Raw genomic sequence first — 57,671 nt, forward strand, 5'->3', positions numbered from 1 at the left:
GCAGGCACGGCCGGCGGCGGACAAGCCCAGCCGCCGCACCAGCTGCGGGCGGCGGCATACACGCGCCAGGACCCCTTCAAAGCGGTCATATATGACCGCACCGGGGCCCTGAGCGGCTATGGACTCCAGCACGCGCTTGAAGCGCGCGGCTGTGTCCCGGAGATGAGCGACGAACGATATGTCGTTCTGCTCTTTACGTTAGGATCTACGGAGGAGGATGCCAATCACCTTTTATGGGCTCTCCGGCATATTGTAGAGGAAGGTGAGGCTGAAACAAGAGAGTCCAGTCACCTGAATCCGGTGCAAACCGAGAAGCCCCATGTTTCCACGTGGAACATTCCTGACAGCAAAAGACTATTTTCCGAGCCCGTTCAGTTCAGTCTGGTGCCTGGCGATCCGCAGCTTATGGAATCCATCTCTGTAGAGAACAGTGCAGGGAGGATTGCAGCCGAGATGGTTATTCCTTATCCGCCTGGAATTCCGATTCTGTATCCGGGTGAACGCATTACCGGGGACATTGCAGCGCAGCTCATTGCGATAAGAGATGCAGGTGCTAAATGCCAGGGGACGGAAGATCACTCTATGAGGACGATCCTCGTATACAAGAATTCAAGAAAGCAGGGAACCTAATGAACCGCAAACCATTATTTATTACCATTGAGGGAGGAGAAGGGACCGGAAAAACAACGATGATCGGCAGGCTGGCCGCCTATATGCAGAATAATTCGATACCTTACCTCATCACCCGGGAGCCCGGCGGTATCGACATTGCGGAAAAGATTCGTTCGATCATTCTGAATCCGGAGCATACGAGTATGGATGCCAGGACGGAGGCCTTGTTATATGCGGCAGCACGCAGACAGCATCTTGTCGAAAAGGTTGAACCGGCACTGGCTGAGGGATTGACGGTGATATGCGACCGTTTTGTTGACAGCAGTCTTGTGTACCAGGGGATCGCAAGGGGTATTGGAATCGACGAGGTATGGGCTATTAATCAATTTGCCATTGAGAACCGGATGCCGGATATTACGCTTCTTCTTGATATTGACCCGGAAACCGGACTATCCCGCATTATGTCAAACCCGGATCGAGAGTATAATCGACTGGATATGGAGAGCTTAGCGTTTCATCATATGGTGAGGGATGGGTATAGATTATTAGCGGGCCGATATCCTGATCGAATTAAGGTTATCGATGCGTCGAAATCACTATCCCAAGTCGAGCAGGAGATGATCCGCGTGCTGGAAAGCGCGATTTTAAAGGATTTTTAAGGATGATTGTCAAATAATATATTAGGCATTTAGGATGCCACACTATGAAAACGGAGGGGTTTCACATGAAGTTGATCGTTGCGATTGTACAGGATAAAGACAGCAACCGTCTTTCAGCAGGTCTGGTTAAGGCAAATTTCCGAGCAACGAAGCTGGCGAGTACCGGGGGATTTTTGAAGGCCGGGAATACCACGTTCATGATCGGGGTAGATGATGGTCAGGTGGAAAGCGTCATGAGTGTAATCCGTAATAGCTGTAAAGTACGTGAACAGCTGGTTACTCCGGTTACACCTATGAGCGGTACGACAGATTCCTATTTGCCGCTTCCGGTAGAGGTACAAGTAGGCGGAGCGACCGTGTTCGTGCTTCCTGTCGAGCGTTTTGAGCATTTTTAATAAATATACATTTTTAGATTTGTATTCAGGTATAATGAACGGTGTTGATACCTGCTTGTACGAACATGCTAGGTTAACTTTGGGGATGTTTTCTTAGGAGATCAGATGCTTATCACAACGCAGGGGTCAGGTTCTGATATCATAAGAAAGACATCTGCTTGAGTAGTGATGTACTGCAAATGAAATAATATCCTGTTGCCCGGGGGACAGTGCTATAAGATGCTCATGCTTGATGAGCAGAGTCTGTCCTCCGAAAAGTTGTTATCATAAGTTATGAGAATTGATTCAGCAGTATAAAAAGGCGGTAGATTTCGGTGAAGATTAATCCGGGCTTCAGGCCCATGAAAAGTGAATTGTCGGTCCCGGATAACAATACTAAACCGATCCAGCAAAAGACCTTCTCCGACATGATGCATCAGCAGGGTGAGAAGGCCTCCAAGGAGGAGTTAAATCGTCAGATGCGTGAAATCGCAATGCAGGGTGATCGACTGGCCCGTGCGATGACGATTAGGGAACTGAAGACATATCGCTTGATGGTGAAGAAATTCCTTGAAGAAACCGTCCGCCGGGGCGTAACCATGAAGGAAACGCGCGGATGGGATCGCAGGGGCCGCGGCAAGCGGTACAATGTCATCGATGAGATTGATTCGGTGCTGCTCTCTCTAGCGGATGATTTGCTGGAAAGCGAACAAGGAAAAATCGAGCTGCTCGGTAAAATCGGCGAAATTCGCGGAATGCTGATAAATTTGGTTTTTTAAAGATATGGAACGGTATGCCTCCTGGCGATACGATAATGTCATGGATCGAAGCAATGGAATGGGCAATCTGTGAAAATACCGTTTCTACTAGAAGGAGAAAGTGAGAGGACTTATGTCTTTTAACGATATATTAGGCCAGGAGACAGCGAAACAGCTGCTCCAGGGTGCGCTGCGGCGAGAAGCAGTCAGCCATGCTTATCTGTTCAGTGGACCTTCGGGTGCCGGACAGCTGGAGACTGCGATGACTTTTGCTAAGGCCTTATTCTGTACGGAAAGCAAGGATGATGCATGCGGTGAATGTTTGGAATGCCGAAAGGTAGAGCATGGCAACCATCCCGATTTAACACTGATTCAACCGGATGGAGCCAGTATAAAGATTGACCAGATCCGTGAATTACAGCGGATTTTTTCATATCGGTCCGAGAACAGCAATCCGAAGGTATATATTATAGACCAGGCCGATAAGATGACCGTTCAGGCTGCAAACAGTCTGCTGAAATTTCTGGAGGAGCCTCAAGTCCCGGCGGTTGCCATTCTTATTGCCGAGAATGGGCAAGCATTACTTCCAACGATCCAGTCCCGTTCACAGACGGTTCCCTTTAAGGCACTGAATCCGGAAATGATGGAGCAGGCTCTTACCCGCGAAGGGTATCCGCTGCCTCTTGTCCGGTGTGCGGTCCATTTGGCCTCAGGCCTTGAAGGATGCAGAAGAATTTTGAATGAGAATTGGTTTGCAGAAATTAGAAACGTAGTGTTACAATTAGGGAAGGAGTCTTTGAACCGAACTGGCTCGGCTATCATTACAGCTGGTCAGAAAGTGTTCAAGTCTGGACTCTCCGAACATCTGGACACGCTGTTTAGTTTGTTCCATTTATGGTTCAAGGATATGATACATGTCCAATACGGAAGACAAGATCGTCTCGTTTTCATAGATCAGGCGGAGTTTATCTCCGGTCACGCATCAGCCCGCAGCACGGCACAGTGGGTCTCCTACATGGATTTGGCCGCAGAGTGTCAGAAGAAGTTACGTTATAATGTGAACGGACAGCTCTGTCTTGAACAGTTATTATTGGGTTTGGGCGGAACTCCGGTGTGAGAGCAGCCCCCAGATCCAAGAACGGCCACTATGTACGGGCTAACAAGGGGGTTAATTTTTGTACAGTGTAGTAGGCGTTCGCTTTAAAAAAGCGGGCAAAATATATTATTTCGATCCGCTGGATCTTCCGGTGGAGAAGGAACAATCCGTTATCGTGGAAACAGCCCGCGGTATCGAATATGGTCAAGTTGTAATCGGGAAGAAGGAAGTGCAGGAGTCGGATGTGGTTCTTCCGCTGAAGAAAGTGATCCGTATTGCCGGTGATGCTGATGCTCAGGTAGTAGAGGAGAATAAGCTGGCTGCCAAGGATGCATTCACAACCTGTTTAAATAAAATTCGGGATCATGCTTTAAAAATGAAGCTGGTCGATGTAGAATATACGTTTGACCGCAATAAAATCATTTTTTATTTTACAGCAGAAGGCCGTGTGGATTTCCGGGAGTTGGTTAAGGATCTTGCCGGCATTTTCCGGACAAGGATTGAACTGCGCCAGATCGGCGTACGTGATGAAGCCAAAATGCTCGGTGGTTTAGGACCATGTGGACGTGTATTATGCTGCTCTTCATGGCTGGGTGATTTTGAGCCGGTATCCATCAAGATGGCGAAGGACCAGAGCCTCTCGCTCAATCCGACCAAAATTTCTGGTCTATGCGGAAGACTGATGTGTTGTTTGAAATTCGAGCATGACAATTATGAAAGCGTTAAGGAAGAACTTCCGTCCGCAGGTAAAATGGTCGTCACTTCTCTTGGAGAGGGTAAGGTCGTTGGCATCAATGCGGACAAACGGACTGTACATGTGCAGCTGTTTGAGATCGGTAAAGTCAAAGAACTTTCTTTAGATGACGTTGTCATCAAGTAGACCAATATAACGGTTACTTTCGGGGTGTAATCTTGGAAAAGAAAAACATTTTTGCGCGCATTCAAGAGATGGAAATACAGATGGGGCATATGCACAGTGAACTGGGTGAACTAAAGCTGGTCATCAAGGAACTGCTTGAAGACAACCATCGTCTCAGCCTTGAAAATGAACAGCTCCGGAAAGTTTTTAAGAGGGAAGTTCAATCGGCAGAATCGGATAAGGCAACCCCGCAAGAGCCGCCGGAGCTCATTAAGGATGAGGAAAACGGTGAGGATGTTGTTGGGGAAGGGTACGATAATCTGGCCCGGTTGTATCATGAAGGCTTCCATATTTGCAATGTCTATTATGGACATCTGCGAACAGAAGGGGATTGCCTCTTCTGTCTGTCCTTTTTGAACAAATAAGAAACCGTAGGAGAAAACTGCCTACGGTTTTTTTCTGAAGAGATATGGAAGTATAACAGCATATATTAAGATGGTAAAGGATTGGGATGATGAAACGAGAAGTGCTTCTGCACCATTCAGAACGGGTGGATGATCTATTAACCCAAGATATTGGTATTATACAGAGCGACGAGGTATTCAGCTTTTCGATGGATGCCGTGCTGCTGGCCCGGTTTGCGAGCATTCCGCGCCGCGGGCGTATTCTGGATATGTGTACCGGAAACGGTGTAATTCCATTGCTCCTGACTACCCGCAGTGAAGCGGTCATCGAAGGAATTGAAATTCAGCCACGATTAGCGGATATGGCCAGACGGAGCGTTGCAATGAATCACCTTGAGGATCGGGTAATGATTAGAGAAGGTGATTTAAGGGAGCTGTATTTAGAGACCGGGCATGGGGTTTATGATGCGATTACCGTAAATCCGCCTTACATGCCGATGAATGGCAGTGATATTAAGCTGAATGAGCACCAGGCAATTGCGAGACATGAAATTCATTGTACACTTGAGGAAGTCATTCAGTCAGGAGCAAGACTGCTTCGTCCTGGAGGCAAACTGAGCATGGTGCATAAACCGCTGCGATTAGCGGAAATCATCAGTTTGATGCAGAAATATCGTCTGGAGCCCAAGGTGATCCGGTTTGTCCATCCCCGTCTTCATATGGAGGCGAATATGGTACTTATCGAATGCATCAAGGATGGGAAACCGGAGGTTCGTCTGCGGCCGCCGCTGATTGTCTATGATGATCAGGGCAATTACTGCCAAGAGATGATGGAAGTTTATTATGGATCAAGTGAGGGAAGATCATGAACCTGACCTGTCAGAATAGCTTTGCTGCTCGCAAAGAAGGAGAGCCCGGATCACTGTATTTGGTGGCGACACCTATCGGAAATTTGGAGGATATGACATATCGTGCTGTGCGTATGCTTCAGGAGTGCGATATTATTGCCGCCGAGGATACACGGCAAACGCGTAAACTGCTCACCCACTTTAATATTCAACCGAAGTTATTGTTTAGTTATCACGAGCATAATAAGGGAGCGAGCGGTCCTGAAATTATACGCTATATAATAGAAGGAAAAAATGCAGCCATCGTGAGCGATGCCGGTCTGCCGGCCATTTCGGACCCTGGTTCAGACTTGGTCAGACTGGCTATTGCCGAAGGCATTTCGGTTATCCCGATACCGGGGGCCAATGCTGCACTGTCAGGTCTTATTGCCTCGGGTCTGCCAACCGAACGGTTTACGTTTATCGGATTTTTACCAAGGGAAAAGAAGGATATTATTGCACAGCTATCTTCCTTTCAAACGGCACAAGGTACACTTTTGTTCTATGAATCACCACACCGTGTGAAGAAGACATTAGAGATTATGAGCGAAACGCTTGGGGAGAGAAGGGCAGTTCTTGCAAGGGAGCTGACCAAGCGATATGAAGAGTTTGTGCGAGGCTCTATTACGGAGTGTCTGGAATGGCTGGAGGAACATCCTCCTCAAGGCGAGTATTGTATAATTGTTGAAGGGGCAAGTAAAGAAGAGGAGCAGCGGGAGAAGGATTCCTGGTGGCAGAATCTATCATTGGATGCACATGTGGAGCACTATCAAAACCAGGGAATGAGTCGTAAGGATGCCATGAAGAAAACGGCTGCCGATCGCGGTGTCTCAAAACGGGATATTTATAATTCCTTACTAAGTAATTAGTCCAGAGAATCAGGGAGCTGCTGCTTGCAGGGGAGGAATTGGAGCAAAAAAATACCTCCCTAGCGGCTTGGGTTCGTAGCCGAGGAAGGCGCAAGGAGATATTAAAAAGGTTAGAATTAACAATATAATAAAACCTATTATATACTATGTTTCTTAATTTGTCACAGGGGATGGAATTTCAGATATACATTCGTTGCAGACGATTTTACCTTTGAAGTAGGTTACATTCTCTGCGTTACCGCAGAAGATGCATGCAGGCTCGTATTTCTTGAGCATAATGCGCTCACCATCAACGTAGATTTCTAGGGCGTCTTTCTCGCCAATTCCGAGTGTACGGCGGAGTTCAATTGGAATAACGACCCGTCCTAGCTCGTCTACCTTTCTTACAATACCTGTTGATTTCATCATAACTGATTAATTCCCCTCTCGCCATAATTTAAAAAAGTCATAATTCGACATTGTTCTATTTTTTATGTTATTAATAGTACCAACGATTCCCAAATCAGTCAACCTATTTTTTTGAAAATAAGAAACTTATTTACGAATATATAGTGAACAAAACCCTCTATTTTCCTAGAAAAATGTCAAAAATGGCAGGTATATTAGCCTACTTTTTCGGATGTCGATTTGGAAAACAGGACTTTACTACTTTCGACATATTTCGACATTATATGTCAAAACTAGTGATAAAGTGATGTTTAATAGTTTATGAAAAGGAGATGAATACCATGCATTTACCGATTCGCGAGGAAAAAGTATTTAAAGACCCCGTTCATAACTATATTCATGTTCAAGACGACATCATCTGGCGGCTAATCAATACACCTGAATTTCAACGGCTGCGCCGGATCAGACAGCTCGGGACCTCTTTCCTGACCTTTCATGGTGCAGAGCACAGCCGATTTTCCCATTCCCTCGGTGTTTACGAAATAACGAGGAGAATCATTTCTCAATTTGAACGAAGCGGTTATTCAGATTGGCCTAAAGAGGAGCGTCTGCTTACATTGTGTGCCGCACTCCTTCATGATCTGGGACACGGACCTTTTTCCCATTCTATAGAAGAAACTTTTCATATGAATCATGAGGATTGGACGTGCCGTATCATCCTTGGTGATACCTGTGTGAACGAAATTTTGCAGGAAGTGGATTCTGATTTCCCGGCGAAGGTAGCCTCTGTCATAGACAAGACATATAAGAAGCCTATTGTTATCAATCTGGTAACGAGTCCACTGGATGCTGACCGGATGGATTATTTGCTGCGTGATGCATACTATACGGGTGTTAATTATGGAACCATTGATATTGACCGGATTCTCCGGATGCTTCGTCCTTACCGGGATCGGATTGTTGTGAAGGAATCGGGCATGCATGCTGTGGAAGACTATCTGATGTCGCGTTATCAGATGTATTGGCAGGTTTATTTTCACCCGGTCACCCGGAGCTCTGAAATTATTTTGAGGAAAATATTTAAGAGGGCTAAAGAGCTATATCATGGAGGCTATGCGTTTAAATTTATGGTGGACCCTCTTCCTGCTTTATTTGATGGCAATCCGACCGTAAGCCAGTATTTACGTTTAGACGAAGCATTAATTCAGACTAGCTTTTTGCAGTGGACGATGGAGGCAGATGAGATTTTGAGCGATTTATGCGGCCGGTTCATGCATCGTCGTCTCTATAAATATGTAGAAATCGACAACATTGATATGGAAACAATCGACCGGATTCGCCTAGCCTTTCAGGAGGCGGGATTAAACCCGAAATATGACTTTGAGATTGATTATCCAACCGACCTTCCTTATGATGTATTTCATTCAGGCTCTCCGGAGAGCAATAAACAAATTCTGCTGTTAGACAGGCATGAACGGGTACGGGAGATATCAGAAGTATCGGATATTGTTCGTTCAATCAGTGGAATTCATCGCGGACGGTACCTTCTGTATTTTCCTGAGGAAAAGATAATGGATGTGCTTCATACGCTGCCTATAGACATCGCTGATATGTTTCGACAGAGTGAATGATTATTCATGAGCGGGCAGCTTTATAAGAGCTATAAAATGCTGTAATTCAGTACGTTTTTGCGACAAGAGAGGAGATTATTACATTATGTTATTCGACACACATACACATCTGGATGCACCCGAGTTCGACGAGGATCGGGAAGAGGTCATTAACCGTGCGCTGGAGGCTGGTGTAACGCGCATGATCAATATTGGATTCAACCGGGAAACCATTCCGACCACCATGAAACTTGCTGAGAGCTATGATTTTATTTATGCAGCTGTAGGCTGGCACCCAGTAGACGCCATTACCATGAAGGATGGAGACCTGGAGTGGATCGCCTCTCTTTGCAGTCATGAGAAGGTTGTGGCTATTGGAGAAATTGGACTGGATTATCACTGGGATACTTCACCGAAAGAAGTGCAGCATAAGGTTCTGCGTCGTCAGATAGGACTGGCTCGGGAATTGAACATGCCGATTGTTATTCATAACCGGGATGCTCATGAAGATATTGTGAAGATACTGAAAGAGGAGAAAGCTTCTGAGGTCGGCGGTGTTATGCATTCCTTTTCGGGCAGCTGGGAAACAGCCAAATTATGTTTACATATGGGCTTTCATATATCGTTTGGGGGACCGATCACCTTCAAGAATGCAAGGCAGCCGAAAGAGGTCATTGCACAGGTTCCGTTGGACCGTTTGCTCATCGAAACCGACTCCCCTTACTTAACACCACATCCGTTTCGCGGGAAGCGAAATGAGTCTGCTCATGTACGATTGGTAGCAGAGGCAGCAGCTGGAATTAGAGGCCTGTCCCTGGAAGAAATAGGTTTAATTACGACCCAAAATGCTCTGGAACGATTTGGAATTAATTGAAATCGGGAGATAAACGGATGAAAAACAGAGCATTCACGACTAATTAAAGTTTTTTAATCAAAAAAGGCGACTATATTACAATTTTTTAACCATTTATCTGAAAAATGTGGTTGATTGCTGCTTTACAACATGTAGCGAAACAGGATATCATCTTTTCAGTGATACGAAGCTGAGCGAATGAACAGCCGAATATTTTATGAACCATCTCGCTTAATCTCCAAGTTAAATTGGAGAACGGGGGAACCGATACAAGCATAGCTGGCAGAGATTGCAGAGCTGAACTGTATTTGATTTCTTTATAGAGTCTTTGGGGTGAATTTGAGAGCATCCGCCATGAGCGGGTGACTTAAGATAGGGCGTCTCTCTTACGTCCGAACCCGACAGCTAACTCCGTAAGCGTAAGTAAGAGAGGCAAACTCGTGCATACCATTTTCTAAGACTTCAGGAAGCCACGAAAGAGTCTCTATAACTCTTTCTTTGGCTTTTTTTATTTTAGAATATTAGAGATGGGATCGTCATACTGTTGGTAAACAGGAGGTGACGATTTGTGTGTACGGGAAGATGGGGAATAACGCAGGGTGTAGAACTATAGCAGGGCACCCTGTGAGACAATTTGCTATAGTCGCGTCAATGAATCATGTGTCACCTAGACGGCGGGACTATGAAGGAGGATGACATAGTGGGCATTTTTCAACACGAAGAGACCCATGAATCACAATCATCCAGCATGTCTTACGCATTACGATGGAAGCATGAGAATTTGCGTCAACTGATGCTGGCCGCTATTGGTGCCATCGCAATTACATTACTCGTTATGCTGGTTGCCCACAATCGGGCGGGCAAAGAAGTTCACCTTGTGGTTGATGGTCGCATCACCACAGTGGAGACTCATGAGGCCTTGCTGCATGAAATGCTGGATGAGCAAGCCATTTCCCTGAAACCGCAGGATGAGGTTTCTATGCCGCTAAACGGTGTGCTCCAGGATGGAGACCGAATCATTATTAACCGGGCGGTAGCGGTGAAAATAACCGCAGACGGCAAACAAAACACTATATTTACTACCCAAGATACGGTTGGAGATGTACTCAAGGAGTCAGGCATTTCCATCAAGGGCGACGATACAGTAGTGCCTTCCCTGAAAACAAAAATAAAAGGGGAAGATGAGATCCGGATCGTTCGTGTCTCCAAACAAACGGTACAAGAAACCGAGAATCGTGCTTTCCGGGTAATCAAAACGGCCGATCCTTCTCTGGAAAAAGGAGATAATCGTGTCATTCAAAGCGGGAAGCCAGGTGTTGTTGTCCACCATATTGAGAAAGTATATGAGGATGGCAAGTTTGTTTCCAAGAAAGTGATCAAGAAAGAAGTTCAGCGTAAGACGAAGGATAAGATTATTGCTGTTGGTACGAAAAAAGTGGTAGTTCCTGATCCTCCTGTTGTTGAACCTGTAGCTGTTGAAAATACAGTGAAGAAAACAGCAGCAGCAGCTAAGCCTGTCACAGCTAAAGCCACAGTGAAGTCTTCTGCTTCGGCACAACCAGTGAAAAAGTCAGCTCCTGTTAAGGAGAAGGCGAATAACGTGGTTTCCAGAGCTGGCATTGACTTTGAATATAAGAAAGTTTTGAATAATGTTTCAATGACTGCATACTCTTCTGAAGAGAAAGGCATTGGCACCCGTACAGCTTCCGGCACACGTGTAACGGAAGGACGTACCATTGCGGTAGACCCAAATGTCATTCCAATCGGTTGGTGGGTATATATTGAAGGTATCGGCTTCCGTCGTGCTGAAGATACCGGTGGCGCAATTAAAGGGAACAAGATTGATGTATATTATGATTCCCTGAAAGCAGCGCTTAATTTCGGACGTAAAAACGGACGCACGGTGTATGTGATTGGACCTGTAAAACCGGAGCTCAACTAACGCATGATTTCCGTTTTACAATGCCATGCTAATGCTATACTATTTAATTACATGAATGTGATGATAAGAAGAGGATGAAAATCCTCTTCTTTTGTTTTGGGAAGGAAGTAGGGGCGGATGATCAAAGAAGTGATAGTTGTCGAAGGACGAGACGATACGGTGGCTGTAAAACGGGCTGTAGAGGCCGATACGATCGAAACCGGAGGATCTGCCATCAACCGCCGCACGCTTGAGCGGATTGCGCTTGCTCAGGAACGTCGCGGAATTATTATATTGACGGACCCGGACCATGCCGGGGAGCGTATCCGCAAGATTATCGACAGCAAGGTCCCTGGCTGCAAGCATGCTTTTATTCCGGAAGCCGATGCCACTCGAAAAGGTGATATCGGGGTGGAGAATGCTTCGCCGGAGGCAATTCGTCATGCGCTGGAACGTGTACACACTTCATTTGAAGGAGCGGAAAGCCAGATTGGCTTGGATGATCTGATTGAAGCAGGACTCCTGGTTCACCCTCAGGCTGCGGCAAGACGGATGATCATGGGTAATCTGCTGGGGATCGGTTATTGTAATGGGAAACAGTTTCATAAACGGCTGGCAATGTTTCAAATATCACGCGAGGAATTTGTATCAGCGCTTGCCCAGCTCGAAGAGGGAGGCACGGAGATATGACACGGATAGAGGATATTTCAACTCCGAGAAGAACGAAGGAGATTATTTCGCGGCACGGGTTCTCATTCAAGAAGAGTCTCGGGCAAAATTTTCTCATCGATCAAAATATACTGTACAAAATTGTTGAGGCAGCAAATTTAAGCAAGGACAAGGGTGCGCTGGAGATTGGCCCGGGTATCGGCGCCCTGACGGAGAAGCTGGCACAGACTGCAGGCACTGTAACCGCTGTAGAGATCGACCAGAGGCTGATACCGATCCTTCAGGAGGTGCTGGAGCCATATCCGAATGTAAAAGTGCATCACGGCGATGTATTGAAGGTGGACCTGAAGGAGCTGTTCCGGACGAATTTTGGTGATGTGACAAAGGTCAGTGTGGTAGCCAATCTGCCTTACTATGTTACAACACCGATATTGATGAGACTGCTGGAAGAGAAGCTGCCGCTTGAGAATATCGTCGTTATGATTCAAAAAGAGGTGGCTGTTCGTATGGCTGCTTCGCCGGGAAGCAAGGATTACGGCAGCCTGAGCATTGCTGTTCAGTACTACAGCGAGCCTAAGCTTGTGTGTACGGTTCCGCATACGGTCTTTATTCCCCAGCCTAATGTAGAATCAGCAGTCATCCGCCTGCAGGTACGGGACAAGCCTCCTGTTGAGGTTGACGATGAGAGCCACTTCTTTGAGGTTATACAGGCTTCTTTCGCCCAGCGGCGCAAAACCATTGCCAATAATCTGAAAGTCCGCTTTTTCCCGGGGGAGGGACGTGAGCGGTTAGAGCAGCTGCTCCAGGAGGCAGAGATTGACCCCTCACGGCGCGGAGAGACGCTCAGCATTGAAGAATATGCCCGGCTTAGCCGTGTATTTCTGAAAGCGGGTATACGTTAAATAAATAAGCAGACGCCATGATTCATGGCAAGGGCGCAGTCTTTAAGGCTGCGTCTTTTTTTGTGTCCGACAGGATATGTGCACCGTATTTTTACATCGTATATGAACCAATCCTTATAAAAGCCCATACGATAGAGGTAGGGGTGGTGTTGTTATGAATTTTGGAGACTTGGTCGTTCGTAGATCGTACGGCGGCGATGTGACGTTCCGGGTGGAGGGTATACATCAGAATACAGCCATCATTAAAGGAACGGACTTTCGGCTGCTGGCCGACTCGCCCCTTGGGGACCTGGTAAAAGTGCCGCATCCTGCGATGAGCGAACGGACGAAACAGGCACAGATTAAAGCAAATGAATCCTTAAGCTACTTGCAAAAATACCGTCAGGAGCAGAGCGAGCGCCGACTGGCGGATTTGAGAAACGAATGGGGAGCAGGGGAAAAGGGGTATTTTGATGTACCTGGTAAAGTGCTGCATCTCGATGGCGACCCCCTTTATCTGAAAAAAAGCCTGAATCTATACAACCAGCTGCGGGTTCCGGCCGAGGGACATTATATTCATGAGGCGTCTATGGCTGATGCTCTGTACCGAATGCTGCCGCGCGTTCGTCCGGATATCGTTGTCATTACCGGACACGATGGCGTTTTGAAAAGAAGTGAATCACGTAACTTGTATAGTTTGGACAGCTACAAAAATTCGCAAAACTTCGTGAAAGCAGTCCAAGTCGCAAGGCAATATGAACGTAATCTGGATACTCTTATTATCGTAGCAGGTGCATGCCAGTCGCATTTTGAGGCACTGCTTCAGGCTGGAGCGAATTTTGCGAGCTCTCCGGGCCGGGTGCTGATACATGCCCTGGATCCGGTTTATGTGGCCGCCAAGACGGCATCTACGTCTCTTCGTGACACCGTCAATCTGAACGATATTCTTCATAATACGGTCAGCGGCAGTCAGGGTATGGGGGGGATAGAAACCCGCGGAACCTATCGAATAGGCCAGCCTCGTCTAAACGATTTATCAACATTAAAGGTAACTCCCTCGATTAGCTAAAGCCGCCACCTAGGGAGGATTATAGGAATTCATGCCATAGGTCTAAAAACCCCTATCCTGGGGTTTTTTTAGGTTCAAATTGCACATACTACGAACGATCATGAGCACACCCACTTATCAACGATTTTGGACAAGCTATGAAAAGATTACGTAAAATGTACATATTTGTTGTCAGTTTTGCGCATAATAACACATCAATGATCGATGTTTGAATGTTCAAAAAAAATTCGTTGACAATACAATTTTAGTGCTGATATAATTAATGGTTTTGATTTGACAAGATTATGGCAAATTGGTATAATGGACAAGGAAAGAGGTGGTCGTCGACAATGGCTAAAAATGCGCTGTTGGAAATCAAACGCAGTTTGGATGCTCATCTTGGGCAAAAAATTACGCTGCGGGCAAACGGTGGTCGCCGCAAGACCGTTGAGCGTACTGGTGTTTTGGAAGAAACGTACCCTTCTGTTTTCATTGTAAAGCTGGATCAAGACCAGCAAACCTTTAAACGAGTGTCTTATAGTTATGCAGATGTATTAACCGAGACGGTAGAAATCATGGTTGTGGATGAAGACTGCCAACTTCGTATAACTTACGTTAAGTCATAACTTTTTGTAGTGCAGAACAGTATCCAGCAGTGGGTGCTGTTTTTTGTTGCCATAGGATAAGGGAATGAGGGGGCAGGCTCATGGTACATACTAAGGATGGACGTAATTGATCCTTACCCTATTCATAAGGAGGCAGGTATACATGAGCCGAAGAAGACGGAGTATGATGTCTGAAGAGCTGAAGAATGAGCTGGCCAAGGAACTGGGGTTCTATGATACAGTACAGAAAGAGGGCTGGGGCAGCATAAAGGCAAGTGATGCCGGGAATATGGTCAAGAAGGCCATCGAGCTTGCTGAGAGAGCTGCCCGCCAGTCAGAACAATAAACGAAGAATAGGGGCTTCCGGCTGTCGGAGGTCCCTTTTTCACCTTGGCATGCTGGAAACGGGCAGGTTTTTATAGATATAGAAATGACTTCGAAGCGCCTGTTTGTTAATATAAAGTCATTAGATGTTTTTTCTGTAATGTGATAAGTTGTGCTTATGGGAAAAGCTAAGGATAGGTGAACTTTCTTGAAAATATACGAAAAAGCGCCTGCGAAGATAAACTTGATGCTGGATGTGCTGCATAAGAGGCCTGACGGGTTCCATGAAGTAGAGATGGTTATGACGATGATCGATCTGGCAGACCGGCTGGAGATGTCCGAGCAGTCAAGAGATACGATAATAATCACGAGTCAGGCAGGTTACATTCCCTTGGATGAGAAGAACCTGGCTTTTCAGGCGGCCAGGCTTATTAAGGAGCGTTATGAAGTCAGAACAGGGGTACATATTCATCTGGATAAAAATATTCCCGTCGCTGCGGGCCTTGCAGGAGGGAGCAGTGATGCAGCTGCCACTCTGCGCGGCTTGAACCGCCTCTGGAACTTGAATATTCCTATTCAGGAGCTATTGGATCTGGGTGCAGAGCTCGGCTCTGATGTCCCATTCTGCGTAACGGGAGGATCTGCACTTGCGACAGGCCGCGGTGAAATATTAACTCCGGTTCCGAATCCTCCGCAGTGCTGGGCTGTGGTGGCCAAGCCGCCGATTAATGTGTCTACAGCGGAGGTGTATGGCCGCTTACGCAGTGACAGCATACAACATCACCCATCGGCTAAGGAAATGGTCGCAGCCCTGGAAGAGGGGGATTTTCATAAAATGTGCAGATCTCTCGGCAACGTGCTGGAGGAGGTTACACTGAAGCTTCATCCTGAGGTTCAACAGCTGAAGGATTCGATGATCAAGCTTGGTGCTGACGGGGTATTGATGTCCGGGAGTGGACCGACGGTATTCGGCCTGGTTTCTAAAGAGTCCAAGGTTGCCCGGATCTATAACGGGTTAAGAGGATTCTGTAAGGAAGTCTATGCTGTCAGATTATTAACGTAAATGGCATACTCCACAGCAGGAGTTTGGTATATCCTTGTGGAAAAACGTACGAAAGTGTTATATTTACATTATAATATTCGGATTTAGCGAGGAAACCACGTGAAAAAACTAAAACGAAGTGAACGATTAGTCGACATGACTCAATATTTATTATCTGAACCGCATACCTTGATTCCGTTAACCACGTTTGCGGAGCGTTATGGCTCTGCAAAGTCGTCTATTAGTGAGGATTTGACGATCATCAAGGAAGTGTTTGAGAACGATGGCATCGGTGAACTGAATACGCTTGCTGGAGCAGCCGGGGGAGTGAAGTATATACCAAAGCTGCGGAACGATCATGCGCTTTCTTTTGCCGAGGAACTATGCCGCAAGCTGCAGCAGACTGACCGGATTCTTCCGGGCGGCTATTTGTATATGTCTGATTTACTGGGAGAGCCTTCCCTGATGAACGAAGCGGGCAAAATTTTTGCCACGGCCTTTGCTGATCGGGAGATCGATGTAGTGATGACCGTAGAAACCAAGGGGATTCCGCTTGCTTATGCTACGGCCGCTCAGTTAAACCTGCCGGTCGTTCTTGTGCGCCGTGACCATCAAGTGACAGAAGGATCCGCCGTTAGCATTAACTACGTCTCAGGATCGCATAAAAGCATACACACGATGTCTCTATCACGCAGAGCGCTTAAAGAGCATTCCCGCGTTCTGATCGTCGATGACTTCATGAAGGCGGGTGGAACAATTCAGGGGATGATGGATCTGCTGGTTGAATTCAACGCTGAAGTTGCAGGGGTCGGTGTGCTTCTGGAGTCCGGTGCGGTTGAGTCGGAGGAACGGTTACTGCAGAACTACACCTCCCTTGCGAGACTCTCGGATGTAGATTCCAAGAGTAAGACAATAACCGTTAGTCCCGGAAATTATTTCGAAAAATAGGTCTGGCGGTATTTGTCGATAACCAGAAGATTTACAGCGAATGAGCACGAAGTCTGTCGAAAACCCTACTATCTAAAAAAAATTCCTGTTTTTAGGACATTTTCTAAATAAAAAAAGAAGGAATTCGGTTTGCTATGTGGAATTATACACCAAGTCTCTGATGGAAAAAGGTGGTGAACACATATGCAAATTACGGATGTCAGACTCCGCCGTGTAAACTCTGAGGGGAGAATGAAGGCAATCGCATCCATTACCATCGATAATGAATTTGTCGTTCACGACATTCGCGTTATCGACGGTAACAATGGAATGTTTGTTGCAATGCCGAGCAAGCGCACTCCAGATGGAGAGTTCCGCGACATTGCCCATCCGATTTCTTCCGGTACCCGCGAGAAGATTCAGTCCGCTGTATTGGCTGAGTACGAACGTGCTGCTACTGAAGAGGAAGTCATTGAAGAAGGCGCTTAAGATTTACAATTGGGGTTCAAGGAAAAGAGAGCCATACTTATGGCTCTCTTTTCTTTTTTTCTAGAATGAGATATATTCAGTAGTGAGTTCAAGAGGAGGAGGCAGGGCCCTTGAAAAGATTAGCTATTGTGCTCGCCGCTGGGCAGGGCAAACGAATGAAATCAAAACTTTATAAAGTTCTTCACCCCGTCTGCGGGAAACCGATGGTGGGTCATGTATTGAAAACTGTAGGTCAAGTAAACTGCGAGCGCAGTGTTGTCGTTGTTGGTCATGGAGCGGAAACCGTTCGTTCTTACCTTGGAGACGCTGCTGAATATGTGCTGCAGGCAGAGCAGCTTGGAACCGGCCATGCCGTGAAACAAGCAAAAGAGCTTCTGGGAGATGAACAGGGTTCTACGATTGTAATTTGCGGTGATACACCACTTGTCACTTCTGAGACACTGGAGGGACTGCTTGCGCTGCATGAGAATAACAAGGCGGCTGCGACCGTGCTTACTGCTCATATGGACAACCCTAAAGGCTATGGCCGGGTGATCCGGGATGAGGAAGGCAAGGTACTGCGCATTGTGGAGCAGAAGGATTGCAGTCCGGAAGAGGATGCTGTAAGTGAAATCAATACAGGGACATACTGTTTTGATAATGCTAAATTGTTTGATGCGCTTGAGAAAGTAACAAACCATAATGCGCAGCAAGAATACTATTTGACGGATGTTATCGGGATCTTGAAAGAAGCTGGTGAGATTGTTATGGCCTACCAGACCGAGGATCCTGCTGAGTCAATTGGCGTCAATGACCGATTTGCCTTATCACAAGCTGAAGGTTATATGCGCGAACGTATCACACGCCGCCATATGCTGAACGGGGTTACGATAATTGATCCTGCTTCAACCTATATTGGTGCAGATGTGACCATAGGCGCAGACACAATCCTTTATCCGGGTACTATACTAAAAGGGAACACTGTTATCGGCAGCCAGTGCGAGATTGGACCAAACAGCGAGCTTGAAGATTCAGTCGTTGCAGATGGAGCGACTATAAAATACTCTGTTCTCAATCAGGCTGAAGTCGGAGCAGACTCAACGGTTGGCCCGTTTGCTTATTTGCGCCCAGGCGCTAAGCTAGGAGAGAAGGTTAAGGTTGGCGACTTCGTTGAAGTGAAAAACGCTACAATTGAAGACGGATCAAAGGTGTCCCATCTAAGTTATATCGGAGACGCTAAAGTGGGTAAGAACGTCAATGTCGGTTGCGGTGCAATAACTGTTAATTATGATGGTTATAATAAATCTGTCACCGAAATTGAGGATGATGCTTTTATCGGAAGCAATGTTAACTTAATTGCACCGGTTAAAGTAGGTAAAGGTGCGTTTATCGTAGCTGGTACCACCGTCACTCATTCTGTACCGGATAATGACCTGGCAATAGGAAGAGTACGGCAAGAGAACAAACCTGGATACGCCGAGAAAATCCGGGCACGCGCTATAGCGAAGAAGAACAGTAAGAAACAATCATAGTTGCTGTCCTCTTATTAGCCAAAAGCGGTGACGGGCAGCCTAATTCAATGAACCAGCACGGAGGGTTTCTATTTTATGACTTATCTAGATTCTAAATTGAAAATTTTCACATGTAATTCCAATCCGAAGCTAGCCCACCAAATTGCCGATTATATCGGTATCCCGATGGGGGAGTCCCACACAACCAGTTTCAGCGATGGTGAGATTCAAGTAAAACTCTCTGAGAGCGTTCGTGGTTGTCATGTTTACATCGTTCAGTCCACATGCGCTCCGGTAAATGACAACCTGATGGAGCTTCTAGTTATGGTGGATGCGCTGAAGCGGGCTTCTGCAAAGAGCATCAATGTGGTTATCCCATACTATGGTTATGCTCGTCAGGACCGTAAGGCTCGTTCACGTGATCCGATTACAGCGAAGCTGGTTGCAAATCTCATTGAGAAGGCTGGTGCACATCGTGTGATCACGATGGATCTGCATGCGATGCAGATTCAGGGCTTCTTCGATATCCCTGTAGATCATCTGCTAGGCGTACCGATCATTGCGCAGTACTTCCGTTCCAAGCAGATCGAGAATCCGGTTGTTGTGTCTCCTGACCACGGTGGTGTGGTTCGTGCAAGAAAACTGGCTGATTTCTTGAATGCTCCGCTTGCCATCATCGATAAACGGCGTCCGGAACCCAATGTAAGTGAAGTTATGAATATTATCGGAAATATCGAGGGCAAGACGGCTATTCTGATCGATGACATTATCGATACAGCCGGAACGATTGTTCTCGGTGCCAATGCTCTTATGGAAGGCGGCGTTAAAGAGGTTTACGCTTGCTGTACACATCCTGTGCTTTCAGGTCCGGCGATGGAGAGATTGGAGAATTCTCCGCTTAAGGAAGTTGTCGTGACGGATACCATTCCAATTACACATGATAATCCGAGCAGTAAGCTGACTGTATTGTCGGTTGCTCCACTCATGGGTGAAGCGATTATCCGTGTCCATGAAGAATTATCGATCAGCAAGCTGTTCGAGATTGAATAATACCTGCTATACCTTTCAGGGTTACGTTTCCTAAGACAGGAAATGTAACCCTTATCGGCTATAGCGGGGGTTTTTGTGCAGCTGAACTTAAACCCGGGAAATCGGTTACAATACTATACGTGCAGGCAATCAGTATCCTGGACGTGAGATGAAGATACAGGAGTTCCTGTTATACAGGGTCCCTTCAATTTCAACAAAATGGGAGTCTACTGCGGTAATAAGACCAATATTAAGATGACATCCTTGCTCGTATACCTGCACCGGGATCGTGTGCTTCATGTGGTATTGAAAATGGCTATGATGGGTTAGCCTTTGTTCATTATTTTTCAATGCCAGTCCACCTTCTTACTGTAAAGGGTATGGAATAGGGTTATTGTTCATATTGTACTCAGAAAGTTATAAAGAAGGAAGTATAAATAGAGAAAGGAATCACGCCGAAATGAAATGGATTGTCGGATTGGGTAACCCAGGTCCAGCTTATGAAAAAACTCGCCATAATGTTGGTTTTATGGCGCTTGATGCGCTTTCTGAGCGTCATGGGATGAAATTTACAAATCATAAGTCGAAATCAATGATAGCTGAAGGCTTCATTGGGGGTAAGAAGACAGTACTGATCAAACCCATGACCTTTATGAATCTATCGGGTGAAGCTGTACGGGCTTTTATGGATTACTATAAGGCTGATTTGGAAGATATGATTGTCGTATATGATGATTTGGATACGGCAGTAGGAAAGGTAAGACTTAGATATCAAGGCAGCGCCGGCGGACATAACGGGATTAAGTCCATTATTCAGCACACGGGAACCCAGTCGTTTAACCGGGTAAGAATGGGGATTTCCAGACCAGAGCCGGGGCATGCAGTCGTGGATTATGTTCTCGGCGTTTTTCCGAAACGTGAACAGGAACAACTAAAAGAAATGATCGAAACAACCTGCGATGCGTTAGAATATAGTCTGGATCATACTTTTGAACAAACGATGGCGAAATTTAACGGAGCATAGCCAGACGGTTCAAGTTGTGGTCTGAAAGACTTCTAAGCCGGGCATACTGAAGGTATAAACGACCTTCAGGAGGCATATGATGGCGATAAACTACATTTGCAGACACTGTCTTACCTTTCAAGGCAGAATTGAATCCCGGGATATCTCCGAATCGCAGCTTGGATTCGATTCCTTGACCGCCGAGGAGCGCAAGGATATAATAGCGTATGATTTTAACGGGGAAGTTACTGTACGGATCACGTGCGATCATTGCAAGGAAGCACTGGAAATGCATCCGGAGCTCAGTCTTTTGGCGAGTCCTCTGCAGTAACAGAACTGCTTTACAATGCGTATCATGTTGTAACGTTAGATGGACAAGAACGCGGCTCACGAAAGGCCGCGATTTAGCCTTGGCAGCTTGCTGAGGCTTCTTTTCGATTACACATTTTTGATAATAAATTTATTCGTTCGCATAAGAGAGGTGCCCCTTTTGTTACAAGCACTTATTGATGTCTTTTCGGAAGATTCGGATTTTAAGTCTATTGCGGCCGGTACATCGGCAGGTATGAAAGAGCAGCTTATTTCAGGTTTATCCGGTTCATCCAGACAGGTCATGATGGCTGCCCTATTTAAGAACCAAGAACGTCCAATGCTCGTCATTACCCATAATATGTTCTCAGCACAGAAAATTGCTGACGACCTTCAGGAGATTTTATCGCCTGACCAGGTGCTGCTGTACCCGGCCAACGAGCTGGTAGCAGCGGAATCAGCAGTATCCAGCCCAGAGGCTCTAGCTCAGCGGATTGATGTAATGCATCGCTGTGCACGCGGCTTCCGGGGTATTGTCGTGGCTCCATTTTCCGGTGTGCGTCGCCTGCTGCCTGCCCCTGAAATCATGGCAGAAGCCCGGATTACATTGAACGATGGGGGAACGCTTACACTTGACTCATTCCTGAATCAGATGATTGAGATGGGATATGAGCGTGTCGAGCGAGTAGAGAGCCGCGGTGAGATGAGTGTCCGCGGAGGAATTATTGATTTCTATCCGATGACAACGGACTATGCCTACCGTTTGGAGCTGTTTGACGAGGATATTGATTCAATTCGTACTTTTGATCCTTCGGATCAGCGCTCTATTGATAAAGTGAAAGAAGTGGTTATTACCCCGTGCAAAGAAATTATTGCGGATGCGGAGCGGCTTAGCCGTGCCGCAGGCACGATCGCTAGAATGCTGGATGCCCAGCTGGAAAGAATGACCGACCGACAAGCAAAGCTTCACCTGCGCGAGGAAATAAACCGCGAGATCGAAATGCTGCGTGAGCGTGTGTATTTCCCTGAGATGTATAAATATATCTCATTGCTATATCCGGAGAAGACACATTTATATGATTATATGCCAGAGGATACGGTGCTTGTTCTGGATGAGCCGTCCCGCCTGCTTGAAACAGGGAAGCAGCTGGAGCGCGACGAAGCGGAATGGAATCTTCATTTGATGCAGCACGGCAAGTCTTTACCAGACCTGGATTTATCAATGGGTAGCGATGAAGTGATCTACCAGCATCGGTTCCAGACACTGCTTATTTCCATGTTCCTGCGCCAGGTGCCAAGAATCCAGCCTCAGAATATCGTTAACTTTATTACCCGGGGAATGCAGGATTTCCACGGACAGATGAATGTACTGAAGGCGGAGATGGAGCGGTGGCAAAAAACAGGCGTTAAGGTCATGATGCTGGCCGGCGGGCCTGAACGTATGGACCGAATGAGAAGGGTCCTGCAGGATTATGGCATTAATGAGCCCATTATGCTTGAGGGAAGCCTTCAGAACGGCTTTGAAATCCCTTCGGTTCATACAGCTATCATCACTGAAGCTGAAATGTTCTCCCAGAAGCAGCGCAAAACACGTAAAACGAACAAAAATATGGATAACGCTGAACGAATCAAGAGCTATACCGAACTCAAGGTCGGCGATTATGTTGTCCATCGAAATCATGGTATTGGTAAGTACCTGGGTATTGGAACACTCGAAATTAACGGCATTCACAAGGACTACATGCATATCCTCTATGCCGGAGGTGACAAGCTGTCCGTCCCTATCGAGCAGATCGATCTGATTCAGAAATATGTGGGGTCAGAGGACAAGGAGCCTAAAGTTTACAAGCTCGGAGGCAATGAATGGACACGGGTTAAGAATAAGGTGCGTTCCTCCGTCCAGGATATTGCTGATGACCTGATCAAGCTTTATGCTGAACGTCAGTCTGCGCCGGGCTACGGTTTTGAGAAGGATACATCAGAGCAGAAGGAATTTGAGGATCTGTTCCCATATGATGAAACACATGACCAGCTTCGGGCTATCGAAGAGATTAAGAAGGACATGGAGCAGAATCGTCCGATGGACCGACTGCTTTGTGGCGATGTAGGGTATGGTAAGACAGAGGTGGCTGTTCGAGCTGCCTTTAAGGCTGCAATTGAAGGCAAGCAGGTAGCTGTTCTGGTGCCTACAACCATTCTGGCTCAACAGCATTACGAGACGTTCCGTGAGCGGTTCTCGAACTATCCAATCAATATTGAGGTACTCAGCCGGTTCCGCAGTCGCAAGGAGCAGAATGAGACAATTAAGAAGGTCAAGCAGGGGACCGTTGATATTTTGATCGGAACGCATCGTCTTTTGTCACAGGATCTGGTGTTTAAAGACTTGGGACTGCTTATTGTCGATGAGGAGCAGCGTTTTGGCGTGACCCATAAGGAGAAGCTTAAGCGGCTCAAGACGAACGTGGATGTGCTGACGCTGACGGCTACTCCGATCCCGCGGACACTTCATATGTCTATGCTGGGTGTCCGGGATTTGTCGGTTATTGAGACGCCGCCGGAAAACCGCTTCCCGGTGCAGACCTATGTCGTTGAGCACAGCCAGACACTCGTCAGAGAGGCGATCGAACGGGAGCTCGCCCGCGGTGGACAGGTATATTATCTATACAACCGGGTGCAGGGGATCCAGGAGATGGCTGCCCAAATTTCGATGCTGGTCCCTGAGGCCAAAGTTGGGGTTGGGCATGGTCAAATGTCTGAATCGGAATTAGAGAAGACAATTCTTGACTTCCTGGACGGCGAATACGATGTGCTTGTAAGCACCAGTATTATCGAGACAGGTGTGGATATTCCGAATGTGAATACATTGATTGTGCATGATGCGGACAAAATGGGATTATCCCAGTTGTATCAATTGCGCGGCCGTGTGGGTCGTTCCAACCGGATCGCATACGCCTACTTTACGTACCAGCGTGACAAGGTGCTGACCGAAGTGGCAGAGAAACGCCTTCAGTCGATCAAGGAATTCACAGAGCTTGGCTCTGGCTTTAAAATCGCTATGCGCGACTTGTCCATTCGCGGAGCAGGTAACCTGCTTGGCGCGGAACAGCACGGATTCATTGCATCCGTCGGATTCGACCTGTACTCTCAGATGCTGGCTGAGGAAATACAGAAGCGTAAAGTAAGCATGCTTGGTGAGCCGGTCATTCCATCAGAACACTGGAATACTTCAATCGATCTCGGGATTGATGCTTATTTGCCTTCGGATTACATTTATGACAGCATTCAAAAGATCGAAATATATAAAAAGGTGGCCGTTGTATCCTCCTTTGATGAAGCGGCTGAGCTGGAGGATGAATTGCTTGACCGGTTTGGTGAACTCCCTCAAGCTGTACAGAATCTGCTGGCGGTTTCCAGACTCAAAGTGTATGGACGCATGTATGGAATCGATTCAATTACGCAGCGTGGAGACGATATCCTTTTGCAGTTCTACGAAGGACAGGATAAAGCTGTAAATACGGCCCAACTTGCCGAAATTGGAAATCTATTTGAAAGACGTGTACAATTTGAACAGGGCCCTCACATGCAGATCCGCCTCAAGGGTAAGGGATTATCGGATCAACAGCTGCTCGAGCTGTTAGAGAGATTTTTGGATGCCGCCAGAGAGCCATTCAACCGGAAGGGAGATTTACAGAATGCCGTCAAGAAATAAGAAGGCGTGGAAAACGTTTATCGTTTCACTCACTGCTGTTATGTCAATGTCGGTGCTTGCTGCTTGCGGCAACGACAGTAAAGATACTGCACAACCACAGGATAATAGCAAAGTTGTAGTGAAGTACAAGGGTGGAGAAATTACGGAGAAGGAGTTCGAACTGGAACAGAATATGATGCGGTTCATTTCTCCGGAATCTGCTCAGCTCCTGACAATGGACCCATTCAAAGAATATTTGGCCAAGCAGGGAGTAACCTATGAGTATCTCTATGCCAACGCCAGTGAAGATGCCAAGAAAGCTGCCAAAACTCAAGCCGACGATCTTGTCAAAAAGAATAAGGACGCTATGGGTGAGGAGCAGTTTAAAAAAGCCTTGGAAGAGCAGAAGCTGACAGAGCAGGATTTCAGCAACTATATGCTCAAAATTCTCACTGTCATGGAAGACCAGAAGAACAAGGTGACGGAAGACGAGATCAAGAAGCAGTTCGAGAGCGATAAAGAAGGCTACACGATCATTAGCGTCCGGCATGTACTGATCGGCTTCAAAGACGCGGAAGGCAATGAGCGTAAAAAGGAAGATGCTTTAAAACTCGCAAATGAGGTTAAATCTAAGTTGGAAAAAGGCGAGGATTTTGCCAAAGTTGCTAAAGAGTACTCCGAAGACCCGGGCTCTAAGGACAATGGTGGCCTCTATGAGAACAAGGAAGCCCGTACCTGGGTGCCTCAGTTCAAAGAGAAGGCACTGACGCTCCCTCTGAACAAGATCAGCGATCCTGTTGAGACGGATTACGGTTACCATATCATGAAGGTTGAAAGCCGTAAGGAAGTTACCTTCGACACACTTAGTGACATTCAGAAGGATACTATTCATGCCGACCTGGCTTCTGCTAAAGTCGATAATTTCATGAAGAACGAGCTAAATGATCTGATTGAAAAAATGGACCTTCCAAAGAGTGAAGCTTCTGGCGAATCTAAAGGTTCAACAGATGAAGGAACGAAAGACAGCGAGAAATCCGAAAAGTCCGGTAAATAAAAATCGGCTAAGCTCGGCAAGGACAGCAGTCTCAAAATCGCAATTTTCACAGTACAGTCCATCTACCAAGTCACAGTCATCCGTTGAAACTAAATCGCGCAGATGAGATTCGGTTTCCTGCCGACCAATATTTTTGCAGTCTAACCTTATTTTACATTTAATGGGTTAAGCTACGCTTATTAGGTTGTCATAGGAAGTCGGACGGTCCATAGCGCAAAAACTGCGTTATGGATTTTTCTGCTCTGACCTTTTTGGTTCAAATAGGAAATAATTTTTTTGCAACTAATATCGGGTCAGGCATGTATAAGGATATGGGAAAGGATGAATACTATGGTCAGACATTACACTTTATACCTGGGGACATCCTCTTCTTGTATCGAACAGTAGTTGAAAAATCTTCTTAAGAAAGTGGGGCAACATGAAAATGAAAGCTACTGGAATTGTCCGCCGAATTGATGACCTCGGGCGCGTGGTCATCCCAAAAGAAATTAGACGCACATTGAGAATCCGTGAAGGAGATCCACTTGAGATTTTTGTTGATCGGGATGGGGAAGTTATTTTGAAGAAGTACTCCCCGATCGGTGAATTGGGTGACTTCGCGAAGGAATATGCTGAATCGCTTTATGAAGGTACAGGCCATATTACGATCATTTCTGACCGCGATACATTTATCGCAGTAGCAGGAGGCTCCAAGAAGGAATACTTGGACAAGCCGATCGGTAATTTGTTGGAAAACTGCATGGAGAACCGCAAGACTGTACTTGAAACTAACACAGGCACATACGAAATCAGTAAAGATAATCCAGAGGAATTCTCAAGCTTTGTAGCAGCTCCGATCGTTACAGGCGGAGACCCAATCGGCTGCGTTCTGCTGTTGAACAAAGACGATTCGGTGTCTATGGGTGAGCTGGAAACGAAGATGGCTGAAACAGCTGCTGCGTTCCTCGGCAAGCAAATGGAGCAATAAGATCCTCAAGGCTCCTTCCTGATTAAAGGATAATAGACTCCCTCTGATCATCGAACCGAACCGGTTCGGGGCAGACGGGAGTTTTTCTGTTATAAGACTCAAGTTTTGAGTCTGTGTTCTTGTTGCGGTTATAATGGAGTATCAAAAGCTCTGTTATACGGGCATAGCAAGGGAATGGACACTGAGGATGAAACCGAATGAATCTGGTTCAAAGCTTCTTCAAGGGGCCTTTATACTTAGTGCGGCGGCTATTGTTTCCAAACTCATAGGCACGCTGCAAAAAATACCGCTGCAGAATATGGGCGGTGACGCGGTATTTGGAATTTATAATACGGTCTACCCGCTTTATACAATGATTATTACGATAGCGATTGCCGGGTTTCCGGCAGCTCTATCGAAGTATGTTGCTGAATATGAAGCAGCAGGACGCCGGGAAGAGAGCCGAAGGATGGTTCGTATATCCACGGCTGCGCTCGTCATCTTTGGTCTTGTGCTTGGCGTAGCCATGTATTTAGGCGCGCCGGTATTAGGAGCATGGATTGGTGATGAGCACGTCGTTCCGGCACTGCGCAGTGGAGCTATTGCACTTGCCTTTGTGCCATGGATGGCGCTCTTGCGGGGATATTTTCAAGGACTGCATAACATGGTGCCTACGGCTGTTTCACAAATTGTGGAGCAAAGCATTCGGGTAGCTGTTATGATTGGCCTTCTCCTGTATATGATTCAAGCAGGGGCTGGGGTTGATGAAATTGCGGCGGGTGCCTTGTTCGGATCAGCAGCAGGAGGAGCAGCAGGGCTGCTGGTTATGGCAGTTTACTGGCACAAGGAAACCTCTTCACATCGCAGGACGAAATCCGCGGGTGCAGATGCCAAGGCAGAATCGGGGACCCTTTCGGGAAGCACTGTGCCGTCTCAACAAGCGGCAGGACCCCTTCCGGAGCGGGAAGGCTCCGGGCAGATGTTACGGCGATTGACGGTTTATGCATTGCCGATCTGCTTGAGTGCACTTGCTGTACCGTTAATCGGCTTGGTTGACACATTTACCGTACCGAGACTCCTCAAATCCACCGGTTTGTCCGGTGAATCGGTCATGGCTCAGTTCGGTATTTACAATCGCGGTCTGCCGCTTGTGCAGCTTGTGACGATGATGGCTACCTCGCTCTCTGTATTGTTTATCCCCGCCTTGGCGGAGACCAAGTTCAAGGGGCAAGGAGACCTTGTAGCAAACCAGTGCCGCATGGCACTGCGCTGGTTCTGGCTGCTCGGCCTTGCAGCCTCATTTGGGCTGGCGATCCTGGCTGTGCCGATTAATATCATGCTATATCAGGATACAGTAGGCAGTACGGTAATGAGGTGGGTTGCTTTTACAGCCGTTGGCGGAACGCTCAGCATCATTTCTGCTGCACTGCTTCAGGGCATCGGGAGAGTAAAGGCCCCAGCTGTACATCTGCTGGTGGGCGCTCTGCTTAAGCTGGGCCTTAATCTGCTGCTGGTTCCCAAGCTGGGCATTACCGGTGCAGCCATAGCCGGTGTAGCAGCCCATTTTACTGCAGCGATCCTGAACGTGTTTTTACTGGCTCGTACGGTGGGATTCAAGCTGAACGCCGTGGATTTGCTGTTAAAGCCTGCTGTCGTCATTACAGGGCTTACACTTGCAGCCTGGGCCATGAGCGGAGCCGTATCCGGTATGTTTACCGTGCTGGGTAACGGCTCAGGCCGTCTGGGTGCAGCGGCCGCGAGTTTGGCCGGAGTTACGGCCGGGGGCGCAGTATTTCTTGCGGGCACTGTGCTTGTTAAGCTGCTTACAGAAGAGGAACTTCGGATGCTGCCCAAGGTCGGAGGGCCGCTCGCAGACATGCTTAAAGCGATTCGTATTCTGCGCTGACCATGGACCAGGGCGTGAGATGTCTTTCTGACTGTGGTATAGTAGTGTACGAAAAACACCGCCACATGAGCGGGCGAAGAGCGGAGGAAGCCTTATGAGTGCAGCCATTACGGTTGTTGGCCTTGGATCCGGCAATCCGGACAGGCTGACATTGGGTATTATGAAAACACTGCAGGACGCTGCCACAGTATACGTACGCACCTTGTCTCATCCTGTGATCACCACACTTGAGGAACTGGATATAATTATGGAATCGTTTGATCATGTATATGAGAGTCATGATACGTTTCCGGAGGTATATGATAATATTGCTTCCGCACTGATCAAATCGGCGCTTGCTGAAGACAGCGGTGGTGAAATCGTCTATGCCGTTCCTGGACATCCAATGGTGGCAGAAGCGACTGTAAAGCTGCTTCGGGAGCGCTGCCCGGAGCAGAATATTACACTAACCGTACTTGGTGGAGAAAGCTTCCTTGATGAGGCATTCGTCAGTCTCGGCTTTGATCCCATTGAAGGCTTTCAACTGCTGGATGCAGCCGAGCTGCGCAGCAGCTTTATCCAGCCGCAGCTTCATACGTTAATCGGTCAGGTTTATGACATGTTCACCGCCTCAGAGGTAAAGCTTGCGCTCATGGACATCTATCCTGATGATTATGAGGTGGTAGTTGGACATGCACTCGGCGTAGAAGGTGAAGAGTCTATCGTACGCCTTCCGCTGTATGAGCTCGACCGAATTGATGGTTATGGTAATCTGTCACTGGTTTATGTGCCCCGCAGCGACGATGATGCCCTGCGCCAGCGGACTTTTGCCCGTCTTCATGAAATTGTCGGCATTCTCCGCAGCCCGGAGGGTTGTCCCTGGGACCGTGAGCAGACTCATGAATCCATACGCAAGAACCTGATTGAAGAGACATATGAGGTTCTGGAAACGATTGATGAGGATGATCCGGAGCATATGCAGGAGGAACTTGGAGACTTGCTTCTGCAAATTCTTCTCCATTCCCAGATGGAAGAGGAGCTCGGCACGTTTACTGTATATGACGTCATTCAAGGACTGAACGATAAGTTGATTTTCCGCCATCCTCATGTCTTCGGCGAGAACTCCGCCAAGAACGCCGAGGATGCCTTGCAGAACTGGGAACAGATGAAGGCAGAAGAGAAGCGGCGGAAAGGAATTGCGCCTGAGAAGCAATCGGTTCTGGATGGCGTGCCTCGCGATCTGCCCGCATTGATGAAGGCTTACAAGCTGCAGAAAAAAGCATCCAAGGTGGGCTTTGATTGGGATGATATCGAATCTGTGTTCCAGAAGATTGAGGAGGAGCTTGCCGAGCTCCGTGAAGCTGTGAACGAAGGGCAGTCTCTGGAGGACCAGGCGCTTGAGCTGGGTGACTTATTATTTGCTGTAAGTAATGCAGCCCGGTTCATCAAGGCTGATCCTGAAGAAGCGTTGACGAGAACCAACCGGAAGTTCGTTACCAGATTTCGTTATATCGAGGAGCAGCTAAAGGCCCAGGGCAAATCAGTCCAGGACAGCTCACTGCAGGAGATGGAGTCCTTATGGCAGTCAGCCAAACAAATTTCGTCATCTGACGACGGCAACAAACCGTGAAAAAAGATTATTTTTCGCACAAAAAATAAAAAAATAGCGTAATGCGGCAGGAATTCAGCAAGCTGTCCAGAATATCCTTGTAAGGTAATTCGGATTATGCCGATAGTTACTGTAAGCAGTGTTACAGACTTTTACTTTTCTGATAATTGGGAGGATTTAAAATTATGAACAAAACAGATCTGATCAACAACATTTCCAGCAAAAGTGGATTGACTAAAAAAGACGTAGAAAACGTCCTGAACGGTTTCCTTGGTGAAATCACTGACGCTCTTGCTAGCGGCGACAAAGTACAATTGATCGGCTTCGGTACATTCGAAACTCGCAAGCGTGCAGGTCGTACAGGCCGTAACCCGCAAACGGGCAACACGATTGAAATCCCTGAATCTAACGTTCCTGCATTCAAAGCGGGCAACAAACTTAAAGAAGCTGTAAAATAATGCGTGTCGATAAGTTCCTTAAAGTATCGAGGTTAATCAAGCGGCGTACCGTAGCGAAAGATGTATCCGACCAAGGGCGGGTGTTGATCAACGGCCGTGAGGCCAAACCGAGCAGCACAGTCAAGGTGGGCGACGAGATCACGGTCCAATTCGGCCAAAAGCTGGTCACAGTCCGCGTCGAGCGTCTTGCTGAGACGACCCGTAAAGATGAGGCAGCAAGCCTTTATACCTTGGTTAAGGAAGAACCGATCGTCAAGGATAACGGATTGAACTGGTAGGTCCAATCTGTTTCAGGAGCACCCCTTCATATAATTGAGGGGGTGCTCTTTTTGTGTGTAACGGCAGTTCTAAAGACAGGCCATACCCCATAAGCTAGTTCTAAAAGGAGGGGTACATGCCATGATCGACCAAGGAAAGGGTAAATCTCATGAGCTGCGGATGCAAAACCGTAAGCTGCTTGACATCACGGGCGTCCAAAATGTGGAGAGCTTTGATAGTGAAGAATTCCTGCTTCAGACTGAACTTGGGCATTTGACCATTCGGGGCCAAAATTTACATATTAAAAATCTGAGTCTGGAAGAGGGTCTTCTGTGTATAGAAGGATTAGTACACTCTCTTATCTACTTGAATCCCGGGTCCCAGACCAAAAACAAGAGCCTCTTCGGCAAGCTGTTTAAATGAATCCGCAAACGCAGTGGATCACGCTGCTCTGGATGATATTTTCCGGAGCAGCCATGGGACTGGCCTATGACAGCTACCGGGTGCTGGCTGGCCAGCTTCGTTTTCCTAAATGGTCTCAACACGCGCTTGATTTAGGATACTGGATCGCAGCAGCATTATTTGTATTCCGAATGCTGTATGATACGAACCATGGCCAACTGCGATTTTATGTGTTTTTGGGACTCTTTTTAGGGGTTTGGATCTATTTTTTAATATGGAGTGTTATAACCAGGCGTTTTGTGGTAATGTTAATTCAGGTGGCAAAACGCTTGCTGTCGGTTTTAATGACGCTGTTTCGCGTGTTGGTCCTTAATCCAATCAAGGGTATTCTATACCTGCTGAAAGGCATGCTTAAGCTTCTATGGAGATTAGTCATGTTCCTTTTACGTGTGGTGCTCGGATGCCTTAGGCCTCTGTGGAAACTTCTGAAGTGGATGCTGAGACCTATCACATCACGTGTGAAAATGCCCGTTTGGGTTAAACATGTGGCGGACAAGGTTATAAAGGTGTGGAAACGCTGGTTTTAGGAGGAATGAGTCATGGGAAGATTTGCTGAACAACCGAAGCAGGCTCCCCACAAGACAATAAAGAACAAGGGCGTACTTCGGCGCAAAAGAATGTATATGGCCGTCATGGCGCTGTTTTTGATCTGGGCAGGTTCAACGCTCTGGTCTCAACATGTTCAAATCCAGAACCGAAGTGACATTCTGGCACAGAAGCGCACAGAACAGCAAGCTGTACAAGATTCATGGAACAAGCTGAATTTTGAGGTTGAAAGGCTGCAAGATCCCGAATATATCGGGCAGATCGCCAGGAAGAAGTTCGGTCTTTACCCACCGGCAGAGATTCCAATTATTCAATCGCAGAAACAGAATGAATAATGTTGGCGAAGCCATGACATACGTCTGTTGACCTCTTTTAGGTCATTGGGTATAATCAAATCACCGCAGTGAGATTCAAGAAATCGGACTGTATATTTTTAAGGGAGGATCATTTTATTCTATGGCAATTGAAGTGGGCACCAAGTTAGAGGGCAAGGTGACAGGTATTACGCATTTTGGAGCATTTGTGGATCTGTCAGGAGGTGTCACGGGTCTCGTTCACATCTCGGAGATCGCCGACAACTACGTTAAGGATGTCAACGATCACTTGAAGATCAACGATGTCGTTACCGTGAAGGTGATTAATGTCGACAAGGACGGTAAGATCGGTCTTTCGATCAAGCAAGCTGTTGACAAGCCGGCTTCCGAAAGTCGTCCACCCCGCGCACCAAGACCAGAGCGCAGCGGCGGCGGAGAACGATTCGGAGGTGGCGGTGGAGGATATAACCGTGAACGCGGTGGACGCCCGTTTAAGCCTGCGGCCAGTAAGCCTTCATTCGAGGATAAAATGTCACGTTTCCTGAAAGACAGTGAAGAACGTATTTCTTCGCTGAAGAAGAATACAGAGGGCAAACGCGGAGGACGCGGAGCCAAACGGATGTAATTTGCCAACATATATAAAGCTACCGCAGAGGGAATTAACCTTCTGCGGTTTTTTTGTCGCGTGATACAAGGGTACGACATGTTCCTACGTGATTTACGGGTTTAAATAGATAAATCAAAATAGGAAGGCGCCCCAATTCGGGAAATATATTTAACCAAATTATGGTTAATGTTACATCTGCATGTAACTGTATCAAGGGTTTGAGCTTACTTACCCGAGTTTTCGCAAAGGCATGCTTTTTTGTCGGAAATTTCTTTAGGGCATGTCCGGTGTTCTGACAAACTTTCCCGGCCGTGTGGTTTTATAATGGGACCTAACAAATTCGTGAAAGAATGAGGTGCCAGGGTGATGGGGAAAAGGAACGTGGTTATGTTTCCGGGAACAGAAGCGGCAAAGGGAGAGGCGGGAGTTATTCATACCCGCTTGATTGAACGTATGGGACAGTTGTCCTTCTTAAAGCGACCTCTTGATCTGCTGGCCGCTAAGAAGTGGATGATTTTATTGACCTTTATGGGTTTTCTGCTCGGCAGAGCGATGATTCTGAATGAGTTATCCCCGTTTGCAGCTGCCTATTTTGCCGTGATCGCATTTATGCGCAGAGATTATTTACTTCCGGTAGGAGTGGCCTTAATTGCAGGAAGCCTGTTCGCCTCTGGTCAAACGACACTGATCATTCCGGCAGAGCTCATTATCTTTTACGCCATACTCAGAGGGCTGGAAACTTATGAACGGGCAGAATTGTCGTACGCACCAATGATGGTATTTGTATCTACCTTCGTGGTGAAGCTGTTCGGGCTGTTAATCGGCCCATCCCTGACCTGGTACACCATGATGATGATGACGCTGGATGCCGTGCTTGGATTCGTGCTGACCCTGGTGTTTATCCAGGCGATTCCGGTATTTACCTTACGCAAAAAAAATTATGTGCTTAAAAATGAGGAAATTCTCTGCCTTATTATTCTGCTTGCTTCCGTGATGACCGGGGCTGTAGGCTGGGTTATTCAAGGAATGTCTGTTGATCATATACTCTCCCGTTACCTGATCCTGCTGTTTGCCCTGGTTGGCGGCGCTCCGCTCGGTGCGTCTGTTGGGGTGATGACGGGTTTGATCCTGAGCCTCGCAGATATTTCAGCATTCACCCAGATGAGCCTGCTTGCATTTTCAGGGATGCTCGCCGGCATGCTGAAGGAAGGCAAGAAGGGTGGTGTTTCCTTGGGAATGCTGCTCGGAGCAACGATACTGTCTGTTTACTTTAACAACCCTGGTCAAGTGATGATCTCTACATGGGAAACCTGTATAGCGATTGGATTATTCCTGATTACGCCAAAAATTGTGACAAGGGCGATCAGCAAGTATGTCCCAGGCACACAGGACCATACCAAATCGCAGCATGAGTATGCCAAAAGGGTACGGGATTTAACGGCAGAACGGGTAACTCAATTCTCCAAGGTATTCCGGCAGCTATCCCAAAGCTTCGGGCAAACGACAGGGACGATTCAGCCTCCGGGAACACAGACCGAGGAGATGAATCATTTCATGGACGCAGTTGCAGATGGAACCTGCTCCGCCTGCTTTAAACGGAACCATTGCTGGGATGCCAAGTTCTATCAGACCTATAAGTATATGACTGACATGATGACGAGGATCGAAGAGAATCCGGATACAGAGGCTAAAGATCTCCCGCAGGCATGGGACAGGATATGCGGCAAGAAAGATGAAGTCCTTGGTGTCCTGAAGCAGCAATACCATCTCTATCAACATGATATGCAGTGGAAGCGTCAAATATTCGACAGCCGGCAGCTGGTCGCAGAGCAATTATCCGGCGTATCGCAGGTTATGGAGGATCTGGCGCGGGAGATTAAACGGGAAAGTCAGACCATGCATATTCAGGAGGAGCAAATTCGGGAGGCTGTGCAGCATCTTGGCCTATCCATTCAAGGGATTGATATTATAAGCCTCGATTCGGGCCATGTGGAAATTGAAATCATTCATGCTTATACGAGAGGATATGATGAATGCCGCAAAATTATTGCGCCGCTTCTTTCCGACATTATCGGGGAGCATATCGCCGTCGTTGAAGAGACGGTAACTCATCCGCGTGACGGACTCGCTACGGTGCGCTTCGGTTCAGCGAAGACGTTTGAAATTACAACGGGGGTGTCCGCAGCAGCCAAAGGAGGAGATTTGCTGTCAGGAGACAGCTTCAGCACGGTTGAGCTCGGCAATGGAACTTTTGCGGTGGCACTAAGTGACGGAATGGGTAATGGGGAGAGAGCGAGAATGGAGAGCAGCTCCGCACTGAATATTTTGGAGCAGCTGCTGCAATCGGGCATGGATGAGAAGCTTGCGATTAAATCGGTGAATTCGATTCTTATGCTTCGTTCACCGGATGAAATTTATGCAACAGTGGATATGGCTCTGATTGATCAATACTCGGCTCAGACTATTTTTATGAAAATAGGCTCCGCTCCAAGCTTTATTAAGAGAGGAAACGAGGTTATTCCTGTCACAGCCAGCAACCTTCCGATTGGTATTATTCAAGATATTGAGGTGGATCTCGTTTCTGTGCAGCTGCAGGCGGGTGATGTGCTGATTATGATGACGGACGGTATATACGATGCACCGGGCTATGCTGTAAACAAGGAGCTATGGATGAAGCGGATGATCCAGGAGATAGGCGGGTCAGATCCTCAGGAGATTGCCGATTGCTTGCTCGAAAAGGTGATTCGGTATCAACAAAATCAAATCCATGATGATATGACGGTTGTGGTAGGACGAGTCGATCATTTTCATCCGGAGTGGGCAAACGTCCATATACCCGGTTTTGCACGGATGGAGCGGCCGCGAACGGTAAGCTGACTATGATGGCGACCGAACCCTTCTATTCTTTTAATTGTCGTTTGAACTCTACAAAAATGGGAATGATAGAGAGTAGACGATAGATTAATAAAGTGACGGGAGGGTTTCGAATATGAAACAGATATTACTCATCACAGACGGCTGCTCTAATGTTGGTACGAGCCCGGTTATGGCAGCTGCTTGCGCACTGCAGGAAGGGATCACGGTTAACGTTGTCGGCATCCTTGACTATGGAACCATTGGAGAGCTGGGCGCAAGGGAAATCCAGGAGATTGCGAAGGCTGGCGGAGGGATTCACCGGATTGTCGGCACCCCCGAGCTTGCCAGAACGATGCAAATGTTAACACGTAAAACGGTTGTTCAGACGATACAGCAGGCTGTAAATAAAGAGATTCGGCAAATATTGGGAGGAGGAGGGGCAATTGAGGAACTTCCGCCAGAGAAGCGATCTCAGGTGGTTGAAGTGGTAGATGAGCTTGCTGAAACCTCTCCTCTTCAGGTAGCACTCTTAATCGACGCCAGTGCCAGTATGAAGCCCAAGCTCGGTGCAGTGGAGGAGGCTATCCGGGATTTGATGCTCAGTCTGAAATCACGGCTTGGTTCAAGCAAAATTGCGGTATTTCACTTTCCTGGACGCGGGAGCGGTGAAGATATCGTAAAGGATGTGGATTGGACTTCTGACTTGGACGGTGCCAGATCTTTATTTCACAGGCTTCAGATGAAAGGTGCGACTCCGACAGGACCGGCCATGCTGAAGGTGATTGATTATTACCGTTATGGTACACTAGAGGGTAATCAATCATGGCGGGGTGATTCCAGCCAAGAGGAAGGGATATTCGGTGACTACGTTGTCTAATGCCGGTTATCCGCCGGGAACTGTCATTACAGGGAAGTGGCGGAAGAGTCGATACATCGTGGAACGGATGTTAGGCAAGGGGGCTAACGGCAGAGTCTATCTCGTCCAGCAGCCCGGTTCCTCTGAGCGGTATGCTCTGAAAATGGGTTATGATGCGCTGGATTTGCAATCGGAGATTAATGTACTCCGTACGTTAAGAGAGAAGATGCCGGATGCATTTTTAGTAGAGGCTGACGATCATCAGGACAGCAGCGGAGAAGTGCCTTTTTATGTTATGCGTTATATTGAGGGGAGTCAGCTTCAGCGGTTTGTACGTGTCAGGGGGAAGGAATGGCTTGGCCTGATAGGACTCAAGCTGCTCGAGAAGCTGATTGTACTTCACAGATCGGGTTACATCTTCGGCGATCTAAAGCCGGAGAATGTTATCGTATCCGCCTACGGTCAAGTCGAATTGATTGATTATGGCGGCGTTAGCGCAGCCGGACGAAGTGTGAAGCAGTTTACGGAATGGTATGACCGCGGATATTGGAATGCCGGAAGCCGGACAGGCGATGAGTCCTATGATCTGTTCTCGTTTGCCGTGATGTGTATTCAGCTGCTGGATGAAGAGGCGCTCAAGTCAGCCTCCGCACAGCTGCCGCAAGTACGAAGCGTTGCTGATCTTCAGGCTGTACTGCGAAAGAGCCCGCAGCTCAGGCCGTATGCCTGCTGGCTGTCCCAAGCTCTTGCTGGTGAGTTCGCAGATTCACGGGAAGCGTTGAACCTTTGGAAAAGCACGGTGTATGCTCCGTCACGAAGGAGCGGAGGATATGAAAAAGCCCCGCGATGGCTCAAGAATTCTTTTATCATGTCGCTCATTGTTTTAGGCTGTGCTCTTTATTTATTCCTTCGGCCCTAGGTGATATATGATGATTGCTCAGGATTCAGCCTTTGTTACCGACATAGAAAAAAGGGGATAAGCAAAATTGGAACAGGACCATTTGAAATCCATTATTGAACGTGTCGAGGATGCTGCATGCGAGAAGCAGCTGTGGGCTGCAGGTGACGTTATCGTTGTTGCTGTTTCCGGTGGCCCGGATTCTGTGGCTTTGCTGCACGTTCTTCATGAGATTTCAAGCCATAGCACACCGCTTCAATTGGTATGTGCTCATGTACATCACGGATTTCGGCAGGAATCGGATGAAGAAGCGCTCATGGTGCAGCGCCTTGCTGAAAGCTTAGGAATTGCTGTGGAGACCGCTTATATTGATGTGCCTGCATATATGGAGGAAAGCGGGAAAGGTGTTCAGGAGGCAGCACGGGATAAGAGATATGAATTTCTTTTTAAAACAGCTGCTAAATATGGAGCAAGCTCTATTGCGCTGGCCCATCATGCTGATGACCAGGCAGAAACGGTGCTGATGCGCCTGCTGCGCGGAACAGGCCCGTCCGGCCTCTCCGGAATGAAAATCAAAAGATTTCAAAATAATATGAAACTGATCCGTCCGTTCCTTCGTATTAACAAGATGGACTTAGTCAAGCTATGCGATGAGCGCGGTTATTCATATGCGGTCGACGGCAGCAACATGACGACCAAATACCGCCGCAATGCTGTTCGTTTGGAGGTGCTTCCGTTTCTGGAGCAGTATAACGGCCAGATATCCAACTCCCTCAATCAGCTCGCTGAGGTGTCTGGGGAGGAAGATGATTTTATGGAGCTTGCTGCGGAGAATGCTTACCGTTCCTGCGTACAGGAGATCGATGGAAGGCTCGTATTCGACGCGCCTTCCTTTTTGGGCTTACATGTCGCTTTACAACGGCGTTTGATTAAACTAATATTAAATTATCTGTCGGCAGACCAGGAAAACTCCGATTTTATTAAAATTGAAGCGGTTCGCCAAGGGGTTTTGCGGGATAATCGGTCCAATTGGCGTCTGGATTTAGGAGGAGGCTTGACCTGTATCCGCGAATACGGGAAGATCAGTTTTACCCCTAAGCCGCCTGCAGTACAGAAAGGCTACATATATCAGCTTTATTCTCCTGATGGCCCCGACCTGGTTTTGCCGGAAATCGGAAAGACTTTGAGGATAACACGTATGGATGGAGAAGGAATGAGGGATGCCATTAAAAGGTCCTCATTTGAGGCATTCTTTGATGCGAATCAGCTTGCCTTCCCTTTGACTGTACGTTGCAGAGAGCCTGGAGACAAGATGAAAGTCATGGGATTAAACGGCAGCAAAAAGGTGAAAGATATTCTCATTGATGAGAAAGTGCCTCCGTCTGTCCGTCCCAACATTCCCATCGTATGTGATGCCTTAGGGAGCATCCTATGGATTCCAGGTGTAAGACGTTCTATTCACGCCGCCGTAGGGCGGCATACATCATGTATTCTCCGCATACAACTCGTGAATGCGGAGGGAGTGTAAAATCTCGGAATGGCCTATTTTACACTTTCATAAGTATAAACACGTAGGAGGTTCTCACAGTTGCAGAATGACATTCAAGAAGTACTCATTAGTGAAGAGGAAATTCAAACAAAGGTTAAGGAATTAGGGGAAAAGCTAAGCGCAGAATACGCGGGACGCAATCCTTTAGTGATTTGTGTTCTCAAGGGTGCGTTTATTTTTATGGCTGATTTGGTTAAAAACATTACAGTACCTATTGAGCTCGATTTTATGGCGGTTTCGAGTTACGGCGCTTCAACAAAGTCATCCGGGGTCGTTAAAATTATTAAAGATCTTGATGTATCGGTTGAAGGCAGAGACGTACTGATTGTTGAGGATATTATTGACAGCGGACTGACACTCAGCTACTTGATTGAGCTGTTAGAGAACCGTAAGGCGAAGTCCGTTGCCGTGGTGACGCTGTTTGATAAACCTGCACGCCGGACTGTCCAGATGCAGGCGGATTATACCGGGTTTACCATTCCTGATGCTTTTGTTGTAGGATACGGTCTTGATTATGCCGAGCATTACCGGAACCTTCCTTACGTCGGGGTTTTAAAACCGGAGATTTACAGCAACTAAACAACCATGCTGGCTCACAGATCTCTGCTCCGTCCCGCCTTGTTGAGATGGTTAGACAGGCTGTGGTAAAATATCTTATGTGTCTTTGAGAGGAGGTAGGGGATGAATCGGTTCATCCGGAATTCTGGTTTTTATTTGATTCTATTTTTAGTCGTGGTGGGCATCGTACAATTCGTTACCAACGGCAACGAAGTAGCCGATACCCCTAGGTATGATCAGCTGCGGCAGGAAATTAAGGCCAACAACATAAAAGAAATAACAGCTCAATTTGACGGTTATGCATATCTTGTGACCGGTAAATATAATACACCGAAAGGTGAAAATAAGTCAGAGAACTTTTCGACCTATATTCCGGCTACGGACGACGCGCTGAATGAACTTGTTTCGGCGAGCGAACAGAATGGTATTGCATTCAACGTTAAGAAAATGGAAGGCCAAAGCATCTGGCTGACCTTGTTATCATCTTTTATACCGCTCGTAATCATGTTTATCCTGTTCTTCTTCCTGTTTAATCAGGCACAGGGCGGCGGCGGCAAAGTCATGAACTTTGGTAAGAGTAAAGCCCGTCTGTATAATGAAGAGAAGAAGAAGGTTACATTTGAGGATGTGGCTGGTGCTGACGAGGAGAAACAGGAGCTTGTTGAAGTCGTTGACTTCCTGAAAGATCCGCGGAAATTTAACACGGTAGGCGCTCGCATACCTAAAGGTGTGCTTCTTGTGGGCCCTCCAGGTACAGGTAAAACCCTCCTTGCCCGTGCAGTTGCAGGTGAAGCAGGTGTACCGTTCTTCAGTATCTCCGGTTCTGACTTCGTCGAAATGTTTGTCGGTGTCGGGGCATCACGTGTACGTGATTTGTTCGAGAATGCGAAGAAGAACGCTCCTTGTATTATCTTTATAGATGAAATTGATGCGGTTGGTCGTCAGCGTGGCGCCGGTCTTGGCGGCGGACATGACGAACGTGAGCAAACGCTCAACCAATTGCTCGTAGAGATGGATGGATTCGGCGCCAACGAAGGTATCATTATCGTGGCTGCAACGAACCGTCCGGATATTCTTGACCCGGCCTTGCTTCGTCCAGGTCGTTTCGACCGTCAGATTACGGTTGATCGTCCGGATGTGAAGGGCCGTGAAGCAGTATTGAAGGTACACGCTCGTAATAAACCGCTGACGAAGGATGTTAGACTGGACATTATTGCGAAGCGGACAACGGGCTTCACAGGTGCTGACCTGGAGAACCTGTTGAATGAAGCGGCACTGCTTGCAGCACGCCGCAATCGTAAGGACATCTCCATGAAAGAAGTAGATGAAGCGATTGACCGCGTTATTGTCGGTACTGAGAAGCGCAGCCGCGTGATCAGCGACCGTGAGAAGCGTATTGTAGCTTACCACGAAGCAGGTCATACGATTGTTGGATATTTCCTTGAGCACGCTGACATGGTGCATAAAGTAACCATTATCCCTCGTGGACGTGCCGGCGGATATGTTATCATGATGCCGAAGGAAGACCGCATGCTTGTAACGAAGCAGGAGCTTCTTGACCGTGTTACCGGTTTGCTTGGCGGCCGCGTAGCGGAGGAGCTGTTCATCGGTGAAATCGGAACCGGTGCTTATAGTGACTTCCAGCAGGCAACAGGCATCATCCGCAGCATGATTGTGGAATATGGTATGAGTGAGAAGCTTGGACCTATGCAGTTCGGTACATCCCAAGGCCAGGTGTTCCTTGGTCGCGATATCGGTCATGAGCAAAATTACAGTGACCAAATCGCTTATGAAATTGACCAGGAAATGCAGCGTTTCATCAATGATTGCTATGAGAAATGTAAACAGCTGCTCACAGAACATGCTAAGGAAGTTCATTTGATCGCAAATACACTTCTTGAGGAAGAGACACTCGAGCTTGAGCAAATCAAACAATTGATTGAGACAGGTTCATTGAGTAAAAAAGACTCAGAAGATGGCAGCGGTCAAGGATCATCCGAGAATGGTGAGCCTGTGATCGACAACATTGGTGATGTTCGCGTTCGGATTCAAGGTAAAGATGAGGCTGACCCAGCTACATCGACTGAAGAAATTCCGAATAACCCGTTAGACAACAATGATCCTGAGCGTAAGAATCCGGACGGCAAAACGCCTCCAAGCGGATCGGACAGTGGAAAAGACGGTTTGAACTAATAAAAGCGATAAACCTCGCATTCCGAATAAAAATAAAGAACCGGAGAACGATAATTCGTTTTCCGGTTCTTTTTGTGCTTCTTGTCACATTGACAGCATATCGAACCTTGTGTACATTTAGTGATAAACGACAGGTGCTTCGTTTCACAAAGGGGAAACAGGCATCTGGGGCAAGGTTGATCAGCGGCTCATAAAGCCGCAATACATAAGGGGAGAGGGTCAATCGTGGAAGCACTGGCACTGGAGCGAAAAGTGGAGCAAAACCGTGAATTGCGAGAACGCCTGATGCAGTTGAAAAAGGAGCGCAATGCCATTATTTTGGCGCATTATTATCAGCGGGATGAAATTCAGGAAGTGGCAGATTTTCGGGGAGATTCATTCTTGCTTGCACAGAAAGCTGCACAGACCGATGCAGATGTCATCGTATTTTGCGGTGTGCATTTCATGGGTGAGAGCGCAAAAATCCTGGCACCGAACAAGACTGTACTTATTCCTGATGAGCGTGCAGGGTGTCCGATGGCAGATATGGTTAACGTGGATGGGCTCCGGAAATTGAAAGCACAGCACCCGAACGCAAAGGTTGTTACATATATAAACTCATCTGCCGAGATCAAGGCGGAGACAGACATTTGCTGCACTTCTTCTAATGCTGTAAAGGTTATTCAGTCCGTAGATTCTGATGAAATTATATGGGTCCCTGATAAAAACCTAGGTCACTATGTTCAGCAGCATACAGACAAAAAGATGATTATCTGGGAAGGCTACTGTAATACCCATGACATGCTGACTGTAAAAGATGTGGTAGAGATGAAAGCCAAATATCCGAATGCTGAATTTGTGGTCCACCCGGAGTGTCGTCCTGAAGTTGTTGCCATGGGTGACTTTGTGGGAAGCACTACAGCGATTCTGGAATATTGCAGAGATTCATCCTGCAAGGAATTCATCGTAGGTACGGAGGATGGAACCGGATATCAGCTTCGTTTAGACAGCCCGGATAAAACCTTCCACTTTGCAACCAAGTTTCTTGTATGTCCAAACATGAAGGTGAATAACCTTAAGAAGCTGGTTAAATGTCTTGAAACCATGAAGCCGCAAATCTATGTACCGCCCGTTGTTGCAGATAAGGCTAGAACCTCTTTAGAGCGCATGTTACAAGTAAAGTAGCATGCGCTACTCTTCGCTAAAAGACAGGTGAATGACGTGATACCGCAGTATTTAGTTGATTTTGATCTGCAGCAATTACCGGCAGTAGAGACGGATGTGATCGTAATTGGCTCTGGTATTGCCGGATTATATACAGCGATTGAAGCGGGTGCTGACCGCAGCGTATTGCTCATTACTAAAAAATCATTAATGGAAAGCAACACACGTTATGCCCAAGGAGGCATAGCGGCTGTGACAGCTGAGGACGACTCCCCTGCATATCACCGGCATGATACGCTTCTGGCCGGTGCCGGTTTATGTTCTTCCGGTGCCGTGGATGCGTTGGTTCATGAAGGTCCGGCTGGTGTGCAGGAGTTGATCCGGTTAGGCACCATATTTGATGTGGAAGATGGTGAGCTCGCATTGACGAAGGAGGGTGCGCATAGCCACAGGCGCATTTTACATGCGAATGGGGATGCAACCGGCTATGAAATTGTGCGTTCACTTTCCCATCAGGTAGAGCAGCATCACAATATAACGGTGTGGGATGATCATTTTGTGATTGATCTGGTTACACAGGATAATGAATGTCTCGGTGTGCTGGTACAGATGCCGGACGGAAGCCGTGTGTTTGTACGAGGGCAGGCAACCGTGTTATGCTCCGGTGGGGCCGGTCAGCTGTACCGCTATACAACCAATCCTGAGGTTGCAACAGGAGACGGGGTTGCTATGGCATATCGTGCAGGTGCTGAGATCAGGGATATGGAGTTTATCCAATTCCATCCGACCGCGCTTAGCTATTCAGGAGCACCCCGTTTTTTAATTTCTGAAGCGGTACGGGGTGAAGGGGCTTACTTGCGGAATATTAAAGGTGAACGCTTTATGGAGCGATATCATGAATTACTCGAACTTGCCCCACGTGATATCGTGGCTAGAGCGATCGTAAGTGAAATGGAAGAGACCCGCTCCACATTTGTCTATCTTGATATTACGCATGAGTCACCTGAAATGGTGAAGCGCCGCTTTCCGACGATTTATGAAACCTGTATGCGCTATGGACTGGATTTAACGACAGATTGGATTCCCGTATCTCCGGCAGCGCATTATATGATGGGTGGCGTGAAGACCACCTTATATGGGGAGACCAGTATACTCCGTCTTTTCGCTTGTGGTGAAGTTTCATCCACGGGTGTACATGGGGCGAATCGGCTGGCAAGCAACTCCTTGTCGGAAGCCCTTGTTTATGGACGAAGAATTGTGGAGCGGATCAGACAGCTGCCCCTGAGTTCTCCGGATCCAGTTCCCGTGTCTTTTAGCTTAAATCGTAAAGAGTCCCCTTCGCAGCCGATTGTGGAACGCCGGTTAAAGCTGCAAAAAGTGATGGTCAGGTATGCAGGACTTCGGCGCAGCAAGGATACACTGCTCCGGGCATTAGATGACTTAAACCGCCAGCTGCCCCTGTTCCACTCTGTGTTGACGAGACGGGAAGAATATGAGTTCGCGAATATGCTCACCAGCTCCCTGTTAGTGATCCAGGCTGCGCTGCAGCGTGAAGAGAGTCGGGGGGCTCACTACCGTGAGGATTTTCCGATGCGGGATAATGAAGGCTGGCGCAAGCATATTATTCATACTCGTGATCAAGGGATGACGGAGGAATACAGTGATGATGTTTAACGGATATAATGAAAGCTTAGCAGAGAATATTCGGAATTGGCTGCGTGAGGATATTGGATCAGGGGATATTACGTCGCTATCGACGATTCCAGAGGGGCATGAATCGAAAGGGATTATCCATGCTAAAGAAGGCGGCATTGCAGCGGGTATGCCGGTGGCTGAGCTTGTCTTTCAGATTGTGGATAAGAACCTGATCTTTAAAGCCCATGTCAAGGATGGCGAACGGGTGAACAAGGGAGATATTCTGGCAGAGGTTGAGGGCAGTACACACCGGATTTTGACCGGGGAGCGGTTGGCCCTTAATCTCTTGCAGCGCTTATCTGGTATAGCCACAAGGACGCAGGCTTATGTGGATGCCCTTGAAGGCCTCCCAACCAGACTGGTGGATACGCGTAAAACAACACCGGGTCACCGGATGCTGGAGAAATACGCAGTTCGTGTCGGTGGGGGAGCTAACCACCGTTTCGGTTTATATGATGCGGTAATGATCAAGGATAATCATATCAAGGGAGCGGGCGGCATTGCTCAGGCAGTGAGCAGAGCACGGAATCAGATTCCGCACACCATGAAGATTGAAGTGGAAACCGAGTCTCTGGCTCAAATTGACGAGGCACTAACCGCTGGTGCTGATATTATTATGCTCGATAATATGGACCCTGTGATGATGGCGGAGGCTGTAAAGCGGATTAAGGCGGTTTCTCCGCATGTGACGACAGAAGCCTCCGGCAATGTTACACTTGAAACGGTGCGGACAATAGCCATGACGGGCGTCGATGTTATTTCTGTAGGCCGATTGACGTATTCTTTTAACAGCTTGGACATCAGCTTAGACTTAAACGCCAAGAAAGGAGGCGGAGCATCATGATTTTGGTTGTAGATGTTGGGAACACGAATATCGTGTTAGGTATTTATCAAGGCAAGGGGCTTCTCCATCACTTTCGGATCAGTACCTCGCGTCAATCTACGGTAGATGAGTACGGAGTGTTAATTCATAATCTGTTTCAAATGTCCGATATTTTGGTAAGCGAAATAGAAGGAGTTATCGTTTCTTCTGTTGTTCCTCCTTTGGTGGGCGTGGTGGAAGAAATGTGCCTGAAATATATTAAGAAAACTCCGTATATAGTAGGCCCGGGAATAAAAACAGGGCTGAACCTTCGTTATGAGAATCCGAGGGAGGTTGGTGCTGACCGTATTGTAAATGCAGTGGCGGCTGTAGATAAGTACGGCGGCCCTCTCATTGTCGTGGACTTTGGAACTGCCACTACATTTGACTGCATCGATAACCAGGGGAATTATCTCGGAGGGGCAATTGTGCCAGGCATTGGCATCGCTGCTGAAGCACTTGTTCAGCGGGCTTCGAAACTTCCGCGGATTGAGCTCGAGAAGCCGAAAAAGGTCATCGGCCGCAATACGGTTCACGCCATGCAGGCGGGCATTATTTTTGGTTATGCGGGCCAGGTGGACGGCCTTGTGAAGCGTATTAAAGCAGAGATGGGTTCGGATGATGTGAAGGTGATCGCAACCGGGGGATTAGCAGAGCTGATCGCAAGCGAAACAGATTCGATTGATGAGATTGACTCGATGCTTACTCTGGAAGGTCTGCGGATCATTTATGAACGAAATTAACTGGAATTTAAATTTTATGGTAATCTGATCAAACAAATGACGGATTATAGAGTTATATATGATGAGGGTTTTACACATGCTTTTACAACAAGAAAGACAAGGAGGCTGTAAGATGGACAAACATAAAGACCGTATACTCCGGGGAACGGCAATGGAAGGCAAGGTTAGAGCTTTTGCCGTGCGAACCACGAACCTGGTCGAGGAATTACGGCGCAGACATGATACATTTCCCGTCGTAACAGCCGCTTTAGGACGTACCGTCTCGGTTGCTGCAATGATGGGTGCGATGCTGAAAGGGGAAGAGCGTCTTAGCATTCAGGTACGCGGTGACGGCCCGATTGGTCTAATCGCAGCGGAAGCCAATGCGCATGGAGAAGTACGAGGCTACGTGAATAACCCTCATGTCGAGATGACAAACATCCGCCCGGGCAAAATGAATGTGGCTGCAGCCGTAGGAACCTCTGGCTATATCCATGTGACTAAGGATTTGGGGCTGAAGGAGCCGTACCGTGGAAGTGTCCCGATTATTTCTGGTGAATTAGCCGAAGATTTTACCTATTATTTTGCCGTGTCGGAACAGACGAATTCTGCGGTTAGTCTTGGTGTTCTGGTAGCTCCTGATTATACGGTAGCGAATGCAGGCGGCTTTATTATTCAGTTGATGCCGGGTGTGACAGACGAGGAAATTACGGAACTGGAAAAGACGCTAAGCGAGATTCCGCCGGTGACAACGCTGCTTGAAGAAGGGCTTGAACTGGAGGATATTTTGCGGCGGATTCTGCCTGATGTGACGATCTTGGAAGAGACAGAAGTACATTTCCATTGTGACTGCTCTCATGAACGTGTAGAACGCGCACTGATCAGCATGGGGCAGGCGGAGCTGGAGAAGTTAATTCAAGAGGACAAAAAGGCTGAGGTTACCTGCCATTTTTGCAATGAGGTATACACATATGACGAAGAGCAGTTGAAATCCGTGTTGGCACAGGCCAAATCTTAACGTATTGGGATGAACAGCCGTATGACGAGACAAGAGAAGGGACTATGGGTAACCGTCGTTGTCTTGACTGCAGGTGTGTTATTTATGGGGAGCTGGATACTGTTCTCCGGGGCTGTATTTCAGGATGGGAAAAAAACATCGAAAGATACCCCTTCTGTGGTCGCATCTGTCCAAGACATGCCGATTACAGAGGAAGAATGGACTAGTGAACTTAAGAAAAGGTACGGCAGCGAAGTGTTGATGACCATGATGAATCGTCAGGTGGTCGAGCTGGAGGCTGCGGCTGCAGGCATTACAGTCACTCCTCAAGAAATCGATCAGGAACTGGAACGGACAAGCCAGGGATATGAATCAAAGGAGATATTCCTGCAGGAAATGGAGCAGCAGCTTGGGCTTACTGAAGAACTGCTCAGGGCAGAAACGAGTTACCGACTTACCTTGGAAAAAATAGCGACAGCTAACGTTAAAGTGAGTGACGCCGAAATAGATCAATACCTCGAGCAGCATCCGGATCAATTCAGCCCCAAGAAGCAGCTGAAACTATCCATCATCAAGGTGGAAGAGGAATGGGAAGCGGAAAAGGTACTGGATCGATTGGAGAATGGTGAGGATTTTGCCTCTCTTGCTGAAGAGGTTTCAATTGATGAATATACCCGCGAAAATGGAGGCTACCTGGGATTCGTAGAAGAAGATGATCCCTTTCAGCCGGAGGCATTGATGGAGATGGCTTTATCCTTGAATAAAGGAGATATTGCTGGACCGGTACAGCTTGATGACAGCTATGGCATTGTTTATGTTCAGGATATTCAGGTTCCTGACAAGGTGGATGACCATCACATTCGGGAAACGGTACGTAAACAGCTTGCGCTGGAGCAATCGGTTTCACTCTCTGAACTTGAGAGCCAGCTGCGTGATAAATACAAAGCGCGCATGATGGCTGGAATCCCTTCAGAGCAGCATAATAATTAATAAAACAGGCCTTTGCAGCAGAGTGATTCCCTTGCTGCAAAGGCCTGTTTTTCATAGGAAACACTGTTCCGCCCCGATTTAAATGAATGCTGGCTCTGGTTATTGACAAGGAGTTATAACGTTGATAAGATGATGTTATAAAACCTACCGAAATACTCGGATATTTAGAGGGCATATATTGAACCGTTTATTCGGTTCGATAGATCTTTTTCAATCATACAACCAGATAACTGGATATCGATCCACCGTAAACCGTTAAACGAATCCAAGGAGGGCTTCCTAATGGCTAAAGTAGTAAACAGTGTAACAGAATTGATCGGCGGCACACCGCTTGTCCGTCTGAATCGAATTGTACCGGAGGACAGCGCAGAAATTTACTTGAAGCTGGAGTACCAGAACCCGGGTTCCAGCGTGAAGGACCGGATCGCGATCAGCATTGTGGAGGAAGCGGAGAAGGAAGGCCGGCTGAAACCAGGCGATACGATTATTGAAGCAACCAGCGGCAACACAGGAATCGGGCTTGCTATGGTAGCTGCAGCGAAAGGATACAAGGCGGTTATCGTTATGCCGGAAACGATGAGCTTGGAGCGTCGCAACCTGCTTCGTGCTTACGGAGCGGAGCTGGTTCTTACGCCAGGAGCGGAGGGTATGAACGGAGCGGTGAAGAAGGCGGAGGAAATTATGAAAGAAAACTCCGGATTCTTTATGGCAGAGCAGTTTAAGAACCTGGCTAATGTGAAGATCCACCGGGAAACCACAGGTCCTGAAATCGTTGAAGCGATACAATCCATTGGCGGAACGCTGGATGCTTTCGTTGCTGGAATTGGAACAGGCGGTACGATTACAGGTGCTGGCGAAGTTCTGAAGGAAGCATTTGAAGACATTAAGATCTATGCTGTTGAGCCGGCAGCTTCCCCAATCTTGGCAGGCGGGAAACCGGGTCCGCATAAGATTCAGGGGATCGGCGCGAATTTTGTACCAGAAATTCTGAATCAAGAGATCTATGATGAAATCATTCATGTTGAGAATGAGGATGCTTTCGAGACGGCACGGCGTGTGGCGAAGGAGGAAGGCATTCTGGCGGGAATCTCTTCTGGCGCAGCAGTTCAGGCGGCATTAAAGGTTGCAAAAGGGCTTGGTAAAGGTAAACGTGTTGTGGCCATCATTCCTAGTAACGGGGAACGTTACCTGAGCACGCCGCTGTACAATTTTGAGGCTTAATCTTGATTTATTATTAATTTAAACATACGGCCTTCAATGTATTATGCATTGAAGGCTTTTTCTGTTGGAATGAAGGTTCTGCCTGCCTGGCTTGTATTTGCCTCAAATTAATTGCGGGGGAAGGCGGTTTCGGGGTTTTCAAGTAGGGCAGGATACAGTATACTGACATGCAACAGAACAGGCTTATACGCTTATACGGATGAAGGAGGACACGCATGGACAGAAGGATAGAGCTGGCTCAGTGGATGGAATGGGTGAGAGAGGGCTGGTCCGTGCTGCCTTATATAATTCAATATCAGGGGTGGGCGAAAGGATTGCCTGCAACCTGGGAGAAAGCATGGAAGGCTGCTTCACCCTATGCATTCGTGCTTGAAAGCGGAAAGGGAGGAAGGTACACCTACCTGGGTTTGAATCCTGTGTCCGTCTTAACGGGGAAAGGATTGCAAGGCGAGATCACAGATCTTCAGACTGGGGAGATCACGAAGGCGGAAGGCAAACCACTGGAGCTTTTGAAGAACTGGATGGGAGAAATGCGCTCGCCACGTGTAACAGGATGGCCAGACTTTCGCGGGGGTTGTGCAGGCTTTCTAGGATATGATGTCATCCGCTCACTTGAAGAGCTGCCTGTATTGGCACAGGATGATGCCGGCTTTCCGGATTACCTCTGGATGCGGATGGAGGAGGTCTGGATCTACGATCATGAACTTCAGACCGTCTATTGTGCGGTGCATACACCCTGGAACCAAACAGAGAGCAGCATCCCTGCTGAAAAAGATCTTGGGAGACTTTACATGGAAGCGGCAGCAAGAGCTACCCGTATGATGGAGCAGTGGGACGATATACTTGGTGCGAATGAGGATGAGATGGTGCGGGCAGAGGAGAGACGGCGCTTGCTGGCCAGGCAGGAAAGAGCAGCTTCTCTAGCAGGTCCCGATGTAGAGGAATGGGATCGGTTGACGATTGATTTTTCTCAGGAGAACTTTGAGCGGGCTGTGCTTTCGATTCAGGAGTATATTCGTCAGGGGGATGTTTTTCAGGTCAATTTGTCGTTACGACGACATTTGAAGCTGCATGCTGATCCTGCGGATGTCTATGAGTGGCTGCGTCTTCTGAATCCTTCACCATACATGGGATATATCAAATCCCCTAAGTTTGCACTTGCAAGCGGATCTCCAGAGTTGTTAATCAAGCTGAATGGGAATAAGGTCTCCGCAAGACCTATCGCTGGAACGCGCAGACGGGGAGCAGGACCGGAAGAGGATTCGGTAATGGAAGCTGAGTTAACCGGTAACGAAAAGGAACGGGCAGAGCATATTATGCTTGTCGATCTCGAACGTAATGATATCGGTCGAATTGCAGCATATGGCACCGTACATGTACCTGAGCTGATGACCGTAGAGCGTTATTCTCATGTGATGCATCTTGTCTCCCAGGTGGAGGGACAGCTGGCGGAAGGTAAAGAGGTGTACGACGTGATTGCAGCAACCTTTCCTGGCGGAACGATCACAGGCGCTCCCAAGATCCGAACGATGGAGATTATTGAAGAGCTGGAGCCGGTTACAAGAGGCCCGTATACGGGATCGATGGGATGGATCGATCATAACGGGGATATGGAGTTGAATATTATTATTCGCACGCTGGCCGTTCAGGATGGGACCGGATATATTCAGGCTGGTGCAGGTATTGTGATTGATTCTAATCCTTATCGCGAATACCGGGAGTGTCATAATAAAGCCAAGGCACTTATTGCCGCGGTGATGTGCAGTGAAGAGGAGGCCGCAGCAGCGGCTGTACAATAGGGGGAGTAAACAATGATTCTCGTGATCGATAATTATGATTCATTTACTTATAATCTCGTGCAGTATTTAGGGGAGCTAGGTGAAGAGGTAAAGGTGTTTAGAAATGATGAAATCGACATTGCGGGGATCGAGGAGCTGGCACCGGATCATATTCTGATCTCACCGGGTCCGTGTACCCCGAATGAAGCGGGAATCAGCTTGATGGTTATTGACCATTTTAAAGGGAGCATCCCAATCCTTGGGGTATGTCTCGGTCACCAGGCGATCGGGCAAGCCTTTGGAGGTAACGTTGTTCGCGCGGAACGTCTTATGCACGGAAAAACCTCACCGATTCACCACTTGGGGACATCGGTATTTGAAGGATTACCTAATCCCGTTACAGCTACACGCTATCATAGCCTTCTTGTAGACAGAGAAAGCCTGCCCGATTGTCTTGAAATAACAGCATGGACGGCAGAGGGCGAGATCATGGGGCTTCGGCATAAGGAGTACGCTATTGAGGGTGTACAGTTCCACCCGGAATCGATAATTACGGATCATGGTCATCGGATGCTTCAAAGCTTTCTGAAACGCACTGCGGGAGCGAAAGCATGAGATTTATGGGAGTGAACGGCCGTGTTGTAGACACGGCCAAGGCTGTGGTGTCCGCTATGGATCACGGCCTTTTATATGGAATAGGGTTGTTTGAGACGTTTCGGACTTATCACAGCAATCCTTTTTTATTGGACCGCCATCTAAATCGGCTTGCTGAAGGCTGCAGCGTGCTTGGAATTAACTATAAGCAGGACACGGAATATATGATTAAGTGGATCACGGACCTGCTTACAGCTAATGGGCTTGAAGATGCATATATCCGCTATACGGTTACAGCAGGGGTTGAAGCGCTTGGTCTTCCTGCTGGTGATTATGCGAATAGAACGGAGCTTCTATATATGAAGCCGCTGCCGGTATTCTCACCTTCTTTATATACAGAAGGAAAGGCTCTGCAGCTGCTATCGACTCGGCGAAATACACCAGAGACGCCTGTACGGCTAAAGTCCCTTCACTATATGAACAACATTATGGCGAAACGTGAGCTGCAGTCTTATCCGGATGCCGTTCTGCTCGGGGCAGAGGGATTCATGCTGACAGCAAACGATGAATTAGCTGAAGGAATTGTGAGCAATCTCTTTTTTATGAAGGATGGCCGCTTGTTTACACCGGATGTAGGAACAGGCATCCTACCAGGCATAACCCGGGGGCTTGTCCTTGAACTGGCAGATGAGCTTGGCATTCCTGCTGAAGAGGGGCGATATACATGGGAGGAACTGCTAGCTGCAGATGAGATATTTACGACAGGCTCCGTACAGGAGCTTATGCCTGTAACGAGTCTGCTGCAGTCGGGTGAACAGCCGGTTACCGTCGGGAATGGTCTGGCCGGTCCCTTTACAGAGAGATTTATTAAAGCTTATCGACAGAAGGCAGGGGTATAGATGAAGACAACAATATATAAACAGACTTATCACTGCGGAGAAACAAAGCTTGAGCTGGGAACATCAACGCTTATTATGGGGATTCTGAACGTAACTCCGGATTCCTTTTCCGATGGCGGACGTTTTAATGATCCGGACCGGGCTGTAAAGCATGCTCTTCAACTGGCCGCGGAGGGTGCTGACATCATTGATATCGGGGGAGAATCTACAAGACCCGGCCACGAAAGAGTAAGTGCTGATGAAGAGTTAGCCCGCGTGATACCGGTTATAGAAGCCATACACCGCGAAGCGCCGCATATCCCGCTTTCCATTGATACATATAAGGCGGAGGTTGCTCGTCAGGCGATTGAAGCCGGTGCCCACATCATTAATGATGTGTGGGGGTTTAAGGAAGACCCGGATATGGCCGGTGTTGCGGCTGCTTTGGATTGTCCGGTCATTCTTATGCATAACCGTAAGGATCGGGATTATACCAGCCTTATTGAGGATATGAAGAAAGATCTTATGGAAAGTGTGAATATTGCACTTGAGGCAGGAGTGAAGAAAAGCCGTATTATTTTGGACCCGGGTATTGGCTTTGCGAAGGATTATGATGAGAACATGAAGGTTATGATGTCTTTGGATGAGCTGGTCGGTCTGGGATATCCGGTCTTGCTGGCCACTTCGCGCAAAAAATTCATCCGTACCGCGCTTGATCTCCCGGTGGATGATGTGGTGGAGGGTACTGCCGCTACCGTTGCTTTTGGAATTGCACAGGGCTGCCAATTGGTGCGGGTACATGATGTTATGCAAATGAAGCGAACGGTACGTATGTGTGATGCCATGCTGTATGCTTCGTCAGAATTGAAGCGGGTATAATGAATCAGGAAATCATGGAAGGGCGGATATGAGCAATGGACAAAATGATTTTGCGCGGAATGGAGTACTATGGATATCACGGCGTTTTTGCAGAAGAGAGAAAGCTGGGTCAGCGGTTTTATGTTGATCTTGAGCTGGAAATGGATTTAAGTAAAGCAGGAACCACAGATGATCTGACACAGACGGTAAATTATGCTGAGGTCCATGAGCTGCTGCAGGGAATCATGCGGACCGAGTCATTTAAGCTGATCGAAGCCTTAGCGGAGCATATTGCATCCAAGGTGCTTGACACTTATACTAGTATCGACGCTTTAACTGTAAAGCTGACTAAGCCACATCCTCCGTTTGACATTCATTTTGAAGGTGTTACTGTAGAGCTGCACCGGACCAGGAAGTGAGATACACAATGAATTCACAAGCTACCTCTGAGACATCAGAGGCTTATATTGCTTTAGGGGCCAATTTAGGTGACCGGGAAGCGACACTGATGGAAGCCTTGAAACTACTGGACGGACTGCAGGAAGTTAAGGTACTGCGCTGCTCCAACATATATGAGACGGAGCCTGTCGGTTATGCAGACCAGCCCATGTTTTTAAACATGGCTGCTGCGGTATCAACAACGCTTGATCCGCATTCTATTTTGGCTGAGATGCAGAAGATTGAACAGCGGCTCGGACGGGTGCGAAATATTCATAATGGTCCCCGTACGGTTGATCTCGACCTTCTCTGGATGGAAGGCTTGAGACTCGATACGCCGGAATTGATTCTTCCCCATCCACGTATGCTGGAGAGGGCTTTCGTATTAATGCCGCTAGCTGACATTGTTCCCGAAGAGGAACCCTCCGGCTTGTACACTACAGTTAAGAACGCGATTGGAAAACTGGATGGAAAGGAAGGAATACAGCTTTGGAGAACATGCGGCTGGCGCAGCGCATCCGAGCTTTTCGAAAGTTAAAAGGCCTTACTCAACAAGAGCTGGCAGCACGTGCAGATATTTCTTTAGCCGTACTCGGTGCGATTGAGCGCGGCAATCGACGTGCAGAGGAACAAATTTTAACTAAAATTGCGGATGCTTTGGACATTACTATACAGGAGCTTAAAGAACGTAATTGAGTGAATATAGATAAATAACGCATAAGGGAGTGAAAAAACATGCTGAAAATTGGAAATATCGAAATGAAGAACCAGGTTGTACTGGCTCCGATGGCCGGTGTATGCAATCCGGCTTTTCGTTTGATCGCCAAAGAGTTCGGTACAGGCCTTGTCTGTGCAGAAATGGTAAGCGGCAAAGCGATTGTTCACGGCAACAAGCGGACACAGGAAATGCTGTTTGTTGATGAACGCGAGAAACCGCTGAGTTTGCAGATATTTGGTGGAGACCGTGACTCTCTCGTGGAAGCGGCAAAAGTTGTCGATCAACAGACTAATGCAGACATTATTGATATCAATATGGGCTGCCCGGCTCCAAAGGTTACGAAGATGGATGCGGGGGCGCGCTGGCTGCTGGATTCGAATAAAATTTATGAAATGGTGTCTGCTGTTGTCGATGTCGTTAATAAACCGGTAACGGTAAAAATGCGTACAGGCTGGGACAGCGATCATATATATGCCGTTGAGAATGCACTGGCTGTGGAGCGTGCCGGAGGAAAAGCGGTCAGTGTCCATGGCCGGACCCGGGAGCAGCTGTATACCGGGCATGCGGATTGGGACATTATAAGACAGGTTAAGGAAGCTGTATCCATCCCTGTCATTGGTAACGGCGATGTCGTAACACCGGAAGATGCGAAGCGCATGCTTGCTGAGACGGGCTGCGACGGTGTCATGATCGGGCGCGGAGCGCTCGGCAACCCGTGGATGTTATACCAAACGGTCGAATACTTGAAAACAGGGGAGCTTCTTGATGAACCATCACCTCAAGAGAAAATCCGGATTGCCATCCTTCATATGGACCGACTGATTGCTCTTCGCGGTGAGGCTGTTGCGGTTCGGGAAATGAGAAAGCATCTGTCCTGGTATTTGAAGGGACTTAAGGGTTCTGCAAGGATTAAGGACATTATTATGGAAGAAACGAAGCGTGATGAGATGGTGAGTCTTTTGACGAACTTCGTCGACCAGCTGGAGACCACACAAAGTGAGGCAAAAAGCGCTTATCCGCAGGCTGCTTCTGCAATGTAGCAGGTAAAACGTCATCTTCATTTATGGCAAAAAATAGCGTTTTCATTTATGCGATTACGTTCATTGACTTTTTGAAATGGTTACCATATAATTTTTCAGTATAAATTCGCCTTGATATACAGCAAGCATCAGGGGGAGGGGTTCTGTTCCCCGAAGATTCGCATATAGTATGGTGGTATGGTGGTTTAAATTATCTACATGACAGGAGAATCGGTTGAGATGAGCGATAAAGAAGTCATTCTTACACAGGACGGTCTGAAGAAACTGGAGGACGAACTCGAGAATCTGAAGTCCGTTAAACGGCGTGAAGTCGCGGAGCGTATTAAGGTTGCCATCGGTTACGGTGACATCAGTGAGAACTCCGAATATGAAGACGCCAAGAACGAGCAAGCCTTTATCGAAGGCCGTATCATAACGCTGGAGAAAATGCTCCGTAACGCGCGTATCATCAATAACGACGATATTAATACTGAAATTGTAAGTGTCGGCAATACCGTCATTGTTGAGGATATGGAATTTGGTGATACAATGGAATATACCATTGTTGGTACAGCGGAATCCGATCCGCTTAACAATAAAATATCCAACGAGAGCCCTGTCGGCAAAGCGATTATTGGCAAGTCAAAAGGGTCAGTGGTTGATGTTAATGTACCGGCCGGCGTCATTCAATATAAAATCGTAGAAATTAAGAAGTAAGTTGGAATGGGCGTGGAAGCTTCCTTTGGGGGGCTTCTTTCGCTATTTGTATAGAGGACTGGTTAAGTCGCGTCCTTAGTTTTTATGTTGTTAAGTTGTTTGTACGGTCAAAGATAAATGGCCGAGAGAATGAAGGAGATGAACCCACAATGACGGAAGAAATAAACCATCAGGAACAAGAGCAGGAGCTAAGTGAATTATTGCAGATTCGCCGCAATAAATTGGACGAGCTCCGTAAATTAGGAATTGACCCGTTCGGTGGTAAGTATGAAAGAACACATAACGCCGGTGAAATTTTGAAGCAGTACGATGCCCTGACCAAAGAGGAACTGGAAGAGAAGCAGGTGGAAGTGAACCTGGCTGGCCGCATCATGGCTAAGCGCGGTATGGGTAAAGCGTCCTTTGCACATATTCAGGACCTTAGCGGCCGGATTCAGATTTATGTTCGCCAGGATTCCATTGCGGAAGAGAAGTATCAAGCATTCAGTATTTTGGATTTAGGAGATATCATCGGTGTGAGCGGTACGCTCTTCAAGACCAAAACCGGGGAAACTACCGTTAAAGTTAAGAATCTCGAGGTTCTTACGAAATCACTGTACCCTCTTCCTGAAAAGTTCCATGGACTAAAGGATGTAGAGCTTCGTTACCGTCAGCGTTATGTCGATCTCATCATAAATCCGGAAGTGCAGAAGACGTTCATCACCCGTTCCAAAATCATTCAGTCGATGCGCCGTTATCTGGATTCTCACGGCTATTTGGAAGTGGAAACACCGACCCTTCATGCTATTGCAGGGGGAGCAGCGGCCAAGCCGTTTATTACTCACCATAACGCGCTGGATATGGAGCTGTATATGCGTATTGCAATTGAGCTCCACTTGAAGCGTCTCATTGTAGGCGGTTTGGAGAAGGTATATGAAATCGGACGCGTTTATCGGAATGAAGGGATTTCGACACGTCATAATCCGGAATTTACAATGATAGAGCTATATGAAGCTTATGCGGATTACAAGGATATTATGGCTTTGACCGAAAATCTTGTTTCCCACGTTGCTCAAGAGGTTCTGGGAACTCAGGTAATCAACTATCAAGGTCATGAAATCAATCTGAAGCCTCAATGGCGCCGTGTATCTATGGTAGATGCGGTTAAGGAAGTAACGGGTGTAGACTTCGGTGTTCAAATGACGAACGAAGAAGCTCAT

Annotated in this window: 59 protein-coding genes and 1 riboswitch (1 of these 60 running past the window's edge); of the genes, 58 read left to right on the forward strand and 1 reads right to left on the reverse strand. The window is 47.5% G+C overall.

Annotated features, from left to right (window positions below; translation table 11 throughout):
• From BN1234_RS10920 to rsmI, 9 genes are all read left to right on the forward strand, one after another.
• Window positions 1-630, forward strand: a 630-nt coding sequence (locus BN1234_RS10920; RefSeq protein WP_503121317.1) for an Orn/Lys/Arg family decarboxylase, incomplete at its 5' end; no start/stop codon positions are given.
• Window positions 630-1,271, forward strand: coding sequence for a dTMP kinase (gene tmk, locus BN1234_RS10925; protein WP_054956699.1), 642 nt, complete (start codon window positions 630-632; stop codon window positions 1,269-1,271). The genes BN1234_RS10920 and tmk, both read left to right, overlap by 1 nt.
• 65 nt (window positions 1,272-1,336) lie before the next feature.
• A complete protein-coding gene (gene darA, locus BN1234_RS10930) occupies window positions 1,337-1,666 on the forward strand; it encodes a cyclic di-AMP receptor DarA (RefSeq protein WP_054956754.1) in 330 nt (109 codons plus the stop codon).
• 314 nt (window positions 1,667-1,980) lie between these two features.
• Entirely contained in the window at window positions 1,981-2,424 is a 444-nt protein-coding gene (locus BN1234_RS10935; protein WP_054956700.1) for a YaaR family protein, read from the forward strand.
• Window positions 2,425-2,536: 112 nt separating this feature from the next.
• Complete coding sequence (gene holB, locus BN1234_RS10940) at window positions 2,537-3,520, forward strand: DNA polymerase III subunit delta' (protein ID WP_054956701.1); 984 nt, start codon at window positions 2,537-2,539, stop codon at window positions 3,518-3,520.
• A gap of 58 nt (window positions 3,521-3,578) precedes the next feature.
• Window positions 3,579-4,379, forward strand: a complete 801-nt coding sequence (locus BN1234_RS10945) for a PSP1 domain-containing protein (RefSeq protein WP_054956702.1) — start codon at window positions 3,579-3,581, stop codon at window positions 4,377-4,379.
• Between the two features lie 32 nt (window positions 4,380-4,411).
• Window positions 4,412-4,783 (forward strand): DNA replication initiation control protein YabA, encoded by a 372-nt coding sequence (gene yabA / locus BN1234_RS10950; protein ID WP_054956703.1) that lies wholly within the window; start codon window positions 4,412-4,414, stop codon window positions 4,781-4,783.
• A gap of 86 nt (window positions 4,784-4,869) precedes the next feature.
• Complete coding sequence (locus tag BN1234_RS10955) at window positions 4,870-5,631, forward strand: tRNA1(Val) (adenine(37)-N6)-methyltransferase (RefSeq protein WP_054956704.1); 762 nt, start codon at window positions 4,870-4,872, stop codon at window positions 5,629-5,631.
• Window positions 5,628-6,518, forward strand: a complete 891-nt coding sequence (rsmI, locus tag BN1234_RS10960; protein ID WP_054956705.1) for a 16S rRNA (cytidine(1402)-2'-O)-methyltransferase — start codon at window positions 5,628-5,630, stop codon at window positions 6,516-6,518. Before BN1234_RS10955 ends, rsmI begins: the two co-directional genes overlap by 4 nt.
• A 153-nt stretch (window positions 6,519-6,671) precedes the next feature.
• On the opposite strand, the gene BN1234_RS10965 is transcribed toward rsmI, so the two are convergent.
• The gene (locus tag BN1234_RS10965) at window positions 6,672-6,926 is read right to left on the reverse strand and encodes an AbrB/MazE/SpoVT family DNA-binding domain-containing protein (protein WP_054956706.1); all 255 of its coding nucleotides are present in this window, start codon (window positions 6,924-6,926) and stop codon (window positions 6,672-6,674) included.
• 320 nt (window positions 6,927-7,246) lie between these two features.
• Between BN1234_RS10965 and BN1234_RS10970 the strand changes: the two genes are divergently transcribed.
• The 49 genes from BN1234_RS10970 to lysS form a co-directional block, all read left to right on the forward strand.
• Entirely contained in the window at window positions 7,247-8,536 is a 1,290-nt protein-coding gene (locus BN1234_RS10970) for an HD domain-containing protein (protein ID WP_054956707.1), read from the forward strand.
• Window positions 8,537-8,618: 82 nt separating this feature from the next.
• Entirely contained in the window at window positions 8,619-9,389 is a 771-nt protein-coding gene (locus BN1234_RS10975; RefSeq protein ID WP_245640148.1) for a TatD family hydrolase, read from the forward strand.
• 197 nt (window positions 9,390-9,586) lie between these two features.
• Window positions 9,587-9,803, forward strand: a riboswitch (cyclic di-AMP (ydaO/yuaA leader).
• A gap of 265 nt (window positions 9,804-10,068) precedes the next feature.
• Window positions 10,069-11,310, forward strand: a complete 1,242-nt coding sequence (locus BN1234_RS10980) for a resuscitation-promoting factor (protein ID WP_054956709.1) — start codon at window positions 10,069-10,071, stop codon at window positions 11,308-11,310.
• Window positions 11,311-11,427: 117 nt separating this feature from the next.
• A complete protein-coding gene (gene rnmV, locus BN1234_RS10985) occupies window positions 11,428-11,979 on the forward strand; it encodes a ribonuclease M5 (RefSeq protein WP_054956710.1) in 552 nt (183 codons plus the stop codon).
• The gene (gene rsmA, locus BN1234_RS10990; protein WP_054956711.1) at window positions 11,976-12,860 is read left to right on the forward strand and encodes a 16S rRNA (adenine(1518)-N(6)/adenine(1519)-N(6))-dimethyltransferase RsmA; all 885 of its coding nucleotides are present in this window, start codon (window positions 11,976-11,978) and stop codon (window positions 12,858-12,860) included. Before rnmV ends, rsmA begins: the two co-directional genes overlap by 4 nt.
• A gap of 154 nt (window positions 12,861-13,014) precedes the next feature.
• A complete protein-coding gene (yabG, locus tag BN1234_RS10995) occupies window positions 13,015-13,908 on the forward strand; it encodes a sporulation peptidase YabG (protein ID WP_054956712.1) in 894 nt (297 codons plus the stop codon).
• Window positions 13,909-14,237: 329 nt separating this feature from the next.
• The gene (gene veg, locus BN1234_RS11000; protein ID WP_054956713.1) at window positions 14,238-14,513 is read left to right on the forward strand and encodes a biofilm formation stimulator Veg; all 276 of its coding nucleotides are present in this window, start codon (window positions 14,238-14,240) and stop codon (window positions 14,511-14,513) included.
• Between the two features lie 142 nt (window positions 14,514-14,655).
• Window positions 14,656-14,838 carry a small, acid-soluble spore protein, alpha/beta type gene (locus BN1234_RS11005; protein ID WP_054956714.1) on the forward strand — a complete coding sequence of 61 codons (183 nt, stop codon included), beginning with the start codon at window positions 14,656-14,658 and terminating at the stop codon, window positions 14,836-14,838.
• Between the two features lie 186 nt (window positions 14,839-15,024).
• A complete protein-coding gene (ispE, locus tag BN1234_RS11010; RefSeq protein WP_054956715.1) occupies window positions 15,025-15,879 on the forward strand; it encodes a 4-(cytidine 5'-diphospho)-2-C-methyl-D-erythritol kinase in 855 nt (284 codons plus the stop codon).
• Between the two features lie 99 nt (window positions 15,880-15,978).
• Complete coding sequence (gene purR, locus BN1234_RS11015) at window positions 15,979-16,806, forward strand: pur operon repressor (RefSeq protein WP_054956716.1); 828 nt, start codon at window positions 15,979-15,981, stop codon at window positions 16,804-16,806.
• Between the two features lie 183 nt (window positions 16,807-16,989).
• Window positions 16,990-17,274 carry a septation regulator SpoVG gene (spoVG, locus tag BN1234_RS11020; RefSeq protein WP_006207419.1) on the forward strand — a complete coding sequence of 95 codons (285 nt, stop codon included), beginning with the start codon at window positions 16,990-16,992 and terminating at the stop codon, window positions 17,272-17,274.
• 110 nt (window positions 17,275-17,384) lie between these two features.
• On the forward strand, window positions 17,385-18,785 hold the full coding sequence (glmU, locus tag BN1234_RS11025) for a bifunctional UDP-N-acetylglucosamine diphosphorylase/glucosamine-1-phosphate N-acetyltransferase GlmU (RefSeq protein ID WP_054956717.1): 1,401 nt from the start codon (window positions 17,385-17,387) through the stop codon (window positions 18,783-18,785).
• 75 nt (window positions 18,786-18,860) lie between these two features.
• Window positions 18,861-19,814, forward strand: coding sequence for a ribose-phosphate diphosphokinase (locus BN1234_RS11030; RefSeq protein WP_054956718.1), 954 nt, complete (start codon window positions 18,861-18,863; stop codon window positions 19,812-19,814).
• A gap of 439 nt (window positions 19,815-20,253) precedes the next feature.
• Window positions 20,254-20,817: an aminoacyl-tRNA hydrolase gene (gene pth / locus BN1234_RS11035; protein WP_054956719.1), complete on the forward strand. Its 564-nt coding sequence runs from the start codon at window positions 20,254-20,256 to the stop codon at window positions 20,815-20,817.
• A gap of 79 nt (window positions 20,818-20,896) precedes the next feature.
• Window positions 20,897-21,127 carry an anti-sigma-F factor Fin family protein gene (locus tag BN1234_RS11040; RefSeq protein ID WP_054956720.1) on the forward strand — a complete coding sequence of 77 codons (231 nt, stop codon included), beginning with the start codon at window positions 20,897-20,899 and terminating at the stop codon, window positions 21,125-21,127.
• Between the two features lie 159 nt (window positions 21,128-21,286).
• On the forward strand, window positions 21,287-24,814 hold the full coding sequence (gene mfd / locus BN1234_RS11045; protein ID WP_054956721.1) for a transcription-repair coupling factor: 3,528 nt from the start codon (window positions 21,287-21,289) through the stop codon (window positions 24,812-24,814).
• Window positions 24,798-25,847, forward strand: coding sequence for a peptidylprolyl isomerase (locus tag BN1234_RS11050; protein WP_054956722.1), 1,050 nt, complete (start codon window positions 24,798-24,800; stop codon window positions 25,845-25,847). The genes mfd and BN1234_RS11050 overlap by 17 nt, the downstream gene beginning before the upstream one ends.
• A gap of 424 nt (window positions 25,848-26,271) precedes the next feature.
• On the forward strand, window positions 26,272-26,814 hold the full coding sequence (spoVT, locus tag BN1234_RS11055; RefSeq protein ID WP_054956755.1) for a stage V sporulation protein T: 543 nt from the start codon (window positions 26,272-26,274) through the stop codon (window positions 26,812-26,814).
• Window positions 26,815-27,001: 187 nt separating this feature from the next.
• On the forward strand, window positions 27,002-28,699 hold the full coding sequence (locus tag BN1234_RS11060; protein WP_054956723.1) for a putative polysaccharide biosynthesis protein: 1,698 nt from the start codon (window positions 27,002-27,004) through the stop codon (window positions 28,697-28,699).
• A gap of 94 nt (window positions 28,700-28,793) precedes the next feature.
• A complete protein-coding gene (gene yabN, locus BN1234_RS11065; protein ID WP_054956724.1) occupies window positions 28,794-30,308 on the forward strand; it encodes a bifunctional methyltransferase/pyrophosphohydrolase YabN in 1,515 nt (504 codons plus the stop codon).
• Window positions 30,309-30,472: 164 nt separating this feature from the next.
• Window positions 30,473-30,745, forward strand: coding sequence for an HU family DNA-binding protein (locus tag BN1234_RS11070; RefSeq protein ID WP_054956725.1), 273 nt, complete (start codon window positions 30,473-30,475; stop codon window positions 30,743-30,745).
• A complete protein-coding gene (locus BN1234_RS11075; protein ID WP_054956726.1) occupies window positions 30,745-31,023 on the forward strand; it encodes an RNA-binding S4 domain-containing protein in 279 nt (92 codons plus the stop codon). Before BN1234_RS11070 ends, BN1234_RS11075 begins: the two co-directional genes overlap by 1 nt.
• A 121-nt stretch (window positions 31,024-31,144) precedes the next feature.
• Window positions 31,145-31,426, forward strand: coding sequence for a sporulation protein YabP (gene yabP, locus BN1234_RS11080; RefSeq protein ID WP_054956727.1), 282 nt, complete (start codon window positions 31,145-31,147; stop codon window positions 31,424-31,426).
• A complete protein-coding gene (gene yabQ / locus BN1234_RS11085) occupies window positions 31,423-31,992 on the forward strand; it encodes a spore cortex biosynthesis protein YabQ (protein WP_054956728.1) in 570 nt (189 codons plus the stop codon). Before yabP ends, yabQ begins: the two co-directional genes overlap by 4 nt.
• A 12-nt stretch (window positions 31,993-32,004) precedes the next feature.
• Window positions 32,005-32,346 carry an FtsB family cell division protein gene (locus BN1234_RS11090; RefSeq protein WP_054956729.1) on the forward strand — a complete coding sequence of 114 codons (342 nt, stop codon included), beginning with the start codon at window positions 32,005-32,007 and terminating at the stop codon, window positions 32,344-32,346.
• 121 nt (window positions 32,347-32,467) lie between these two features.
• Window positions 32,468-32,950, forward strand: a complete 483-nt coding sequence (locus tag BN1234_RS11095; RefSeq protein ID WP_054956730.1) for a S1 domain-containing RNA-binding protein — start codon at window positions 32,468-32,470, stop codon at window positions 32,948-32,950.
• A gap of 348 nt (window positions 32,951-33,298) precedes the next feature.
• Window positions 33,299-35,809 carry a stage II sporulation protein E gene (spoIIE, locus tag BN1234_RS11100; protein WP_054956731.1) on the forward strand — a complete coding sequence of 837 codons (2,511 nt, stop codon included), beginning with the start codon at window positions 33,299-33,301 and terminating at the stop codon, window positions 35,807-35,809.
• 112 nt (window positions 35,810-35,921) lie between these two features.
• Window positions 35,922-36,665: a vWA domain-containing protein gene (locus tag BN1234_RS11105; RefSeq protein WP_054956732.1), complete on the forward strand. Its 744-nt coding sequence runs from the start codon at window positions 35,922-35,924 to the stop codon at window positions 36,663-36,665.
• A complete protein-coding gene (locus tag BN1234_RS11110; protein WP_054956733.1) occupies window positions 36,649-37,563 on the forward strand; it encodes a serine/threonine protein kinase in 915 nt (304 codons plus the stop codon). The genes BN1234_RS11105 and BN1234_RS11110 overlap by 17 nt, the downstream gene beginning before the upstream one ends.
• A gap of 67 nt (window positions 37,564-37,630) precedes the next feature.
• Window positions 37,631-39,070 carry a tRNA lysidine(34) synthetase TilS gene (gene tilS, locus BN1234_RS11115; protein WP_054956734.1) on the forward strand — a complete coding sequence of 480 codons (1,440 nt, stop codon included), beginning with the start codon at window positions 37,631-37,633 and terminating at the stop codon, window positions 39,068-39,070.
• A gap of 60 nt (window positions 39,071-39,130) precedes the next feature.
• Window positions 39,131-39,670, forward strand: a complete 540-nt coding sequence (gene hpt / locus BN1234_RS11120; RefSeq protein WP_054956735.1) for a hypoxanthine phosphoribosyltransferase — start codon at window positions 39,131-39,133, stop codon at window positions 39,668-39,670.
• Between the two features lie 102 nt (window positions 39,671-39,772).
• Entirely contained in the window at window positions 39,773-41,842 is a 2,070-nt protein-coding gene (gene ftsH / locus BN1234_RS11125) for an ATP-dependent zinc metalloprotease FtsH (protein ID WP_054956736.1), read from the forward strand.
• 225 nt (window positions 41,843-42,067) lie between these two features.
• Window positions 42,068-43,006 carry a quinolinate synthase NadA gene (gene nadA, locus BN1234_RS11130; protein WP_054956737.1) on the forward strand — a complete coding sequence of 313 codons (939 nt, stop codon included), beginning with the start codon at window positions 42,068-42,070 and terminating at the stop codon, window positions 43,004-43,006.
• A gap of 36 nt (window positions 43,007-43,042) precedes the next feature.
• Window positions 43,043-44,659, forward strand: coding sequence for an L-aspartate oxidase (nadB, locus tag BN1234_RS11135; RefSeq protein ID WP_054956738.1), 1,617 nt, complete (start codon window positions 43,043-43,045; stop codon window positions 44,657-44,659).
• Window positions 44,649-45,524, forward strand: coding sequence for a carboxylating nicotinate-nucleotide diphosphorylase (gene nadC / locus BN1234_RS11140; protein ID WP_054956739.1), 876 nt, complete (start codon window positions 44,649-44,651; stop codon window positions 45,522-45,524). The genes nadB and nadC overlap by 11 nt, the downstream gene beginning before the upstream one ends.
• Window positions 45,521-46,285: a type III pantothenate kinase gene (locus tag BN1234_RS11145; protein ID WP_054956740.1), complete on the forward strand. Its 765-nt coding sequence runs from the start codon at window positions 45,521-45,523 to the stop codon at window positions 46,283-46,285. Before nadC ends, BN1234_RS11145 begins: the two co-directional genes overlap by 4 nt.
• A gap of 112 nt (window positions 46,286-46,397) precedes the next feature.
• The gene (hslO, locus tag BN1234_RS11150; RefSeq protein WP_054956741.1) at window positions 46,398-47,282 is read left to right on the forward strand and encodes an Hsp33 family molecular chaperone HslO; all 885 of its coding nucleotides are present in this window, start codon (window positions 46,398-46,400) and stop codon (window positions 47,280-47,282) included.
• A gap of 21 nt (window positions 47,283-47,303) precedes the next feature.
• Window positions 47,304-48,251 carry a peptidyl-prolyl cis-trans isomerase gene (locus BN1234_RS11155; RefSeq protein ID WP_054956742.1) on the forward strand — a complete coding sequence of 316 codons (948 nt, stop codon included), beginning with the start codon at window positions 47,304-47,306 and terminating at the stop codon, window positions 48,249-48,251.
• Between the two features lie 282 nt (window positions 48,252-48,533).
• A complete protein-coding gene (gene cysK / locus BN1234_RS11160; protein WP_054956743.1) occupies window positions 48,534-49,472 on the forward strand; it encodes a cysteine synthase A in 939 nt (312 codons plus the stop codon).
• Between the two features lie 215 nt (window positions 49,473-49,687).
• Entirely contained in the window at window positions 49,688-51,271 is a 1,584-nt protein-coding gene (locus BN1234_RS11165) for an anthranilate synthase component I family protein (protein WP_054956744.1), read from the forward strand.
• 12 nt (window positions 51,272-51,283) lie between these two features.
• Window positions 51,284-51,865, forward strand: a complete 582-nt coding sequence (gene pabA / locus BN1234_RS11170) for an aminodeoxychorismate/anthranilate synthase component II (protein WP_054956745.1) — start codon at window positions 51,284-51,286, stop codon at window positions 51,863-51,865.
• Entirely contained in the window at window positions 51,862-52,743 is an 882-nt protein-coding gene (locus tag BN1234_RS11175; protein ID WP_054956746.1) for an aminotransferase class IV, read from the forward strand. The genes pabA and BN1234_RS11175 overlap by 4 nt, the downstream gene beginning before the upstream one ends.
• The gene (folP, locus tag BN1234_RS11180; RefSeq protein WP_054956747.1) at window positions 52,744-53,601 is read left to right on the forward strand and encodes a dihydropteroate synthase; all 858 of its coding nucleotides are present in this window, start codon (window positions 52,744-52,746) and stop codon (window positions 53,599-53,601) included.
• A gap of 35 nt (window positions 53,602-53,636) precedes the next feature.
• On the forward strand, window positions 53,637-53,999 hold the full coding sequence (gene folB, locus BN1234_RS11185; protein WP_054956748.1) for a dihydroneopterin aldolase: 363 nt from the start codon (window positions 53,637-53,639) through the stop codon (window positions 53,997-53,999).
• Window positions 54,000-54,007: 8 nt separating this feature from the next.
• The gene (gene folK, locus BN1234_RS11190; RefSeq protein ID WP_054956749.1) at window positions 54,008-54,556 is read left to right on the forward strand and encodes a 2-amino-4-hydroxy-6-hydroxymethyldihydropteridine diphosphokinase; all 549 of its coding nucleotides are present in this window, start codon (window positions 54,008-54,010) and stop codon (window positions 54,554-54,556) included.
• Window positions 54,508-54,714: a helix-turn-helix domain-containing protein gene (locus tag BN1234_RS11195; RefSeq protein ID WP_054956750.1), complete on the forward strand. Its 207-nt coding sequence runs from the start codon at window positions 54,508-54,510 to the stop codon at window positions 54,712-54,714. The genes folK and BN1234_RS11195 overlap by 49 nt, the downstream gene beginning before the upstream one ends.
• A 39-nt stretch (window positions 54,715-54,753) precedes the next feature.
• The gene (gene dusB, locus BN1234_RS11200; protein ID WP_054956751.1) at window positions 54,754-55,776 is read left to right on the forward strand and encodes a tRNA dihydrouridine synthase DusB; all 1,023 of its coding nucleotides are present in this window, start codon (window positions 54,754-54,756) and stop codon (window positions 55,774-55,776) included.
• A gap of 219 nt (window positions 55,777-55,995) precedes the next feature.
• Entirely contained in the window at window positions 55,996-56,472 is a 477-nt protein-coding gene (greA, locus tag BN1234_RS11205; RefSeq protein ID WP_054956752.1) for a transcription elongation factor GreA, read from the forward strand.
• A 149-nt stretch (window positions 56,473-56,621) separates the two neighbouring features.
• Window positions 56,622-57,671, forward strand: the 5' portion of a protein-coding gene (lysS, locus tag BN1234_RS11210; RefSeq protein ID WP_054956753.1) for a lysine--tRNA ligase. 468 nt of this gene lie beyond the right edge of the window; only the first 1,050 of its 1,518 coding nucleotides appear in the window; the start codon lies at window positions 56,622-56,624; the stop codon falls past the right edge of the window.

It is taken from the genome of Paenibacillus dakarensis (assembly GCF_001373415.1).
In the GTDB taxonomy this organism is placed as follows: domain Bacteria; phylum Bacillota; class Bacilli; order Paenibacillales; family Paenibacillaceae; genus Paenibacillus_AQ; species Paenibacillus_AQ dakarensis.

What these genes read in the sequence shown, in the direction of transcription:
- BN1234_RS11165 (WP_054956744.1), top strand. Translation starts at nt 49,688, where the DNA reads ATGGACAGAAGGATAGAGCTGGCTCAGTGGATGGAATGGGTGAGAGAG.
- BN1234_RS10965 (WP_054956706.1), bottom strand. Translation starts at nt 6,926, where the DNA reads ATGATGAAATCAACAGGTATTGTAAGAAAGGTAGACGAGCTAGGACGG.
- yabQ (WP_054956728.1), top strand. Translation starts at nt 31,423, where the DNA reads ATGAATCCGCAAACGCAGTGGATCACGCTGCTCTGGATGATATTTTCC.
- rnmV (WP_054956710.1), top strand. Translation starts at nt 11,428, where the DNA reads ATGATCAAAGAAGTGATAGTTGTCGAAGGACGAGACGATACGGTGGCT.
- veg (WP_054956713.1), top strand. Translation starts at nt 14,238, where the DNA reads ATGGCTAAAAATGCGCTGTTGGAAATCAAACGCAGTTTGGATGCTCAT.
- dusB (WP_054956751.1), top strand. Translation starts at nt 54,754, where the DNA reads ATGCTGAAAATTGGAAATATCGAAATGAAGAACCAGGTTGTACTGGCT.
- pth (WP_054956719.1), top strand. Translation starts at nt 20,254, where the DNA reads ATGAAATGGATTGTCGGATTGGGTAACCCAGGTCCAGCTTATGAAAAA.
- nadC (WP_054956739.1), top strand. Translation starts at nt 44,649, where the DNA reads ATGATGTTTAACGGATATAATGAAAGCTTAGCAGAGAATATTCGGAAT.
- holB (WP_054956701.1), top strand. Translation starts at nt 2,537, where the DNA reads ATGTCTTTTAACGATATATTAGGCCAGGAGACAGCGAAACAGCTGCTC.
- folB (WP_054956748.1), top strand. Translation starts at nt 53,637, where the DNA reads ATGGACAAAATGATTTTGCGCGGAATGGAGTACTATGGATATCACGGC.
- BN1234_RS11145 (WP_054956740.1), top strand. Translation starts at nt 45,521, where the DNA reads ATGATTTTGGTTGTAGATGTTGGGAACACGAATATCGTGTTAGGTATT.
- spoIIE (WP_054956731.1), top strand. Translation starts at nt 33,299, where the DNA reads ATGGGGAAAAGGAACGTGGTTATGTTTCCGGGAACAGAAGCGGCAAAG.
- yabG (WP_054956712.1), top strand. Translation starts at nt 13,015, where the DNA reads ATGAATTTTGGAGACTTGGTCGTTCGTAGATCGTACGGCGGCGATGTG.
- BN1234_RS11105 (WP_054956732.1), top strand. Translation starts at nt 35,922, where the DNA reads ATGAAACAGATATTACTCATCACAGACGGCTGCTCTAATGTTGGTACG.
- cysK (WP_054956743.1), top strand. Translation starts at nt 48,534, where the DNA reads ATGGCTAAAGTAGTAAACAGTGTAACAGAATTGATCGGCGGCACACCG.
- BN1234_RS11155 (WP_054956742.1), top strand. Translation starts at nt 47,304, where the DNA reads ATGACGAGACAAGAGAAGGGACTATGGGTAACCGTCGTTGTCTTGACT.
- rsmI (WP_054956705.1), top strand. Translation starts at nt 5,628, where the DNA reads ATGAACCTGACCTGTCAGAATAGCTTTGCTGCTCGCAAAGAAGGAGAG.
- darA (WP_054956754.1), top strand. Translation starts at nt 1,337, where the DNA reads ATGAAGTTGATCGTTGCGATTGTACAGGATAAAGACAGCAACCGTCTT.
- BN1234_RS11175 (WP_054956746.1), top strand. Translation starts at nt 51,862, where the DNA reads ATGAGATTTATGGGAGTGAACGGCCGTGTTGTAGACACGGCCAAGGCT.
- yabN (WP_054956724.1), top strand. Translation starts at nt 28,794, where the DNA reads ATGAGTGCAGCCATTACGGTTGTTGGCCTTGGATCCGGCAATCCGGAC.
- BN1234_RS10955 (WP_054956704.1), top strand. Translation starts at nt 4,870, where the DNA reads ATGATGAAACGAGAAGTGCTTCTGCACCATTCAGAACGGGTGGATGAT.
- BN1234_RS11040 (WP_054956720.1), top strand. Translation starts at nt 20,897, where the DNA reads ATGGCGATAAACTACATTTGCAGACACTGTCTTACCTTTCAAGGCAGA.
- greA (WP_054956752.1), top strand. Translation starts at nt 55,996, where the DNA reads ATGAGCGATAAAGAAGTCATTCTTACACAGGACGGTCTGAAGAAACTG.
- spoVT (WP_054956755.1), top strand. Translation starts at nt 26,272, where the DNA reads ATGAAAGCTACTGGAATTGTCCGCCGAATTGATGACCTCGGGCGCGTG.
- BN1234_RS11075 (WP_054956726.1), top strand. Translation starts at nt 30,745, where the DNA reads ATGCGTGTCGATAAGTTCCTTAAAGTATCGAGGTTAATCAAGCGGCGT.
- hslO (WP_054956741.1), top strand. Translation starts at nt 46,398, where the DNA reads ATGGACAAACATAAAGACCGTATACTCCGGGGAACGGCAATGGAAGGC.
- BN1234_RS11005 (WP_054956714.1), top strand. Translation starts at nt 14,656, where the DNA reads ATGAGCCGAAGAAGACGGAGTATGATGTCTGAAGAGCTGAAGAATGAG.
- BN1234_RS11070 (WP_054956725.1), top strand. Translation starts at nt 30,473, where the DNA reads ATGAACAAAACAGATCTGATCAACAACATTTCCAGCAAAAGTGGATTG.
- BN1234_RS11095 (WP_054956730.1), top strand. Translation starts at nt 32,468, where the DNA reads ATGGCAATTGAAGTGGGCACCAAGTTAGAGGGCAAGGTGACAGGTATT.
- folP (WP_054956747.1), top strand. Translation starts at nt 52,744, where the DNA reads ATGAAGACAACAATATATAAACAGACTTATCACTGCGGAGAAACAAAG.
- rsmA (WP_054956711.1), top strand. Translation starts at nt 11,976, where the DNA reads ATGACACGGATAGAGGATATTTCAACTCCGAGAAGAACGAAGGAGATT.
- spoVG (WP_006207419.1), top strand. Translation starts at nt 16,990, where the DNA reads ATGCAAATTACGGATGTCAGACTCCGCCGTGTAAACTCTGAGGGGAGA.
- tmk (WP_054956699.1), top strand. Translation starts at nt 630, where the DNA reads ATGAACCGCAAACCATTATTTATTACCATTGAGGGAGGAGAAGGGACC.
- pabA (WP_054956745.1), top strand. Translation starts at nt 51,284, where the DNA reads ATGATTCTCGTGATCGATAATTATGATTCATTTACTTATAATCTCGTG.
- BN1234_RS11090 (WP_054956729.1), top strand. Translation starts at nt 32,005, where the DNA reads ATGGGAAGATTTGCTGAACAACCGAAGCAGGCTCCCCACAAGACAATA.
- BN1234_RS10970 (WP_054956707.1), top strand. Translation starts at nt 7,247, where the DNA reads ATGCATTTACCGATTCGCGAGGAAAAAGTATTTAAAGACCCCGTTCAT.
- folK (WP_054956749.1), top strand. Translation starts at nt 54,008, where the DNA reads ATGAATTCACAAGCTACCTCTGAGACATCAGAGGCTTATATTGCTTTA.
- BN1234_RS11060 (WP_054956723.1), top strand. Translation starts at nt 27,002, where the DNA reads ATGAAACCGAATGAATCTGGTTCAAAGCTTCTTCAAGGGGCCTTTATA.
- ftsH (WP_054956736.1), top strand. Translation starts at nt 39,773, where the DNA reads ATGAATCGGTTCATCCGGAATTCTGGTTTTTATTTGATTCTATTTTTA.
- yabP (WP_054956727.1), top strand. Translation starts at nt 31,145, where the DNA reads ATGATCGACCAAGGAAAGGGTAAATCTCATGAGCTGCGGATGCAAAAC.
- BN1234_RS11050 (WP_054956722.1), top strand. Translation starts at nt 24,798, where the DNA reads ATGCCGTCAAGAAATAAGAAGGCGTGGAAAACGTTTATCGTTTCACTC.
- BN1234_RS11030 (WP_054956718.1), top strand. Translation starts at nt 18,861, where the DNA reads ATGACTTATCTAGATTCTAAATTGAAAATTTTCACATGTAATTCCAAT.